The following is a 57126-nucleotide window of genomic DNA, read 5'->3' on the forward strand; positions in this document are numbered from 1 at the left end:
TTGAGTTGGCCGCCGTCGCCGAAGACCCGGAGGAGCGGCGGGCCCGGCTGACCTTCGTCGTGGTCGGCGCGGGCTACACGGGCACCGAGACGGCCGCGGTCGGGCAGTTGTTCACCCGGTCCCTGCTGCGCAAGTACCGGAGCTTGGCCGGCGTGCCGGTGCGCTGGATCGTCGTGCAGTACGACGACCGCCTCCTGCCCGAACTGCGCCCTTCCCTGGGCAGGACCGCCGAGCGGGTCCTGCGCAAGCGCGGAGCCGAGCTGCGGCTGGGCACCACCGTGCGCAAGGCCGCACCGGATGGAGTGCTGCTCAGCGATGGCGAGTTCGTCCCGGCCAGGACCATCGTCTGGACGACGGGCGTCCGGCCCGACCCGGTCATCGATACGTTCGGCCTGCCCACCGTGGGCGGCAGGATCCAGACCGACGAGTACATGGCGGTGAGCGGCCACCCGGAGATCTACGCCGCCGGTGACGCGGCCGCCGTGCCTGACCTGGCCGGTCCGGGCGAGATCACCCCGATGACGGGGCAGCACGCCGAACGGCACGGCAAGGCCGTGGCCCGCAACGTCGCGGCCTCGCTGGGATTGGGCCGGGGCGCCAAGCCGTACCGGCATCGGCTGCTGGGCTTCCTCGTCGACCTCGGCGGGTGGCAAGCGGCGGCGGACCCGCTGGGCGTGCCACTGTCCGGAGTGGCCGCGAAGCTGGTCACCCGCGGCTACCACCTGTACGTCATGCCGGGCAACCGGATCCGGGTCGCCGCCGACTTGCTGCTGAACGCGGTACTGCCGCGCCAGGTCGTGCAACTCGGCCTGGTCAGGGCCGACGCCGTACCGCTGGACAGCCCAGACCCCGAGCTCCCCCGGCGGGTGTTCCCGACCCGCTCGCCACAGGGTGAGCACGCCGAAGGGGTCGTCCCCCTGTCCGTAGCCGGAGGCATCCATGCCGATCAGCGCTGACATCCAGATCCACGCCGTGAACGTCCTGGTCACGGCTCCGGCGCGGCCGGACTACGGGCGGCGATCGCCGCCGCCGACGCCGGTTGCGAGATGCTCGTCATGAGCAAGCGCGCCCGAACGGACTCCCACACCGAGCTCGCCGCCGGGACGGTTCGCGAGCTCGCCGGCCCGGGCGCCGCCTTCTCCCGGCTCCCCGACGGCCGCCTGGACCAGCAGTTCTTCGGCCCGCACATCTGTCGGCGCACCTGCTTCGCCGGCGACCGGACCGGCCGTGCCGTACTCCAGCCCCTCGTGCGCAAGAGCGAAGGCATCCCATGCGGGAACGCTGCTAGTCACGGAGGTGCTGCACGCCGACGGCGAACGCTTCATGGCCGCCTACGACCCCGAACGTCTGGAGCTCTCCACTCGCGACCGGGTCGCACCGGCCTGCTACACCGAGATCACCCAAGGCAGGGGCGGACCGCACGGCGGGATATTCCTTGACATCTCCCCATCAGAAAAGGCCCTGATCCTGGAACGGCTGCCACGCATGTACCGCCAGTTCCTGGACCACCAGCTGCTCGACATCTCCACCACCCCATGGAGGTCGGCCCCACCTCCCCCTGCTCCATGGGCGGCGGCGTCGTCGGCGCCGAGACCACAGCCACCGACCTGACCGGCCGGTACGCCGCCGGCGAGGTCACCGCCGGAGTCCACGGCGCCAACCGCCTCGGCGGCAACCCCCTGGCCGGAACCGTTCTGGGGGCCATCGCTCGCAGAGAGACCAGGGACTGCCACAACCGCAGCGACCACCCGGAGCTGGACGAAACGCTGACCAAGACCCTCGAAGTCTCGGTGGACGACCCCGAACTCCTGGCCGGCAGCCGCGCCCTGCTCGAACCCACCCCCGAGCTCGTCCGCCCTGGCCGCGCTCACCCCGACCTCGACCCGACGGGTCGACTCACCTCATAGAGGAGATCTCCACCATGATCCTGGTAACCGGCGCCACCGGAAACGTCGGATCCCACGTCGTCACCCAGCTGATCGACGCCGGCGAGAAGGTCCGCGTCCTCACCCGCAACCACGGCGGCCACTCCTTCCCCGATCAAGTCGAGGTCGTGCCCGGCGACCTCACCCAGCCGGACACCCTGTCGGAGGCGCTGGACAGCGTGGAGCGGGCATTCCTGTTCCCCGTCTTCACCGGGCTCGACGCCTTCCTCGACGCGGCCCGGCTGTCCGACCTGCAGCACGTCGTCCTGCTGTCCTCCGCGGCGGTCACGTACACCACACCTTCGTGGATCGGCGAACAGCACCTGAGCCTGGAACAGGCCGTCGCCGCCTCCGGGCTGGCGTGGACATTCGTCCGCCCCGGCTTCTTCACGACCAATGACCTGGCCTGGGCGCCGCAGATCAAGGCCGGCGACGTCGTCCGCGGCATATACGGCAACGCCGCCATGGCCCCGGTCGACCCGCGCGACATCGCCGCCGTCTCCGTCCGGGCACTCCTCGATGAGCGCGTAGGCGAGTCCTTCCTGCTCACCGGGCCGCAGTCGCTGACGGGGATCGACCGGGTGCGGATCATCGCCGAGACGATCGGGCGGCCTCTGCGCTTCGAAGAACTGCCTCACGAGCTGTTCCGGGAGCAGATGTTCCACCACGGCATGCCTGCCCCCGTGATCGACGACATGATCGTCGGGCTCGCCGAATGGGACGGCAAGACCGCACCGATCCTGCCGACGATCGAGGAGATCACCGGGCGGGCGGCCTTCACCTACGCCCAGTGGGTCACCTCCCGCGCGCAGGACTTCGGCCCGGCGCCGGCCTGACGCTGCTCACCCCATCTGCTGTGCCCATATACGACCAGAAAGGGACAACCGCCATGATTCTGATCACCGGAGCCAGCGGCGTCGTGGGACGCCAGGTGATGGGCCAGCTGCTCCATGGCGGCAGCGCCGTCACCGCGGTCACCCGCGGTCCCGGCGAGGCCCAGCTCCCTGGCGGCGTGAGAGCCGTCAGCGGAGACCTGTTCCGTCCCCAGTGGATCGAGGCGGCGTTGGAAGGGGTGGAAGCCATCCAGATCAGCCCGCGCGCCACCGGCCCCGGCCTCGGTGACCTGCTGAAGCTGGCCGCCAAGCAAGGCATACGACGTGCCGTGCTGCTATCGGCCACCACCGTGGAGTATCCAGCCGGGGAAGCCCGCTTTGCCGCCCAGTTCAAGCACGCCGAGGACCTCGTCACCAGCTCCGGCCTGGACTGGACGATCCTACGTCTGTCCGACTTCGCCGCCAACGCCCTGGCCTGGGCACCCCAGATCAAGGCCGGTGACGTGGTGCGCGGCGCGTACGGCCAGGCCGCCACCTCCCCGATCCACGAAACCGACATCGCGGCCGTCGCCGTACAAGCCCTCCGCACCAGCGCCCACGCGGGAAAGGTCCACACGCTGACCGGGCCGCAGTCACTCGACCAGTTCGAGAAGGTGCGCCTCATCGGCGCCGCCATCGGCCGGTCGCTGTCGTTCCAGGAGCTCCCGCCCGATCAGGTACGGCAGGGCCTGCTCGCGCAAGGGCTGCCCGAAGAGGTCCCGGCCCGCCTGCTCGGCTCCCTGGCCGACTACGCCAACCACCCGGGCCCCACCACCGCCACCGTCGAAGAGCTGCTGGGCCGGCCCGCCCTCACCTTCGCCGCCTGGGCACACGACAACGCACGCACGTTCGGCGGCTGATCACCACCCGGCAAAGTGGGCCACCCCCCGGTACCGGGGGGTGGCCCACTCGCGCTACCACCGAATACGGGCCAGAGCCGTCCTTGAAGCGGAGAGGCTGCGGCTGAGCCTGCCTCCACGTGCGCCGTGAGGCGCTGAGATTTGAGTGGAGGTGAGAGACCGGGGGCAGAGATTGGGAACGGAATCCGGCGCTGACGGGATTCTCCCAGGTCAGCGACCCCTTGCCATCGCGGCCGGGCCGGCCGGATGGTCAAGGCCGGCGGACAGCAGGTCGAACGCCTACCCGATCAGCTCGGAGCCCGGCGCGTCACGGCCGGCGGCGCGCCACGTGTTGACCTCCGCCGGCACCGCGCACAAAGTGAGCGAAGCCACCAGATACGGCCGCGGATCAGCTGCCAGGTCGACGCCCATCCGGACGCCGATCAGCCGCGCTACCGCGGCCCGCCGCGTCGCGGTCAGCACCGGCAGGTCGGCCGGGTGCGCGGCGAATCCCTCCAGCACCCGCGCGATCTGCTCGTCCGCGAGCGAGAGCGCGATGTCCTCCTTCGAGGCGAAGTACCGGAAGTAGGTCCGCGGCGAGACCTCGACCGCCTCGGCGATCTGGTCGACGGTGGTGGCGCCGAAGTCGTGGGCGCAGAACATCGAGCAGGCGGCTTCGCCCTGGGAGGCGTGCGCCGACGCGCCGCAGCTCGAATGCGCCACCGCCGCCGTGCCGCTCGACTACGACCGGCCTCGGGGCGCGACCGTCACGCTGGCGCTGGCCCGCGTCCCCGCCTCCGACCCCGCCGCCCGGCAGGGCTCCCTGGTGGTGAACAGAGGCGGGCCTGGCTGCTCGACCATCGAGTACCTCCAGTACATCGCGGCCGGCCGGCTCACCAGCCCGGTGGACGGCACGGTGCGAGAGCGGTACGACCTCGTGACCGTTGACACGCGCGGCAGCGGTCGCAGCACGCCGGCGGTGCGCTGCTTCAGCTCGCAGGCCGAGGCGGACACGTTCGCGAAGGGTGTGCCGAACGTGCCAGTGACCGCCGCCGAACGCGCGGGCGCTGGCCGAAGTGGCGGCCGAGCGGGAGCGGGTGGTGGCGCCCCTCGGCACGCTGCGGGCGTACGAGACAAGCGTGTGCTCGTACTGGCAGAGCAGGAGCGGCGAGCGGCACCGCGGGCCGTGGTCCGCGCGGACGGGCGAGCCGGCGCTCATCGTGAACGACCGGTTCGACCCGGCGACGCCGATCTGGTCGGCGCAGCGGGTGAACGCGCTGCTGCCGGGCAGCCGACTGCCGGTCAACGAGGGATGGGGGCACGTGGTCACGCAACAGTCGACGTGCGTGGCGCAGGCCGTCTCCCGCTACCTGGTGGACGGGGCGCTGCCCGCCCCCGGCGCCACGTGCCGGCCGGACACGGTGCCGTTCTCCTAGCCTGGCTGCTGCCTGAGGGGAGGGCGCGGACGGTGAACGCCCGCATGAACGCAGCGTGCGAACGAGGCGCTCACCGGTGTCGGGGCGGCACCTCTAGCACGCCCGGACCCCCCGTTCACCTGTGCCGCGACCGCCGTGGGGAACAGCCGGACGTTCTGGGGCTTGGCATGACGGCCGGGCAATTCGGGCGGCAGTAGAGGCCGGTGGTGGTGGCGACGGAGACGTGGAACCAGCCGTCGAAGCGCGGATCACGGCTCTCCACGGCCGCGAACGCGACGCGGAGCTTCCCGGCTGCCCTTGCTGATGTGCTCATGGCGCGCCACGGCCTGGAAGCGGCTCAGTGGCAGCGGATCCCTTGGCGGTGCCGGGACCGGCGGGGTCCAGGAAGCGGGCGCCCGGTCCGGGCGCGCGGTAGACGCCCTCCGGTGGTAGATGGGTGTGCCCCGCGGCGCATTCGAGAACGACCTTCACCGGCTCCTCGCACGCGGTGCCATCGTCGGCGAGCCTGTGCCGGACGATGACCGACGGCCCCTGGGGGTCCGCGAGGTACTTGTCACCCCATTCCAGCAAGGCGATCAGCGTGGGCCGCAGGGCATGGCCCTGCTCAGTGAGGTGGTATTCGAAGCGCTGCCGGTCGCCGGGCTCCTGGTAAGGGGCGCGTCGCATCACTCCGGCCGTCACGAGGGTGTCGAGCCTGGCGGCCAGGAGGTTGCTTGCCATGCCGAGGCGTGCCCTGAACTCCCCGAACCGGCGTGCGCCGTCCAGGGCCTCGCGCACGATCAGCAGCGACCAGCGTTCGCCCACCACCGCGAGGGCGCGGGCCACCGAACAGTTCACCGGGTCGATCCGCCGTATCTCCACGGGCCGATCGTACCCACCTGGGTTGACAATCTCCATCCAGCCTTCGTAGGCTCCCCGGCGCTGAGTTGAGAAAATAAATTCAGGAGGCGGGCCATGCCCATGCTCGACGTGTACATCCCTGACGGCGCGCTCCGGCCCGACGCCGAGGCGGCGCTGCTGAACCGGATCACCGAGATCCTGATCCGCTACGAGGGATTCGACCCCGCCGACCCGGTGACCCGCGGCGTCTCCTGGGTCTTCCTGCACCGGCCTGCCGCCGTCTACGTCGGTGGATCGCCCGCGGACGCACCGCGCTACAAGGTCGTCCCCTCTGTCCCCGAGGGGCAGCTCGACGACAAGACGCGGGCGGGCGTCATCGCCGATGTCACCGAGGCGATCCTGGACGCCGAGAACGGCGCCTGGCCGCGCGATGCCGGCCGGATCTGGGTGTTCCCCACCGAGATCCCCGAGGGCCACTGGGGCGGGCACGGCCAGGTCAGGCCGCTCGCGACGATCCTCGCCCGGCTCACCGGCCACGACAGCGAGCAGGCCCGCGCGCTCGCCGTCCGGCGCATCTCCGCCAGCCGCGCCGAGCACGCCCGCCTGCCGTAGTCGGTGCCCTCATGGGCGCTCGGAGCGCAACCCTGCCGTTGAACCGCTGCTCAGGCCATGTAACTCAATATTCGAGCGGCACACCGATCCGTAGGAGGTGGCACACGCCGAACTCATGACGGCATGGACCCAGCAGGGCCTCACGCGGGAACCCAGATGCACCACTTCGCGGGACGTCACCCAGCGTGTGTCGCATGCCATCGCCTCTCGGGCCGATAAGCCCGCTGACGCCCCCGCATACCTCGCCATCGGGATCGAGCACATCCGCTCCCATCAGAGCGGCTGCAACCCGGGTTCCGGGTTGCAGCCGCTCATTCACCCCAAGGTCGCCAGGCCGGCGGGCAGAGCGCCGTCGCCGGGCTGGTGTTGTTCAGGCCCTTTGCTGCAGTTCCCCGCTACGGACCGCCACGTCGTCGATCTGGAACGCGGGACCGGCGGTGCTCGCCTTCCAGACGAAGGTCCAGTCGACGCGGGTCGCGCCCGCGGGCGCGGTGAACGTACCGGCCGCTTCGGTCCAGGCGCTCTTCTGCGCCAGGGAGATGGCGTCGGTACGCAGCACCGTGCCGGACTCGTCGCGCCAGCGCACATTCCACGTGACGGCAGGCATCGTCGCCACGGCCTCCCGGTACCACAGCGACACGTCGTAACTCTTACCGGCGATCACCCCGCTGTATCCGGGGAAATTGTCAAGCGCCACCGCACTGCCGGACCCCTGGGTGCTGGTCATCTCCAGCGAGCCCGTACCGCCATGCGCGCCGCCGGTCCGGTGCGCCAGGCCGGCCCCGTACCACGCGGCGTACGGCGCGGTCGAGCCGGACTCGAAGTCCTGCTCGGTGATCGGCGGCGGAACGGGCGTGCCGCCGTCGAAGGTGCTGCCGGCGTCCTGGCCGTACTGGGGGCCGATCCACTGCGCGGGCGAGATGCGCTTGCCCATGTCGGTGACCCTGAACTGCCACGGTCCTGTGTAGGTGTTGTCGTGCCAGGAGTTGTTCGACCTGTGGACGATCGACTGCTGGATCACGTCCCCCTTGTACGGGGACCAGTCCGGATAGGTGCCGAAGTTGGCCAGCAGGGCCATGTGGCCGCAGTACTGCGTCGGACAACCGCCGTTGACCGCACTGGGGTCGAAGGTGAAGGTGTTGTGGTGGACGTCGACGTTCTTCGTCCACCAGCGGCAGTCGGTGTAGAGGGGCTCACTGTTGATGGCAGGAGCCGAGCACTGTGAGGTGTTGGTCGGCCCGACGAGCAGCGTGCAGTCGCGGGTCGTCGAGGCTGGGCTGTTGCAGAACCGGTCGGCGTTCGCCCACGCGGTGATGCCGCCCCAGTTGTTCTCGAGCAGGTTGCCGGTGATCTCGATCTTGCTGGTCCGCGCCTTCACGCGGGGCTCACCGTCCGCCTCGGACAGGTAGATCGCCGCTTCGGGGAACGGGTCGCCCTTCGTCGCGCGCTCCGAGCCGGAGGCCCAGGCGTTGCCACGAATGGTGTTGTTCCTGATCACGGCGTTGTAGCTGATCTCATAGAAGATCGCGAGCGACTCGTTGTCCTCGATGAGGTTGTCCTCGATGAGGAAGTCGTTGTTGTTGGTGTCCGCCCAGATCCCCGGACCGTGGTTGCCGTGGACCCAGTTGCCGGTCACGTCGGCGCCGTTCACCGCCCAGAACTTCATGCCACCGGTGCATCCGCACCCAGGCTCCTGCTGTTCCCAGTCGTCGGTGTTGTTGCCGGTGAACTCGTTGCCCGCCACGACCAGGTCGGTGATGGTGTTGCCGGCCTTGTACGCGTTCAGGCCGTACTGCCCGTTGTCCTTGAAGCAGTTGCCACGGATCTGGTTCCTGGCCCCGGCCATCAACGCCGCGCCGGAGTTGTCGCGGAACGTGTTGTGCTCCACGACCCAGCCGTCGGCGGAGTCGTGGTTGACCACACCCTCATCGCGCGGGGCGACGAAGCCGGTGATGGTCAGATACCGGATGGTGACGTTGGTCGCACCCTGGCTGAACGCATACTTGTTCAGCCGCTTCCCGTCCAGTACCGCGCCGGGCGCGCCGATGAACGTCGAGCCTTCGCCGGGGTAGATCTGGGCGTACTCGTGGGCCTCCAGGGTGTGCGTGCCGGTCTCGAAGTAGTACGTGGTGTTCGCCTGGCGGAAGTTCACGCCGCTGTTGTCGCCCGCAGGGACGACGACCGCGCCGGGGGGTGGTGTGGCCGGGCCGTTGAGCGACGAGCTGCCGCAGACCGCCGCCTTTGCCGTCGTCGAACCGGTTGCCGAGTCGACCGCAGCGGCACTCGCCGGCGTGACGCCACCCATGACGACCGCGGCGAGGGCCGCTAAGGCCACTGGCCAGGTACTTCGCATTCCTCTTTCTCCTCCACGTTTGACCGGCCTTGACCGCAATGGACAAGTTGGCCGTCGCACTGTAGCGGGGGCTCGCGTCCACCCTCAAGATCAAACACGGAGAGAGGGCGGCGGCGCCTGAGGGTCACCAGATCGAATCGCCACGCGAATCGCGTGCTCAAGCCGCTGATCGCCGAGGGCGGTGGGCTCCCATCGATGAACGGCCATGAGTGAGCTGCGCTGACGGTTCTGGGATGTTCGCCGACGATCGTGATCATCCTTGGCGGTTGTCACGCACGGGCCGTTTCCGCACGGATGGCGAACGGCACATGGCTGCTCGCGCGCACGCACGAGTACAGGCTGATCAGGACGACGGGGAGAATCCCCGCCACGCCCAGGACGTGCACGCGCGCGTCGCCACCTCCATCGCAACAACACATACACGCGTCTCAAGAGGATCGCGTCGACGTGCAAGAAGTCGCAGGCGAGCAGCCCTTTCGCTTGCGGGTGTAGAGATGTCCGCCAGGAGGTGTCGAGGCTTCGGGGAGCCGGACCGTGTCGGCACGAACGCAGGATCCGTCGCACGGTCGCTGCACTGACCTGCAAACCGAGGGCCACTGGCCTGAGTCTGCTGTCCGCCATCCAGCAGACTCAGCAGCCAGAGATCGTCACCACCGCACAGCCGATCTGAAACGAAACACACCGCATGTGGTGTCCCTGATCCTCACGACCAGCTCACCAGGCGGTCAGGCCCCGGGAGCACACCGCCCGCCTCATCCAGCGCGCGGTAATGGCCGTAGCCCTGGCCTTGGACGAGCAGCGGAACTTCGGCCGCCGCCCACAGCGCCCTGGCCGTCGCGCCAGCGTATCCTGCTGAATCAGCACCGAATAGCTTCGAATATCACACCCTGGTCGCCGGGCCGCCATAATTGCCGATGTACGTGATATCAGTTCGTCATCACGTACATGAGCTAGACGGGCGCGGCCTTGCCGCGTTGCGGACAAGAATAGGCGTCATGGCTCCAACCATTCCGGGCTGCTGAACTTGATCAGTCGACGCACATCGCCTCGTGGGTGGACTGGAAGACCCATGTGCCGCCACCCGGAGAGGTATAGATGCCGGAAGTGTGATAGGTCCCAGGGGTGCAGTCGTGGCCGACCGCGAGGACGGCCTGCCGGGCCCGCCGTTCGGCCGCCGCCACCCCCTCCGCGTAGGTGTTGCCCGCCCCCACAACGGTGGCGTTGCGGGGAGTGTCATAGCCGTCGGCGTGCGCGGCCGCGGGCGTGACTGCCAGGCCGGCCGCCACCGCTGAGACGAGGCCGAACCGGCGGAGCCAAGTGACTTTTCGCATGCTTCTCCTTAGAGGGACGGGCATTCGATCGATCAATGTGAATTCAGCGCAGAACGATATGGCGGTGGCGTCGACCACTTGGTCACAAGAATCTGGCGGCCGTTGTCCTCATGGCGGAGAACATGGCTGAGGGCGCTCAGGGCATTACTCATTCAGTTGATTTTCGACTTGTCGGGTCGTGCGCTTCACCCTCGCACGCCGGTCACCGTCCGCCTCGGGGTAAGCCGGCCCGGATACCGGCGGTCCGGTCATGCGACTGTGCTGCCGAGTCGCCCCCCGAGTGTCGCTTCGAGATCTACAAACATGCATACTTTGATCGCTGCCAGGGCCGCTGTCAACGGTTGGGACGAAGCCCTTTCCGCTGCGAGTTTTCGGGCTCGGGGGAGGCAGAGTTCATTCTGGCCCATATTCCGAACGTTGCGTCCGAGTCAGAGCTGAAAGGCCATTGTCGCCGTATCCCTGCTTGGCGAAATTGTGCATGCCATGCTGCGCCTTTTCGGTCGCATGTGCGGGTTCTGAGACGGCCGGTTCGGCCACCTCGCACCGGCATTGATGAAAGTTTCATCGGCGTACGGTCGCGCCGCCTTGTCGGCGACCGGCCAGAGCACACCCGCCGTATCACCCGGCTGGCCGATATCGGGTATGAGCCCGTGCGCCGCCCCTGGCAATCTCTCTTTGTCACCTCTTCACGAAGGCACGGCTTCGAATCTCTGCAAATACTGGGCATTCCGGTTGGATGGCCCTTTGCCCCCGGTGAAGGATGCGAATGCGCAAACGAATAAGGCCGGCCGCCGCCCCTCCTCGTCCGCGACGCATCCGTGCTCGGCCTCCGAATGGCAGCCGATCGTCAGCGCCTTGACCATGCCGAACTCGTACACCACTCCCGTGGACGCAACCGCGCTCCCCCGGCAGCCGGCGCTGCGCACACTGTGCCGGCGCAGCAGCCGCACGGTCTCCGGATCGAGTGCCAACGTTCTCCGGCCGGCCGCGCTCTCCGGCTCGCACCGGACCAGCCCCTCGTCGGTGTGCACCAGCTGATGGGCGATGGTGAGCTCGCGCCGCTCCGGGTCGACGTCCACCCAGCGCAGCCCGGCGACCTCCCCGCGCCGAAGTCCGCGCAAGGTCACCAGCAACCACGGCACGAACACTGCTGGTGGCGGTGATGGTCACCCCGGCCGACCGTCCCGACCGGGACATCGCCCGGGATCTGCTGCGGCGGGTCCGACTGACCCATCCCGAACTCACGTTGGCTTGGGCCGACAGCGCCTACACCGGCGCCCTGGTGGGCTGGGCTCGCGGCGAACATGGTCCGCCGCGAGCGTCCCTCCTGCGTGAGCGCCTTGTCCACATGCTGCTGATCGCGGGAACGGGCTCACCCGCTGCGGTGGCGCTCAGGTCGACAACGGGGCTCGGCTGTGGGCCGGGGCGCTCTACGCGAGTGGTCAGGCCTGGTCGTGGAGCTGGGCGCGGGCGGTCTCGGCTTGTTCGACGATGGTGGCCAGCACCGGCGGGGGTACGTCCTTGTCACGGAAGGTGTCCACGAGCTGGTCCAGGACGACGTCGGCCTGCTTGAGGTCACCGGCGCGGGCGTGGGCTCGGGCCAGGCGGCGCATGGTCTCGTTCAGGGTGATGTTGTCGACGCCGGCGTCGGTTCCGGGGTCCAGGGTGGTCTCCACGACCGCGCCGAGCTGGGCGATGCTGGTGTCGGTGTCGGCGGGCCGCACTTCGATGCCGTCCTCGCCGAGGGTGAGGAAGTGGCGGCCGGCGTTGGCGCCCTTGACCATCCGTGCGTACACCGCGAGGGGGTGGTCGCCGTGGTCGGCGATGAGGGTGTCCAGGGCGGCGTTGCCCTCCTGCAGCTGCGGGGCGTCCGAGCCGAGCAGGGCCAGCAGGGTGCCCTGCTGGTGGCCCATCAGCAGATCGCCGGCCCGCTGATCCTGCTCGTCGCGCGGCGGGCTGACCTCGATGGCGTACTCGGGGGAGGTGACGGTGGAACTGTCGGGGGCCTTGCACAGGGCGCGCAGCCGGTAGGTGCCGGGGGTGGGGAAAGTGAGGCCGTCGGCGCCGTAGCCCACGTAGGCGCTGTCGTAGAGGGCTGGGGTGGAGGCATCCAGGGTGACCTGCTGGTCGGGGCCGCCGCAAGCGCGGGCGATCGGCCGGAACGGGCGGACGTTTCCGGCCGGGTCGGTGATGAGGATGGTCAGGTTGTCGCCGCTGGGGCTGAGGTTGGGGAAGGCCTCAGCCTGGCTGGTGCTGCCGTCCAGGGACAGCTTGATCTCGGTGACGACGGGTTCGCCATGGGAGAAGGACGCGCGTCCGGACAGCTGCAGCCGCAGTCCCGACCGGCTGGGCGGGGGCAGCGCGATCGGTTCCTCGGCCTGTTTGGCGGCCGACGTCCCGAACTTGCGGCCGCCCATGACCACGTCCCAGAAGTAGCCGTGGCGCAGGTGCCGCAGCTCGTTGGGGGTGAACTGCCACAGGAACGCCGCCCAGAAGGCGGCCGTGCCCTTCTCCCCGTTCGGGCCCTCGTACAGGTGTTCGTAGTTCATGAACGACAGGTCGCCGTAGCCGTTGCGTGGGCCGAGCGGCTGCGGGGGGACGGTCAGGTTCTTCTCCCAGGAGTGGCACAGGTTGAGGGCGTGGCCGATCTCGTGGACGTGACTGTGGATTTCGGTGCGGGCGGCGGACGAGCCGCCGCCGAGGAACATGGCTATCCCCTGCCGCTGGAAGTTGTCCGTAGCTGCGTTGTCGAACATGATGCCCACGGCGGCGGGGACGTCGGCGCTGCTGGTGGCAAGCAAGCTCCACAGCTTCCACTGCTCGGTGTTTTTGTGGCCGCTGAAGTGTTTGAGCATCGCGGCGTGCAGTTCGGCGTTGGACCACTTCAGGTCCTCGGCCGCCTCGGCGACGGGAACCTCGTTGGGGGTGCCGGAGACGCGCAGTTCGATCCCGGCGTCGGCCAGGGCCGACCGGACTGTGATGATCTTCTTGTCCAGGCCGGGTGGGCGGGGATCAAAGACGGTGGCGTACTGGCCGCCCATCTGCATCCCCGTGACGGCGTCGATCTCCCAGTCGATGCTCCGCAAGAACCGCGAGACGTAGGCACAGGGGTAAACGGTGTTGGCCCCGCTCGCGTCGGTGATCGTGACGGTGGCGGTGCCGCCGGGAGCGAGCTTGTCGACCGACACCGACATCTTCTTGTTCGTGCGCAGGGCGGATTTGGCGATGCCGCTGATGACGGCGGGCAGCGTGACGGCCTGGCCACCGTCCAGCACGAAGGAGTCGTAGTAGGCGCCGCTGCTGACGGAGAACAGGTCTCCGCTGACGACGGGAAGCGTGCCCTGCAGATCGATGCGCAGGTCGAGCTTCATGTCGCCGCTGGTGCCGGAGAAGCGTCCGGCGGCCGGCAGCCGGAGCTTTTGGTAGTCGGCGGGCAGGGCGCCGAGCCCGGCCACCACATCGCCGTAGGCGCCGATGCTCCTGGGGCCGGTGATCCAGTCGAACTGCATCGCCTGGTCACCCTTGATGAACAGCGTCTGGTAGTTGCCGTAGGCGACGTGCATCAGCACGGCGTGGTCGAAGTCGCCGCTCCACTGCGCGGGCAGCTTCTTCCAGCCGGCCTCCCTCAGCCCCGAGATGGGGCCCTGATAGCCGGTGCCGCTGTTCCAGCCGATGTTCACGCACTGGTCGCCCTTGAGCAACAGCACCCCCCAGGCGTTGGGCTGGTAGTCGTGCATCTGCATGATGACGTCGACATCGCTGCGGAATTCCTTGGGCAGGTAGGGGCCGAAGCCCGGCAGCTCGGTGACCAGCCCGATGTACCGGGCTCCCTTTCCCTCCGCCCAGTCCATGCACATGTCACCCGCGATGAAGATCATGCGCAGTGTTCCATCGGACGTCGGCACCCTGAGGACCGCTTCGCTGCAGCTCGCGATCAGCTCGTGCAGCCCGGCCAGCTTCCCGCCGAACGCCTCCGTCAGCGGCCCCTCCGACAGCAGCCGCGTTTCGTCGATCTGCGCGACCCGATCACCTCGCAGGAACATCGCCTTCCACTGCGCCTCCCGCGTCGGGAACACGCCGGTGAACCCGGTGATCTTCGGTCGTAGGAACCCCATCTGCGCCTCCTCGCCGGGCCCAGCGGGCCCACGCCGCTGACGCTAAGAGAGCACGCCAACACTGACAATGAGCACAAACTGTCAGGTCGGGCCGAAACGAACCGAACGGCATTCCCCTTCCATTGCGGGCCATCCCTTACCCCAGATGGTCCCGCACTCAGCCACGCCTGAGGGCCACCCCCGCCCCCTCCTGGCCTGGCGCAAAGCTTCAGAACCCGAGATCGAATGCGGCCGGGCCCTTCAGCAGGGTCGTGTCCGATGTCGGACAGCGGCCGTCCCTGGTGGATGTCCTCGGGGCGGCAGTGGATGCGACGCGTGGCGGCGGTCACAGGAGCAGCCGTCTGCTGCCGGTAGGACACGATGAGCAGGAGCGATCGTGACGCGACAGGCTGCCCTGGCGCTGTTCGAAGGGATGTCTCATGACAGAAACCCGCCCCGCCCTGCCCAACGCCACCACGCCGGAATGCCAGGCGAGGCGCTCGCCGAGGCCAACGCCTACCGGGCCAAGCACCACGCGCCGCCTCTGGTCATGGACCCCGAACTTGACGCCTACGCGTTGGAGCGGGCCTCCTCCCGCTCCGAGCAGGAGATGCTCGCGGCGGGTCGCACCGGCCTGCGCGCGCAGACAGGGGAGAACATCTTCTGGGGCGGTGATGCTGAAGCACTGCCCGGTTCGAAGGCGGTCAAGAAGTGGTACGACGAGATCGCCGCCAAGGACTTCACCGCGGCCCGGTTCTCCTCCGGCGCCGGCCACTTCACCCAGCTGGTGTGGAAACCCAGCACCAAGGTCGGCGTCGCGGGGCAGCCGGGCGATGCTTCGAGACGTACATCGTGTTCGTCTTCGACGAGCGCGGCAACATGGAAGGCGCCTTCGCCGACAGCCGTGGCGGCAAGAGCGGCTTGGCTTTTGTCGATGACCAGACAAAAGTCAGGACGTACCTGTCTTATCCTCCGGCGCCCAGAGCTGTCACCGCCTGGTCGACCACCTCGGGCGCCAACACGTGCTCGATCACCATGACCGCGGCGCCGGTGACGCCGGCACGGTCGCCGAGCTCGCTGGTCAGGATGCCGAGGTGCTGCGTGGCCAGGGGCAGGGACCTGCTGTAGATCACCTCGCGGATTCCTGCGAGCAGGTGCTCGCCTGCCGCTGCAATGTCGCCGCCGACGACGATGAACGAGGGGTTGAAGAAGTTGACGACCCAGGCCAGGACCATGCCGATCTCCCGGCCGGCCTGCCGGACTGCCTGGACCGCCCGGACGTTGCCCGCACGTACCAGCTCGACGACGTCGCGGCCGACGGAGGCGTCCTCGCCTGCCTCGCGCAGGCGAGCGGCCAGAGCGCCGCCGCCCGCCACGGCTTCCAGGCATCCGGTGTTGCCGCAGCGGCAGACGACATCCTCGAACGACGGGACCCTGATGTGTCCGATGTCGCCGGCCGCTCCTTGGGCTCCGCGATGGAGGCGGCCCTCGCTGATGATGCCGCAGCCCACACCGGTGCCGACCTTGACGAAAATCATGTGCTGGACCTGCGACCTGATCGCCCAGTACTCCCCCAGTGCCATCATGTTCACGTCGTTGTCGACCAGCACGGGCGCGCCGAGCCGCGCGCTCAGCCATTCGGGCACCGCGAAGCGGTCCCATCCGGGCATGATCGGCGGGTTGACGGGCGTGCCGCTCCCGTGCTCCACCGGCCCGGGCAGGCCGACGCCGATGCCGCACACGTCGGCGAGGCTGCGACCGCATTCGCCGAGCAAGTCACGAAAGGTCTCGACGAGCCAGGTCAGCACGGGCACCGGACCCCGGTCGATGGGCAGCTCGGCACTGCGCTCAGCGAGCGGATCGGTCGCAAGGTCCGTAACGGCGAGGCGCGCGTGCGTCACGCCGAGATCCGCCGCGAGCACGACACGTGCGCTCCGATTGAACGCGAACGTCGTCGCCGGGCGCCCGCCGGAGTGGATCGCGTCGTCGGTCGGTGCCACCAGGCGCTGGTGCATCAGAGCGTCCAGCCGGAGCGAGAGCGTCGAGCGGGCCCATCCGGTGAGCTGGGCCAGCTCGGCGCGAGTGCGCGGCCGTCCGTCGCGCAGGATCGAGAGCAGGGCCCCTGCTCCGGCGGCCGAGCCGCCGGCGTCGATCAGCGTGCTCTCAGTCAACACCTGCTCCGTTCATTGAAACCTGGATCTTTTTCGATCACATCATAATTATGCCGTCACTACCCGCCAGTTTTGCTTGACCATCGACATAAGGCGCCTTTAGCATCCGGCAATATGAGGGACATAAGCCAGAAACCGCCCGATGGCCGAAGGATGAGCACCCTCGGGACAGGTTTCATGGGCCTGGCGCATGCCCGGACCCCGCGGTCAGCCGGTGCGACCTGCCTCCGGTCAGCCGTGTCGCCCCCCGAGAAGTCTCATCAGACCGGTCTCCGCGTGGCGGCGAGCCGGAGGTGGACCGAGTGCTGAGCATGCGCGGCATCGGCAAGAGCTTCCTGGGAGTACGGGTACTGTCCGGGATCGATCTCGACGTGGCCGCCGGCGAGGTGCACGCCGTCGTCGGCGAGAACGGCGCCGGCAAGTCCACCCTCATGAAGATCATCTGCGGAGTGCACCCGCCGGACGAGGGCACGATCGAGATCGACGGCCGGCCGGTCTCCTTCGGCCATCCGCTCGACGCGCAGCGCTCCGGCATCGCGATCATCTACCAGGAGTTCAACCTGCTGCCCGAGCGCACCGTCGCCGAGAACGTCTTCCTCGGGCGCGAGCCCGTCAGGCGCGGCCTGGTCGACCGGGCGGCGATGGAGCAGGCCACCGCACGGCTCCTCGACGAACTCGGCGAAGGCTCCTTCGGCCCGCGCGACGCCGTCAAGCGGTTGTCGGTGGCGCAGCAGCAGGTGGTCGAGATCGTCAAGGCGCTGTCGGTGAACGCCCGGCTCGTCGTCATGGACGAGCCCAGCGCCGCCCTCGCCGAGCACGAGGTCGAACTGCTCTACCGGCTGATCGGGCGATTACGCGAGCGCGGCGTCGCGGTGCTCTACATCTCCCACCGATTACGAGAGGTGTTCGACCTCGCCGACCGGGTCACCGTGCTCAAGGACGGCTCCCTCGTCACCACCCGCCCGATCGCGGAGGTCACCTCCGACGAGCTGATCCGCCTGATGGTCGGCCGCGACCTCGGCACCTACTTCCCGCCCCGCTCCTCGGGCGTCGGCGAGACCCGGCTCAGCCTGCGCGGAGCGGGCAACCACAAGCTCCATGGCATCGATCTGGAGCTGCGTGCCGGGGAGATCGTCGGCATCGCGGGCCTGCAGGGCTCCGGCAGGTCCGAACTGGCCAAGGCGATCTTCGGCGCGGAGCCGTTCACGGAAGGCGAGATGACGCCGTCGCGCCCCCGGTCGGTACGCGAAGGCGTGGCCCTGGGCATCGGGCTCGTGACCGAGGACCGCAAGGCCGAAGGGCTCGCCCTGCGCCAGTCGGTACGTGACAACGCGCTGCTCGTCGCCCGCGCGGTGGGCGGCAAGGGCCGCAACGGCGTCCGCGACCTGCTCGAACGCGTACGTCTCTCGCCACCGCGCCAGGACCAGGAGGTCCGCTACCTGTCCGGCGGCAACCAGCAGAAGGTCGTGCTGGCCAAATGGATGACGATGGTGCCGCGCGTAATGCTGTTCGACGAACCGACCCGGGGCGTCGATGTGGGGGCCAAGGCCGCCATCCATGACCTCATGCGCGAGCTGGCGGACGGCGGCATGGCCATCATGATGATCTCTTCCGAGTTGCCCGAGCTCATCGGCATGAGCGATCGCATCGTGGTCCTGCGCGACGGCCGGATCGCCGGCACGTTGCCCGCCGGCCCATCGGAGGAGGCCATCATGCGGCTGGCCGCGGCGGAGGCGGTGGTGTCATGAACGGCGTCCCGGTAGCGGCGCGGCTGCGGGAGCCCACCCAGGTGGTGTTCCTCGCGCTGCTCGGCCTGGTTGCGCTCGGCTGGGTCCTCGTCGCGCTCGACGGCGGCCAGTTCCTGACCATGGAGAGCGTCGTCGGGATCCAGCAGCGTTCCGCGGCCCTCGGCATCGTGGCGATCGGGCAGACGCTGGCGATCCTGGCCGGGTCGCTCGACCTGTCCGTGGCGTACCTGATCAGCCTGAGCTCGCTGGTCGCGGCGGAGATCATGGCGGGCCGGGACGGGAACATCGGGCCGGCGGTCGCCGCGGTGCTGGCCGTCAGCGCGCTGGTGGGGCTGGTCAACGGGCTGGTCATCACCAGGCTCCGGGTCCACGCCTTCATCGCCACGCTCGGCGTCGCCCTGATCATCAGGGGCATCGTCGACCACCTGTACGACGGACCCGCAGGCAAGGTGCCCGAGTCGTTCCAGGTCCTCGGATATTCCAGAATCGGGCCGGTCCCCGTCTCCGCCCTGCTCTGGGCGGGCGTGGCCGTCGTGGCCTGGTTCCTGCTGAGCAGGACCCGGCTGGGCTACCGGATCTACGCGGTCGGCGGGAACGAGGAGGTCGCCAGGCTGTCCGGAATCCGTACCGGCCGGGTCGTCGTGATCACCCATGTGCTGTGCTCCGTCTGCGCCGGCATCGCGGGCCTGCTGCTGGCCAGCCGGCTCGGTGCCGGGGCGCCCACGGTGGGCACCGACGGCGGCTACGACCTGGAGTCCATCGCCGCGGTCGTGCTCGGCGGCACCGCGCTGGCCGGCGGCAGGGGCGGCGTGGCCGGGACCGTGGGCGGGGTCCTGCTGCTGGCCGTCCTGGACACCCTGTTCAACCAGCTCGAGATCAACTCCTTCGTCAAGGACGTGGTCCGCGGCGTGGTCATCGTCATCGCGGTGGCCGTCTACGCCCGACGTATCAAGGGACGGTCGGCATGAAGCGGGCACTTCCCATCCTGGCGGTCCTCGTGGTGCTGCTGGCCGCGATCGCCTTCGTCAATCCCTACTTCCTGGAGCCCGCCGGGTTCCTGGCGTTCCTCAAGCGGGCCGCGCCGCTGGTGATCCTCGCCGCGGGACAGTATTTCGTCGTCGTCTCCGGCGAGTTCGACCTGTCGGTCGGCTCGCTGGTGACGGCCGAGGTGGTGATCGCCGCCCGGCTCATCGACGGCGACGAGTCCGCCACCTGGCCGGTGCTCGCCCTGCTGATCGTCATCGGGCTGCTCGTCGGCCTCGTCAACGGCGTGCTCACCACCAAGCTGCGGGTGCCGTCGTTCATCGTGACGCTCGGCATGCTGCTCGTCCTGTCCGGTGCGGTCTTTCTCTGGACCGGCGGCGCGCCGCGCGGCGCGCTGTCGGAGGGCTTTCGCGCCTTCGGCCGCGGCGGGCTCGGACCAGTGCCGTGGTCAGCGCTGATCCTCCTTGCGATCGGCGCGGCGGCGATCTGGCTCATGCGCGCCGACTTCGGCAGGACGCTGATGGCCGCCGGCGACAACGAGCGCGCCGCGGCGCTGTCCGGGGTGCGGGTCGACCGGGTCAAGATCTTCGCCTTCATGCTCTCCGGCCTGTCCGCGGCCGTCACGGCGATCCTGCTCGGCGGTTTCGCCGGCGTCTCCGCCCAGGTCGGTCAGGGGCTGGAGTTCTCCGCCATCACCGCGGTCGTCCTCGGCGGCGTGGTGCTCGGCGGCGGCCGCGGTTCCGCGCTCGCCGCCATGGCCGGGGCCTTCACGCTGGAGGCGCTGTTCACCCTGCTCAACCTGTACGGGATCTCGGGGGCGCTGGAGTTCACCGTGCAGGGCGTCATCATCATCGCCGCGGTCGCGGCAGGAACCATCCGGCTTTCCTGGAAGCTCACCCCCCGAAAAGGAGACGCACATGCCGCGTCGTAAGGCCACCGTTGCCGTGTTCGCCGCGCTCGCCCTCGCGGGCTGCACCACCGACAAGCCGCCCGCCGCCCAGAGCAGCAGCGCGCCCGCCACGAGCGCCGCCCAGACCGGCCAGGGTTCGGGCACGGGCGCGCAGTCGAAGTTCTTCGTCCAGGCGGACTTCGACGCCCAGCTGGCCATGCGGTCGCAGACCCCGCAGGGCCCCGACGGCAAGCCTTGGGAGCAGGCCATCGCCCCTCAGATGACCGACACCAAGACGTTCAAGAAGGACGGGCCGTACCACCTGTGCTTCTCCAACGCGGCGGTCAACAACCCCTGGCGCCAGGTCGGGTGGAAGACGATGCAGGCCGAGGTCGGCCTGCACAAGGAGGTCGCGAAGTTCACCGCCCTGGACGCCGAGGGCAAGGACGACAAGCAGATCTCCGACATCGCCGAGCTGCAGGCCAAGGGCTGCGACGCGCTGATCGTCTCGCCGAACACCACGGCGACGCTCACCCCCGCCGTGACGGCCGCCTGCGGGAAGGTGCCCGTCATCGTCTTCGACCGGGGCGTGGAGACCGACTGCCCGGTGACGTTCATCAAGCCCATCGGCGGCTACGCCTTCGGCGCCGACGCCGCCGAGTTCCTGGCCGAGAAGGTGCCGGCGGGCGGCAAGGTGCTGGCTCTGCGCATCCTGCCCGGCGTGGACGTGCTGGAGACCCGGTGGTCGGCCGCGAAGGTGGTCTTCGACAACAGCCGGCTCCAGGTCGTGGGCGTGGAGTTCACCGACGGCGACGCCGCCAAGACCAAGAGCATCGTCAACGACTACATCCAGCGGCACGGCAAGATCGACGGCGTCTGGATGGACGCGGGCGCCACGGCGGTGGCCGCCGTCGAGGCGTTCGAGGACGCCGGCCTGCCGGTGCCGCCGATCAACGGCGAGGACCAGCAGGACTTCCTGCAGAAGTGGAAGGACAAGAGCCTCACCGCCGTCGCGCCCACGTACCCGACCTACCAGTGGCGCACCCCGATCATCGCCGCCCTGAAGATCCTCAAGGGCGAGGAGGTGCCGAAGGTCTGGAACCTGCCCCAGCCCAAGATCACCGGGGAGACGCTGCCCACCTACCTCCAGCCGAACATGCCGCCCCTGCACTACGCCCTGTGCGGCTGCGAAGACCTGCCCGGGTTCCCGGAGAACTGGGGCGGAAAGAAGAGCTGAGCCGAGACGACGACGAAGAGGGAGCCATGTTCTCCATCGGAGTGAACACCTGGGTCTGGGTCTCCCCGCTGACCGACGACGACCTGGCGCGGCTCGCGCCCCGCGTCGCCGGCTGGGGCTTCGACGTCATCGAGCTGCCCGTCGAGCAGCCCGGCGACTGGGATCCGGACAAGGCCGCGGCGCTGCTGGCCGAGCACGGGCTGGCCGCCTCCGTGGTGCTGGTCATGCCGCCGGGGCGCGAGCTCGTGGCCGCCTCACCGCAGACCGTCCGCGCCACCCAGGACTACCTGCGGCACTGCGTCGACGTGGCGGTGACCGTCGGCTCCCCGGTGATCGCAGGGCCTGCGTACGCCTCGGTCGGCCGTACCTGGCGGCTCTCGCCGGACGAACGCCGGGCGGCCTACGCCGAGCTGCGCGAGAACCTGCGGCCCGTCCTGGACCACGCGGCCGAGCGCGGGGTGAAGCTCGCGGTCGAGCCGCTCAACCGGTACGAGACCAGCCTCCTCAACACCGTCGAGCAGGCGCTCGACGCGCTGCCCGAGGACTGCCACCTGGCACTCGACGTCTACCATCTGAACATCGAGGAGAAGGACCCCGCCCAGGCGGTACGGGCCGCGGCGGGCCGCCTCGCGCACGTGCAGGTGTGCGGCACCGACCGCGGCACGCCGGGGGCCGACCGCTTCGACTGGCCCGCCTTCACCCGGGCCCTGCAGGAGGCCGGCTACACGGGCCCGCTCGTCATCGAGTCCTTCACCGCGCACAACCAGACCATCGCCACCGCGGCCTCCATCTGGCGGCCCCTCGCGGAAAGCCAGGACGCGCTCGCCGTGGACGGCCTCGCCCACCTGCGCATCCTCTGACGCACGCCGGCGCGCGCCCCAACGGACGCGCGCTTCCCAGCAGAGTTCCGTGCACGCCTCGCCTTGAGACATCCCCGCCCCCCGGAGATTCGCCATGCGACGATTTCTCGCTGCCCTCTTACTCCCCGCGTTGTTACTGGTGCTGTCGCCTCCTCCCGCCCTGGCGACCGGCACGGCCCTCCACGGGTTCCGCGCCCTGCTGTTCACCAAAGCAGTGGGGTACGTGCACGACTCCATCCCGGCCGGCATCCAGATGGTGAACGAGCTGGCCGCCGCCCACGCCTTCGAGGTGGTGCAGAGCGCCGACTCCTCGGTGTTCAACGACACCGACCTGGCCGGGTTCGACGTCCTGATCATGCTGCAGAACTCCGGCATGGTCTGGGAGAACGACGCCCAGCGGCAGGCGTTGCAGAGGTTCGTCCGATCACGCAAGGGCGTCGTGGCCATCCACAACGCGCTCGACATGGGCGTCGAGAACGAATTCCCCTGGTGGGACGAGCTGATCAACGGTGGCGCCCACATGCCGGCGCACTCGCCGGGCACCCTCCAAGGGCTGGCCAAGGTCGTCGACCGGGTGCACCCCTCCACCAAGAACCTCCCGCGGCGGTGGCAACGGGCGGAGGAGTGGTACAACTTCGCGCCGAACCCGCGCGGCAACGTGCACGTCCTGGTCGCCGCGGACGAGACGACCTACAACCCCGGCTCCTCGGCCATGGGGCCGGACCACCCGATCTCCTGGTGCCGCCAGGCCGAGAGCGCTCGGGTGTGGGCCACCGCCATGGGACACGAGGCGAGCGCGTACGCCGAGCCGGAGTTTCGCGAGCACGTCCTCGGCGGCGTCGAGTGGGCGGCGGGCGCCCAGCCGGGCGATTGCGGCGGCACCGTGTGGAGCAGCTTCGAGAAGGTCACCCTCGACGACAACACCAGCAACCCGATGGAACTGGACGTCGCTCCCGACGGCCGCGTGTTCTACGTCCAGCGCCAGGGCGAGGTGAAGATCTACAAGCCCGACACCCACCTGACCGTCACCGCCGCCACCCTCGACGTCTACACCGGCGGCGAGGACGGCCTGGTCGGCATGGAGCTGGACCCGGACTTCGCCCAGAACGGGTGGATCTATGTGTACTGGTCGCCGTCTGGCAGCGCCGAAGACGTCAACCGGCTGTCCCGGTTCACCGTGCAAGGGGACACCATCGACCTGAGCACCGAGAAGAAAATCATCGAAATCCCCGCCTATCGCGCCCGGACCTACCCCGAGCCCGGACACACCGGCGGCGCGGTCGAGTTCGGGCCCGACGGCAGCCTCTACCTGAGCGTCGGCGACGACGTGCCGCCGAACCTGTCGCCCGACTGGCAGGGGTACGCGCCGCTCGACTGGCGTCCCGGCCAGCAGATGCTGGACGCCGCCCGTACCGCGGGCAACACCAACGACCTGCGCGGCAAGATCCTGCGGATCAAGCCGAAAGCCGACGGCGGCTACGACATCCCCGAGGGCAACCTGTTCCCGCCGGGCACCGCCAAGACCCGCCCCGAGATCTACGCCATGGGCTTCCGCAACCCCTTCAGGTTCACCGTCGACGCCAAGACCGGTTACCTGCACGTGTCCGACTACGGCCCGGACCGGGGTGGCGCCACCACCGACCGGGGTCCCGAGGGGCTGGTGGAGTACAACGTCATCAAGAAGGCCGGCAACTTCGGGTGGCCGTTCTGCCACGGTGACAACCAGCCGTACGCGCCGTACAACCCCGACTCCAAGGAGGTCGGCGCCAAGTTCGACTGCGCCGCCCCCGTCAACGAGTCGCCGAACAACACCGGCCTCACCGAACTGCCGCCGATCGACAAGCCGATCATGTGGTACGGCTACGGCACCTCCCCCGCCTTCCCCGAGCTCGGCTCGGGCGGCTCGGCACCGATGAGCGGCCCCGTATACCGCTACAACGCCGACAACCCGTCGGAGACCAAGTTCCCGCCCTACTTCGACGGCGTGAACTTCTTCTACGAATGGTCGCGCCACTACGTCAAGGAGATCCACCTCGACTCCGACGACCAGGTCCTCAAGATCAACAGCTTCCTGGGCAACACCCCGTTCCTCAAGCCGATGGACATGACCTTCGGCCCGGACGGCGCGATGTACCTGCTGGAGTGGGGCACCGACTTCGGCGGCGGCAACAACGACTCCGGCCTCTACCGGATCGACTACGCGGCCGGCGCCCGCTCGCCGGTGGCCAAGGCCACCTCCTCGCGGGCCGACGGCGCCGTCCCGCTGACCGTCGAGTTCGACGCCTCCGGCAGCTACGACCCCGACGGCGACCCCCTTACCTACGCCTGGGACTTCGACGGCGACGGCACCGTCGACTCCACCCAGGCCAAGGCCGCCCACGTGTACCGGACGGTGGGCCGGTTCACCGCTCAGCTCAAGGTGAGCGACAGCACCGGCAAGGAGGGCTTCGCCAACATCGAGATCACCGCGGGCAACAGCCGGCCCACGGTGACCATCGAGACCCCGCTGAACGGCTCGCCGATCCAGTTCGGCCAGGACGTCCCGTACAAGATCAAGGTCACCGACCCCGAGGACGGCGAGATCGACTGCGCCAAGGTGTTCGTCAACCCGGCGCTCGGCCATGACGACCACGAGCACGAGACCGTCGAGCTCCCCGGATGCGAGGGCGTCGTCAACACCGGCGACCTCGGCGGCCACCCCGACGGCGCCAACCTGTTCTACGTGCTCAACGCCCATTACACCGACGGTTCCCAGGAGATGCCGCTCACCGGCCGCGCCAAGGCGATCCTCCAGCCCATGCGCAAGCAGGCCGAGTTCTTCACCGCCCAGGCGGGCGTACGCGTCATCGACGAGCCGGGCGCCGAGAGCGGCAAGCGCATCGGCGACATCAGCAACAACGACTGGATCTCGTTCACCCCGATGAACCTGCACGCCGTCAAGGGCGTGAACTACCGGCTGTCCAGTCCCACCGGCGGCGGGACGATCGAGCTGCGCGCCGAGTCTCCCACCGGCCGGCTGCTGGCCGGCACCACGGTCCCCAGTACTGGGGGCTGGAACAACTACCAGCAGACCCAGACCGTCCCAGTGGCGGCGGACGCGGCCACCTCGACGCTCTACGTGGTGTTCAAGAACTCCGTCAACAACGCCTTCGACCTGGACGCCGTTCAGTTCGTGAGCGCGGCTCCGCCTCCCGTGATCGAGCCGGGCCTCTACACGGTCACCGCCCAGCACAGCGGCAAGAACGTGACCACGCAGGACGCGTCAACGGCGGACGACGCCAAGCTCGTCCAGATGGGCGCCACCGACGACCCCATCCAGCGGTGGGAAGTCATACCCGCGCCCGGCGGTTACCAGCTCAAGAACGCCGGCAGCGGCAAGTGCGCGGACGTCCCGGGTGGCACGACCACCCCCGGCACCCAGCTCGTTCAGTGGACCTGCCACGCCGCCGGCAGTGCCGACGCACCCAACCAGTACTTCACCCTGGTCCCGGCCGGCGACGGCCTCTTCCAGATCGTCTCGGCCAAGACCGGACTGTGCGTCGACGTCTTCGGCGTCTCCCAGGATGACGGCGCCGCGGTGATCCAGTGGAACTGCACGCTCGCACCCAACCAGACCTTCCGCCTCACCAAGGCCGGTGGTGGCCCCGCCGACCAGACCGCGCCGACCACCACGGCGAAGCAGAACCCGGCCGAGCCGAACGGCGAGGAGAGCTGGTACAGCGCCGCTCCGGTCGAGATCATCCTGACCGCCTCCGACGAGGAGGGCGGCTCCGGCGTGGCCGCCACCGAATACCGGATCGACGGCGGCGCCTGGACCGCCTACAGCACGCCGTTCACGATCAGCGGCGACGGGGCGCACACCCTCGAATACCGCTCACGGGACGGCGCGGGCAACGTCGAGCAGGCCCGCTCGCTCACACTCAAGATCGACACGAGCGCGCCGCGGACCGCCGCGTCGTTCGCTCCGCCCAACGAGAAAGGATGGAGCAAGAACTCGGTCCCCGTCGAGCTGACCGCGCAGGACGCCCACTCCGGTGTCGAACTCGTCGAGTACTCGCTCGACGGTGGCGGCTGGACGGCCTACGCCGGGACGCCCGTGGTGGTCGACGGCGACGGCGAGCACGAGCTGCGCTACCGCACAACCGACGCGGCGGGCAACGTCGAGGAGGAGAAGGCCGCGGTGTTGAAGATCGACGCCACCAAGCCCATCCTGCTGGTGTCCGGCGTGGCCGACGGCGAGGTGTACGGCGACGCCCAGGACGCGGTGATCACCTGGGAGGCCGTGGACGTCACCTCAGGCGTCAACAACACGACCGGCACCCTCGACGGCGCCCCGCACACGTCGGGTTCGGTGCTGCCGCTGTTCACCCAGACACTGGCCACGCACACGGTCGCGGTCACGTCAACGGACAACGCCGGCAACGCGGTGACCACGTCGGTACGATTCGGTGTCACCACCTCGCTGCGGGACATGCAGAACCTGCTCGACCGGTTCCGGGCCACCAGCTGGCTGCCACCGGCCGCGCACGGCAAGCTGATGAGGAAGCTCACCCAGGCCCGCAAGGCCGAGACCTCCGGTAAAGACGACCGGGCGGTGCGGCTCCTCGGTGAATTCAAGAAACTCGTCGCGGACGGGACGCTCGTCCCGCGCGCCGACGTACGTCAGGTGCTCATCCGCGACGCTGACAAGGTGATCTCGGTCATCGGCGGCTGAGACAACCGAATGCCCTCCTGGGCCGCCGCCCCACCACACGGCGGGGCGGCGGCACGGGCGTGCCCGTCATCGAGGGAGCGGCCGGTCGGCGAAGGGGCGAGCTGTTCCCCGATGGGCGCGACCTCCCGCCCGCGCGAAGGGGCGGGTCTCGCCCTACCCCGTGGTGCGCGCTCCCGATCTCGGCGGGGAAGGCGTGGACATCGCACCCGCGCTTCCCCCTCTCCCCTGAAAAACGCGGCGCCGGCGCGGGCGCCCAGCAGCACATCCAGGCCACGGCAGAGCGCCATGGTCAGGAGGCCGGCGCGGGTCCCCTTGGCGGCCACGTCGTAGGCCCGGACGACGGCGGCCAAGGGGACGGCCGGCCGCCCGGGGCGCGGACCAGCTCCAGCAGGTCGCGCGGCGCGATCATCGCGGAGCGCCCCCTGTGCCGTACGCCTCGACGGCGGCTTCCAACGCCCGCCACTGCTCGGCCAGCGCGTGCGGGACCGAGCCGAGGGGATCCTTGAAGAAGAAGGCCAGCTCGGTGAGCGCGATCGGGGACCACTCCCGCCACGGCCAGCGCGGCCGCCTTCTTCTCCAGAGGCGTCGAGACGATGTCGTGGCCGCCGAAGACCAGGTCCCCGATGCCGGTGCAGGGCGTCACTGCGCAGTCCGGGCGACTCCAGAACGCATCCGGTCGGCTCGTCCAGGCGCGCCCGGATCGCCAGTGCCCCGATCATCGTGGTGACCGCGACTGATCCTCGTGCCCCGATCAGCCATAATCCCGTTTTCATTGCTCTCCTCTGGCTGCTGTGCTCTGGCGATCGGTCCGCCGGGACGGCGGTGTCGCCGTCCCGGCGAGCTGCGCTACTCGGCGGAGAACGCTGCGTCGAAGGCGGCGGTGGGCGGGGTGATGGCGTTGAGCTCGCGGAAGCAGTCCTCCCACGGCACGTCGCCCCGGCCGGTGGAGACGAAGTCCCAGCCGCGGCGCAGGTCGGCCCAGGGCAGGTGTGACGACAGCCGGCCCCGGCGGCCGTTACCGGTGCGTACCTTGGCGTCCTCGCAGTCCACGTGGTAGATCCGGTCGGCGAAGTCGAGAATGAAGCCTGCCGGGTCGAGGTCCTGCCACACCATGTGAGAGGGGTCCCAGTTCAGCCCGAACGCGGGACGGTCCCCGATGGCCTCCAGGGTGCGCACGGTGGTGTGGTGGTCGTAGGCGATCTCGCTGGGATGCACCTCGTGGGCGAAGCGCACGCCCACCTCGTCGAAGACGTCGAGGATCGGGTTCCACCGGTCGGCGTAGTCGGCTCGTGGCCGAGGAAGATGTTCTCGGTGACGTTCAGCCCCTCCACCAGGTCGAGCTCCTGGTACATCGTGGAGATGCCGAGGCGGATGGCGGCGGTGGGGCCGGTCAGACGGGCTTCCTGACCGGCGAAGGTGATGGTGCCCTCGTCGGGCTGGTGGGCCCCGGCCAGGATCTTGATGAGGGTGGACTTGCCGGCGCCGTTCTGGCCGAGCAGGCAGTGCACTTCGCCGGCGCGGACGGCATCGAGGTCGGCGTGAACGATGCCGATACGGCTCCGGCGGCCGGTCAGGCGGGGCGGGACGTTCGGGGGTGACAGAGCATGGCGGGGTTACCGCCCGCCTGAGGGCATGCGCCATGGCCGCGGCACTTGTGTGGGCGGGGTGTGCCGAGGCGTGCGAGACGATCAGGCGGACGGGAGGTCTAGGGGTGGCCGGTTTCTTTCGGTCATCTCGATGGCTGGGGATGTCGGATCTCGATGTTGGCGGGGTCGGACAGTGCTCGTTCGACGACGACGCCGGCGGCTCCACGTGAGGCGGCGCCGAAGCCGAGGTCGGAGGCGGCGAACCGGCAGCGACCGGCCGCGCCGCTCATCCCGAGGCGTGCCAGCTCCTGCTCGGCGGCGGGGATGATCAGGTCGGCGAGCCGGGCGAAGTAGCCGCCCAGCACGATCACCCGCGGGTTGAAGAGGTTGACCAGTATGGCCGCGCCGATTCCGAGCCACCGGCCGACTTCCGCGATGGCTGCGTCGACCCGTGGGTCTCCGTCGGCGCGTCGCTGCTCGATCTCGGCCAGCCGCTCCTCCGGGTCGCGGACGATCCGGGACCTCATGCCGTACGCGCGGTCGGGGGTGGCCATGCGCACCAGCGCGGCCAGCCCGACCTTGGTCTCCCAGCAGCCGGTGAGGCCGCAGCGGCACGCCTCGCCGGACGGGTCGACCACGACGTGGCCGACCTCCCCGGCGAAGCCGTCCGCTCCGCCCAGCAGCCGGCCGCCGGAGATGACGCCGCCGCCGACGCCGACCTCACCGGTCAGGTAGACCAGGTCGGGGGTGCCCGCGGCGACGCCCGAGGTGTATTCGGCCAGGGCGGCGAGGTTGGCGTCGTTGTCGACTCCGATGGGGACGTCTCCCGGAATGTCGGCGTGGGACAGCCGCTCCGCCACCGCCACCCCGCGCCAGCCGAGGTTCGGGGCGACGACCACGGTGCCGCTGGTGGTGTCGACCAGGCCGGGGACGGCCACGGTGATCCCGGCCGGCGTGATCCCGAGTCGTTCGAGATCGGCCACGGTCTTCTCGATCACGCGGGCCAGCTCGTCCAGTGAGCGTTCCTGGCCGGACCCCATCGCATCGAAGCCGATGCGCCGGTCGATGAGCACCCTGCCTGCCAGATCGGTGGCCATCGCGGCGATGTAGTCGACGTTGACCTCCACGCCCAGGGCGCCGACCCGCGAACCGTCCAGGACGAGCGCGACACCCGGGCGGCCGACGGAGCCCGCGTGCTGCGGTCCCGTCTCCTTGACCAGTCCGCGTGCCTGCAACTCGCTCACCAGGCTGGTGACGGTGGTCTTGTTCAACCCGGTCGCGACGGTGATGGCCGACCGGGAGCAAGGGCCGTGCCCGCTGACGTGACGCAACACCAGTGCGAGGTTGGAACGTCGCACGGTGGTCTGGTCCGCGGGAACTCCCGCGGACAGGCCCCGGCTCATCGAGTCGCCTGTTGGGGCGTCAGGCCTGCTGGGGTGCACGCCGCTCCTTCGGAATTAGTACGTATGGCTCGCCGAATTAAAGGCGGTCATCTCCGGGGGAGGCAAGAGGGAAAGCGGTTGCAAGTTGCATAACAGTTCGATAACTGCATCGAAAACGACGACTGAGCCGGTCGAAGGCCAGCGATGCCAACTTGTTACTGAATTCGGTGGTGCATGGCCGGACATTCCCGTGTTACAACGCTCATTAATTGATCCCGGAGACAAACAAAGGGTGGGTGGCGCGGGTGACGTACGAGCACCTCACCCGCACCTCCAACGGCGACCCTCCGCCGGCGGGCTCGGCAGCACTCCGAAGGGCGAACCTCTCATCGGTGCTGCGCGAGCTGCGCGACCACACCTCTCTGTCTCGCGCCGACATCGCCGCGGCAACCGGACTGCACCGGGCCACCGTCAGCAACCTCATGGCCGAGCTGCTGGATCGGCGGCTGGTGCGGGAGGTCGGTGTCGAGCACGTGGGGACGATCGGGCGGCCCAGACGGGCCGTGGCGCTGCACGGCGCGCACGTCGGCGCCCTGGGCATGGAGATCAACGTCGACTACATCGCCGTCCACGGCACCGACCTCAGCGGCCGCCTCCTGGTCGAACGCCGGGTGGTCTTCGACGCGATGGGCAACGGCCCGGATCGCGCGGTACGCCGGCTCGGACTCGTGGCCACGGAGGCCGTGGAGGCGATGCGCCGGGCCGGAGCGAGCCCGGCCGGTATCACGGTGGCCGTCCCCGGGCTCGTGGACGTGGCCCACGGTGTCGTGACGTTCGCACCGAACCTCTACTGGCACAACCTGCCGCTGGCCGACCGGCTGACCTCCGTGCTCGGCCCGCTGAAAGTGCCGGTACGGGTGGACAACGACGCCAATCTCGCAGCCCTGGCCGAATACACCTCCGGCGTCGCCGCGGGCACCTCCGACCTGGTCTACCTCACCGGTGAGGTCGGCGTCGGCGGCGGGATCATCTCGGGCGGCAAACTCCTGCTCGGAGCGGACGGATTTTCCGGCGAAGTCGGACATCTATCTGTCGACCCGAACGGCGGCCGGTGCGGCTGCGGCCGCACCGGCTGTTTCGAGACCAAGGTGGGTCTTGCCGCGCTCGTCGGTGCGGCCATGCCGGAGCAGGCGTACGGGCTGCCTGGCAGACCGGTGCCGGATCCCGGCGAACGGGTGGCCGACATCGCCCGAGGGCTGGCTTCCGGCGACGCGCGGATGATGAAGGCGGTGGCCCAGGTCGGCCAATGGCTCGGGCTCGGCGGCTCGATCGTGGCCAACCTGTTCAACCCGCGAGTGATCGTCATCGGCGGCTACTTCGCCTCCCTGGCCGAGTGGCTGCTGCCACACGCGCAAGATCAGCTGCAACGGCTCATGGTGGCCGCTCCCGCCGCCCAGTGCCGGTTCGTCGCTTCCACGCTCGGCTTCGGCGCCGCGTCCCGTGGCGCCGCGAGCATGGTGGTCAGCCAGATCATCGAGGACCCGACCACGGCCACAAGCCCACCCCGGCCGGCAGCCTACTGACGGCCCCCGCAAACCTGGAGACGGCACCCTCCAGCAACCGCAACACCCGCTACGAATCAAGTGGCAACAAGCGCGGCGGCGCGCGCCTTGCCTGACGTCCCCCGGTCAGGAAAGGGTTTCCATGTCACCACGTCTTCGAACGTGGGCCCGGCTGCTCAACGCGCGGCCCTGCCAGAGAACGGGCGTCGTCCGCGGCGTCGGATCGCCGCGGCGATGGCCCTCGCCCTCGTCGCCCCCGTCATCACGCTCTTGGCCGCACCGGCGAGCGCCACCCTGCTCGCCGCACCGGCCGCAGCGGAAACCGCCGCGGCGCCGGCCTTCAAGGTACTCGTCTTCTCCAAGACGACCGGATTCCGGCACGACGCGATCCCCGAGGGCATCGCGGCCGTGGGGAAACTCGGCCAGGACAACAACTTCGCGGTCGACACGACCGAGGACAGCGCCCTGTTCACCGACGACAACCTCGCGCAGTACCAGGCCGTGATCTTCATATCCACGACCGGTGACCCGGCGCCCGCTGAGCAGGCGGGAAGTGGCCGGCCGCGTCCGCCCACCACATTGGCCAGCGTCCTGAAGGAGCCGGCCGATGAGCCCCACCAGCATTCGATCGTGTTCGCGACCGGCAGGAACCCGTCGCGGATCTTCTCGAAGGCGGAGCTGAACGAGTTGCTCATGGCGAACGGGCCGAGCCAGGGACCAGGGCGATGACGCACACCACCCGGAACACGAGTCCACCGGCGGTGACGCCGACCCACATCAGCACCTCCTCCCACCCGGACAAGTTGCTGGTGTGCACGTCCGATTCCACCATGACCGACACGCCGGTGGACGTCACGGTGAAGGCGCCGTCGAACTCGCGCGGTTACAGGTCACGCGCCCCGGGGAGGTCCGCGGGATGCGCCGCGATCTCCTCCTGGATGGTCTCGCTGAGGAGGTCGTTGCGGTTGTTGAACGCGTTCGCCCACGCGGTCAGTTCGGCCCGATCGAACCCCTCGGGCATCGCGAAGTTCAGCGTGACCGTGGTCGCGGCGCTCGCCGCCGGCTGAAAGCCGACCTGAAGAAGCAGGCACAGGGTGACGGGCAGGGACGTCACGAACCTGCCCCTTGGTCACCGATGGGGTCGGGACAGCGGCTGTCCGAACCGGCGGCGGATGATGCCGCATGGGGGTGAGGACCAGCTGTGACCGCGCGGCCGGTTCCGCCGGTTGGTTGTCGTGGGCGTTCGGAAAGCCTGCGGCCTGGCCGGTGGCGGATGGAAAGATGCAGGTGCGATCCACCGGCCGACGAGGCCGTAGTCATCAGGTCGTCCTGCCGCGCGATTCAACTCGCCGCACGCGAGAGCGCCGCCGGTATGTGCCTGCGCGTCGAAGTTCCGCCGGCTGGCAGCGGCCGCTGTTCCACGACGCGCGTAAGCGGCGATACGCCCCTTGCTCCGTCGCCCAGTTTATGCCGGTAGAAGGCATTTTTCCCTCACTCTCAGTCGGGACGCTCCGTGCGGCGCCTCCCCCAAGCGCGCATGCAACCGCCATAGAAATGCCAGTCGCTGCACGGAGGCGCAACGAGTCCCACCCAAACAAGTGGATAGTTCATCCGCTTCTGCTATGATCCATCGAAGCGGATGAACTATCCGGATAGATGGGAGTGTGCCATGAGGGCAACGGCGATAGTGACGGCCGGGACGGCAGGCATCGGGCTGGAGACTGCCGCGGGACTGGCCGCGGCAGGGTTCGCGGTCACGGTCATCGGACGCGACCCCGCACGAGGCGCGCACGCCGTCCACCGCATCAATGCCATCAACCCAGCCCACTCCTCCCGGTTCCTGGCCGCCGACCTCGCCTCGCTGGACACGGTCCGCACCGTGGCCGGCCGCATCGCCGCCGAAGGCCCGCTGACCGTCCTGGTCAACAACATCGGGGCGATGTTCCCCCGGCGCCAGAACACCACCGACGGCATCGAAGCCAGCTTCGCCATCAATCACCTCTCGCCGTACCTGCTGACCGAGTTGCTGATCCCCGTTCTGACGGCCGGGGCGCCGAGCCGGATCGTGAACGTCTCCTCAGGGGCAATCGGCCTGGCCCGGCGCACCTTCGACACCGTCGAGCCCCGCGGCGGCTACTACGGCTTTCACTGGTACGGCAGAGCCAAGCTGGCCAATCTCGCCTATGCGCTCGACCTGGCCAGACGACTCGACGGCACCGGCGTGTCGGTCTTCGCCGCCGACCCGGGCGGCGCCGCAACGGACATGACCAACGGCACCATGCGCGACCCCAGGATTGTCTCCCCAGGTCTGCGCCTGCTCTGGCCCCTGGTCCGGCGCAGGTTCGAGCACTCCACCTCGGGACCGGCGGCGGCGGCCGCCCGCTCGTCGATCCTCGCCGCGACCGACGTCTCCCTGGCCGGCCGGACCGGCCTGCTCATCGGGCCGCAAGGTCATCCGGTCACCCCCTCCCGCTGGGCCACCGACCCTCGAACCGTCCAAGCGGTCCGCCGCCTCAGCGAAGGCCTCGCACCCACGGTCGCCAACGTCGATATGGATGAGCTATCCGGATAAACTGCGCGCATGACGACTCCCTTGCGCAAGGACGCCGCCCGCAACTGGGAACGGATCGTCGCCGTGGCCAGGGAACTCATCGACGATGGCACACCGCTCCAGCTCAACGACGTCGCCCGCCACGCCGGACTGGGCGTCGGCACCGTCTACCGGCATTTCCCCACCGCCGAGGCGCTGATGGAGACGCTCGCCAGTGCGTGTCTGGCGGAACTGGCCGCCCACGGCGAACAGGCGCTGGCCGATGACGACCCCTGGCGAGCACTGACCGGTTTCCTGTCACGCACTGTCCAAGCACAGCTCACCGACGCCTCCCTCGCCCCGGTGATGGCCGCACCCACCGACACCCTGCCACGCACCACAGAACTCAAGGCAGCCGTGTGGTCAGCCGGCGAACGACTACTCGCCCGGGCCCACCACGCCGGCGCGGTCCGCGCCGACGTGACCTCCGACGACATGGTCCCGCTCATGTGCGGCATCGCCTATGCCGCAACCCTTCACGGCAGCAGCCCCACGGCACGCGTAAGGGCCGCCCACCATTACCTGACCGTTCTACTGGAGGGACTGCACGTCTGACACCCAGCTTCGCGCCGGCTGAGACGTGCACGACGGGAACGGGACGCCGGCTGCCTGAGCCGCTGCGCCTCGACGACGGCGTGAACCCCGACCGCCGGTTCTGAGCCCTTGGGGCATCTGGGCCAGCAATCGCGACAGAGCCGCGGTGGTAGGGGGAGATCCCGCCGTTCGGCCTCCGGCCAGGTGGTCATACTCCGATGGACCCCAGTCGCCAGCCTTTGCTGGTCATCAGCGGGCAGCCCCGTCTGCGGGCGACGGTGAGACGAGGGTCGGGGGCGGGATCAGGCGCCGAGGTACATCAGGACGGCGCGGACGCGGCGGTGATCGTCGGTGGCCGTGGGCGGGAGATCCAACTTGGTGAAGATGGCGTTGATGTGTTTGCCGACCACCTTCTCGCTCACTCTCAGCTCGTTGGTGATCGCCGTGTTGGAGCGGCCCTCTGCCATGAGAGCGAGGATCTCGCGTTCGCGGGGCGTGAGGCGGGTCAGCGGGTCGTGGTGGCGGGTGAGGAGGCGGCGGACGACCTCGGGGTCGATGACGCAGCCGCCCACGGCGACCCGTTCGACGCCGTCGACGAACTCGCGCACCTCAAGGATGCGGTCCTTCAGCAGGTAGCCGATGCCGCCGTCGTTCGTGGACTCCAGAAGCTTGGCGGCGTAGGCGGTGGCCACGTACTGGCTGAGGATCAGGACGGGAAGCCCGGGGTGGGCGCGGCGAAGGGCGACGGCGGCGCGCAGGCCCTCGTCGGTGAAGGTGGGCGGCATGCGTACGTCGGTGACCACGATGTCGGGGGACTGCTCGGCGACGGCGGCGGACATCGCGTCCGGATCGCCGGCGGCGGCCACCACCTCGTGACCGAAGCGGGCCAGCAGCGCGGCCAGCCCCTCGCGCAGCAGTAACGCGTCCTCGGCGAGCACTATGCGGAGCACGGCAACTCCAGGCGCAGGATCGTGGGCCCGCCGGGCGGGCTGGTCAACGTGATGGTGCCGGCCAGGGCGTCGACCCGGTCGGCCAGCCCGGTCAGGCCGGTGCCGAGCGCCGGGTCCGCGCCGCCCTTGCCGTTGTCGCCTACGACGATGGTCAGGGTGTCGGCGGTGGCCGAGCCGGTCACCGTGATCTCGGTGGCGGCGGCGTGCCTGCCCGCGTTCGTCAGGGCCTCGGCGACGACGAAGTACGCCGTGGACTCCACGGGCGCCGGTAATCGTTGCGGCACGTCCATCGCCACGGTCACCGGCACGGCCAAGCCCGCCGCGAGGTCGGCGACGGCAGCGTGGAGGCCCAGGTCGGTGAGCACCCGGGGGTGGATGCCGTGGACCAGCGCGCGCAACTCGGCGAGCGCGGCTCTGGCCTCGTCGGCCGCCTGTGCGAGCAGGGCTCGGGCGGCCTCGGGGCCGTGGTCGAGTTCGAGCTGGGCCGTGACGAGCGTCATGCCGAGCCGCAGGAGCCGCTGCTGGGCGCCGTCGTGCAGGTCGCGCTCGATGCGGCGGCGTTCCGATTCGAAGGCGTCGATGAGGCGGGCGCGGGAGCTGGTCAGCGAGCGGACGCGGGCCTCGTCGCCGGGGGAGAGCAGGAGGCGGGCGAGCGCGCCGTGGGCCAGCGCGGCGAGGGCCGTCGCGTAGGAGAGGAGGACGGCGGTGCCGAGCACGGCCAGCGCAGCCCCGCCGACCAGCGCGAACACCTGGCCGTCGGCGGCGTCGGCCCGCATCGCGGGCGTGGCGGACGCCGGTCCGCCGGGCTGCGAGGTCGTGAGGTTGGCAACGCCGCTCAGGTAGACCAGCGCGGGGGCCGAGCCGAGCAGCAGCGCCACGACGTTCACGGCCAGCAGCACGCTGCCGTGCAGCACCAGGTAGGCCAGCTCGCGCCAGGTGGCCGCGTCGGTGTGCCGAGCCCTCAGCCAGGCGGCGAGCCCGGCGTGGCCCGGGACGCGGTGCGCGTCGGGCAGCGCGGGGAGGCCGAGGAGCGCGACGCGCCGCCGCTCGGCCGCCGCGAGCGGGGATGTCAGCAGCGGCATGAGCACGTACGCGCCCGCCACCAGCGCCACCGGAACCCACACCAGGGCAAGCAGGCCGCTGACCACGCCGGTGAGTACGTAGGCGGCGCTGCGCGGCGGCCAGGTGGACGCGACGAAGCGCAGGGGAGCCCCGCGCAGCGCCTCTGCCATTTCCATGGCCGCCACTGTACGAGGTAGGGCCTGCCCACCCCCGGAACTGGGTGCGGGGACTCCTGCGCCCGCCTGCCGCACCGCCTTGGATGGGCCTTCGACAAGTCGCGAAGGAGGAGCTTCATGATGGGATTCGCGCACAAGCTGGGTGCGGTGCTCGCGGGCACTGTGCTCGCGTTCCCGGGCGGCACCGTGCTTCCGGGCCGCGGCGCGGCAGCGGGGCCGAAGATCGCGTGGGCGCCGTGTGCGGCCAACCGGGCCGTCGAATGCGGTGAGCTGCAGGTCCCGGTCGACTGGGGCCGGCCGGGCGAGGCGAGGTTCGGCCTGGCGGTGGCCCGGCTCAAGGCAGCAGAGCCGGGGCGGCGCATCGGCGTCCTGGCGGTGAACGTCGGCGGCGGGCCGGGCACCGATTTCGTCCAGCGAGAGGCGAGCACGTACTTCAGCAAGGAGATCCTGGCGAGATTCGACGTCGTGGGGTTCGACCCGCGCGGCGTGGGACGCAGCTCCCCGGTGCGGTGCTCGGCCGACATCGTCCGGCGCGAGCCCCTGCCCACACCGCGTGACCAGGCCGACTTCGACCGGCTCCGGGCGTACGCCGCCGAGCTGGCCGCCGACTGCCGGCGCCGCACCGGACCGGTGGCCGATCACCTCGACGCGGTCAGCGTCGCCCAAGACCTCGACGCCGTACGGGCCGCGCTCGGCGAGCGCACGATCAGCTACCACGGCATGTCCGCGGGAACACTGCCCGGGCAGCACTACGCGGAGCTGTTCGGGCGCAATCTCCGGGCGATGTCGCTGGACAGCGTCCTCGACCACAGCCTGCCCACCGGCCGCTTCCTGGTGAGCCAGGCGGCCAACGCCGAGAACGCGTTCCTGGCGTTCGCCCGCTGGTGCGCCCGCGACCGGGCGTGCGCGCTGCACGGCAGGGACGTCCCGTCTGGGACGGGCTGATGGCCCGGGCGGACCGGGGCACGCTGCGCGATCCCGCCCTGGCCGGCCGCGTGCTGAGCGCGTACGACCTGGCCACGGAGGCGCATCTGGGCGGCCTCATGGGGCCGGATTACTCCTGGCTGGCCGCGCGGATCGCCTCGCTGGAGTCAGGGAGGCCGGGACCGCGCGGCGTCGTACGCGGCCAGCCAGGCCCCGAGATACGGGAGATCGAGCATCCGGCCCCCGCCGCCTGCCAGGATTGGTGGCTGACGATCCCCGACCACCGGCGGTTCGCCACCCACGCCGCGAAGATGCGCCGGGTCGCGCCCCACATGCGTACCCAGCCCGACACCCAGGCGTTCGCGCTGACCTGCGCCCTCTGGCCGGTCGAGCCGCGCAACCCCCAGCACCGGCTGAAGGTGCCGACGGGCACTCCCCCGATCCTGCTGGTCAACGCGCGTCACGACCCGGCGACCGGGCACGCGTGGGCGGTCGGCGTCCACCAGCAGCTCGGTCGGGGCGCGGCGCTGGTGACCTACGAGGGCGCGGGCCACGGCGCCTACCAGCGTACGGCCTGCACCCGGCGGGCGATCGACGACTACCTGCTGCACCTGCGCGTCCCCGCCGAGCGCCGCCTCACGTGCGGGCGCTGAGCCGTGCCTCCACCGCCGCCGGCTTGTTCGTGCGCCTGCTCGCGACGGTGCACGTCCACCACGGCCGAGTTCACCAGGGTGTTGTCCCGGTTCCGGAACGACATCTACGCCTGCCTCAAAGCATGGCGGCGGACCTGGTACTGATCCAGGCCGACCTCGTTCTTGGCGGAGGCGAAGCACTCCTCGATCGCCCAGCGGCAACCGGCGATGCGGACCAGCTCCTGCAGGGGGTTCCTGCAGGTCCGAAGCACAGATAGAAGGCCGGCTCGCGCTCGCCCTGGTCCTCTGGCGTGAGGCTGCGGCGGACCAGGAGCCAGCTGGAAGCCCGCCGGGCCGCCGAGATCGTCGTCGGCGTGCGGCGGCAGAGACGCCACCCGACGACCACCGCGCGCTACGACCGCCGCCCGGCCGCGACCAGACGGCCGCCGTGGCACGACTCCGCAGCCCCGGCCAGAGGACCTGCAAGTACCCTGACCCGCCGCTGGGCCCCGCGGACGCGCCATACCTACGCCAAGGTGGCCCGCCTGCGCCACGACGGCGCCGACCTGCCCCGCCCCCCCGGCAGGAGCGCTGCCCGGCCTCGCCGTCGCCACCATGACGGCCGACCTCCTCGACGCCCTCACCCGCCTGGTCCGCCTGCTGGACAGGCCCCGCGACCAGGCGGTGCTGGCGCCGCTGGTCAAGCGCGAGATCCTGTGGCGGCTGCTCACCGGGGAGCAGGGCGCCGCCGTACGCCAGCTCGGCCTGGCAGGCAGCAGCCTCAGCCACGTGGCCAGGGCCGTCCGCTGGATCCAGGACCACTACGCCGAGCCCTTCCGCGTGGAGGACCTGGCGCGGCTGGCCGGCATGAGCCCGTCGGCGTTCCACCGCCACTTCCGGACCGTCACGGCGCTGAGCCCCATCCAGTTCCAGAAGCAGCTGCGCCTCCAGCAGGCCCGGCTCCTGCTGGCCGCCCATCCCGGCGACGTCACGGGCGTCGCGCACCGCGTCGGCTACGACAGCCCCTCCCAGTTCAGCCGCGAGTACCGCCGCCAGTACGGCCACCCACCGAGCCACGCCACCCGCCTCGGCTCCCCGGTCGCGGCGGCTGCGAAGGAAGGGCAGGTGGTCGACGGCGCGGGCTGACAGTCGGCTGCCGCGGTGGCGGTTGAGGAACAGCGCCGGGCGGCCCGCGCCCGGCCAGATGCCGCGTTCGGTCTTCAAGTCTTCGACGGCCTCGCGCACGGTGGCGTCCAGCAGGGGGACTTCGCGGGAGGTTTCGCCCTCGCCGTTGCGGACGAGGACCTTGCCTTGCCCTTGCGGGCGGGGAGTGGCACGTCGTCGATGTTCAAGGTGACGAGCTCGGCGACGCGCAGCCTCGCCAGATCGCTACACGGCGTATAAGAATGACTACACACAGTTAAGGGCGGGTGGGTGGGAAACCCGGCCCCGCAAGAGCACGGAGACAGCCATGGCTCTCAGATACGCCGACTTCAAGCAGCAGCTCAAGGACATGGGAGACCCGCTCGCCGACGAGGTCGTCACCCAACTGCTGGACGCAGGCCAGGTCAACACCGTCAATGACGTCTTCCGGCAGATCAGCACCGCCGGCTCCGACATCCCCGCCGGCGCGCCCCCCGTGCTGCGCGACTACATGGAATCGACCCGGCAGTTCCCCTCCTGGGTCACCCCGGGCGAGCTGGCCCGCACGGCCGCCTTCTTCCAGCGCTATCAGGGCGAGGCCGCCACCCTGCAGGCCACCGCGGGCCTGGTCGGCACCTACCTGTCGCCGATGGGTGCCAAGACCCTCGACTCCACCCACGTCCTGCGCCAGCCCCATCGCCGCCTGTCGCAGTCGACCCGGCTGTTCGTCGGCATGGGCAACGAGGACGCCTTCACCTCGCACTCCAAGCTGGTGCCCACCTGCCAGAAGGTCCGGCTCATCCACGCCGCCATCCGCCAGCTCCACCTGCGCTCCGGCCAGTGGGACCAGGCCCGCGACGGCATGCCCGTCTCCCAGCTCTACACCGCCGGCGCCGCCCTGGTCTTCTCCGTCGGCATCCTGGACGCGATGGACAACCTCGGTTTCAAGGTCGCGCCGGCCGACGCCGAAGGCTTCTACTTCGCCTGGCGGATCGTCGCCCACTTCCTCGGCGTGCCCGACGGCATCCTGCCCGAGGGCTACCCGGCAGGACGCGAGCTGTGGCACGAGGCACGCCCCCACGAATGGGCCTCCAGCCCCGAAGGCATCAACCTCACCCGCGAATGCATCGAGCTCTACCAGCGATACGTCGGTGTGCCGGGCGCCGTGGCCGCCTTCCTGCGCCTGGCCCTCGGCAACACGTACGCGGACATGATGAAGATCCCCAAAAACGCCGTCCTGGACCCCGTGGCCCAAATCGGCGGCCTGTTCAACAAGGTCCTCGCCGCCACCCCGCTGTATGAGACCCCGCCCGTCAAGAAGGTGCTCGGCGAGCTGAGCAACGCTGTCCAGGAGATCTCCATAGAGGCCTTCACCCACGGCCAGGAAACCGAACCGCAGATGGCCGACCGCATCGTCAGCGCGTAGCCTCCCGGCTTCGGGCGGGCCGCCCCCCGGTCCCGCCCGAAGGCCGGCGGGGGGGCTACGGACTGCTGCCACAGACCGAGCCGGCGTCAGCAATCTGATGGTCCAGCTTCCCCTCGCCCCCACAGCGAGAGGAAGCACAACCCATGGCCCAACCGCCTGCCAGCGCCGCGGCGGTTGCCACCGGCGGCCGAGGTCGTCACTACGGACTGGACACACCCGTCAGCGGTCGGTGTTGGCGGGTGTGTCGCCGTGGGACTCCAGCAGCCCGGCGAGCGTGGCCGCCAGGTGCGAGCGCTCATCGGCGCCGAGGCCCTCCACCAGGCGGGCCTCGTTGGCCAGGTGGAGGGGGAGGATCTCGTCGATCAGTTCGAGAGCGCGCGAGGTGAGGCGTATCTTGACGGAGCGGCGGTCGGCGACGTCGGGCGTGCGCGTGACCAGGCCCTTGGCCGCCATGCGGTCGACCCGCAACGTGATCGCCCCGGTGGTGACGAGGGAACGACTCCGGCCGGCCCGCCTCGATGTTGATGCTCTTCGCGCCCGGCGCGCCCCGGGAGGAGTACTTCGAGAACGTCGGCGAGATCGCCGGTCTCGGCGAAGAAGAACGCGCGGAGTTCTTCTCCTCGGCGAAGGACTGCCAGGCCTCCTGCGTTCCCCGCTGGCTACATCGGCCCTTCGCCGGAGCTTCGGGAGTCCTGGGCTGTCACCGAGCATCGTATGGAGGCCGGCGTGCGCCCCATGAGGTCGCGCGCGGTACGGGTGAGGTGGGCCTGGTCGGCGAAGCCCGCGGTGGCGGCGGCCATGGCCACCGTCGTAGCCGGGAGGTCAGCGATCGCGGCGCGAAGCCGCCCCCATTGGCGCAGGCGGGTGAGCGGAACGCCCACGCCCTGCCGGACGAGCGCGCGCAGCCGCGGGGCCGACAGACCGACCTCAGCGGCGACGGAGGCGATGGAACCGTCTGGATCGGGAGACGAACACAGCCGGACGGCATGGGCCACTCTCGGGTCGAGCGCCGGCGGGGCCCCGGTGAGAGTGCTCACCTCGATGTATCCGGCGGCCAGGTCCGCGGCAGTACCGGGCCCGTCGGAGTCGCCTGCGCCGAGTGCGGAGAGCAGACGACGGACCTCGGTGGCGTCGAGCCGGGTCGGTTCGCTGCCGGGGGGCAGCAGCCACGAGTCGATGAACAGGGCGACATAGGACGAGGTCGCCGCGCAGGTGTGGGCGAGCTGGGGCGGGACGATCAGCCCGGCCGCCGTCATCATGGGCCGCCCCGGCCGGAGGAGTTCGGCCTGGCCGCCGACCGGCAGCACGACCTTCCACACGGGCAACCGATGCTGGGCGACGCCGAACGCGTGAGACTCGGCGAACATCGTCGCCTCGGCGCCGGAGGCGTAGACGAGCCGGCGATCGTTTTGTTCAAGCGCCCAGGCATGGAGTGGCTGAATCATCGCGCCATGCACACTATCGCTGCCGTCGGTCTGGCAGTTTTCCTGGTCGTCACGGGGGTCGCGCATTTCGTGATTCCTGGATACTTCCGCACACTGGTGCCCGCGTGGCTCGGCCGGGCGCGTCTGCTGGTGGCCGCCAGCGGAGCGGCAGAGATCGTGGTGGGTGCGCTGGTGCTGCTTCCACCCAGCAGGTCTGCCGGGGGCTGGGCCGCCGCCGCCCTCATCACCGGCTACCTGGTGTCCCACGTGGACGCGCTGTGGCACGCGCGGGCGGACCGCCCACGGATGCTGGAGCGGCCGGTCGGCGCGGTGGCGCGACTGGTGGTGAATGTCGTGTACATCACCTGGGCGGTCGCGGTGGCCCGGTATGCGGCCTGATCGGGAACGCGTGGCGGTCGTCCACCCCGAGGCGGCGCCGGAACTTGCCCGTGACCGCAGAGGAGTCGTGTCATGAGTCATCGCATCGTCGTGGTGGGCGCCGGTTACGCCGGTCTGCCGGCGGCCCAAGCTGGCCGCGCGGTGGTCATCAGTTGGACGGCTTCCACGCTGACGGGCCTCGCCGGGCGCGGTGGGGTGGCCGTCGCGCTGCCGCATGGTGACGACGTCGTAGGCCCGCACCGTGCCGGTGTGGATCGAGGCGGCGACCCGGAGTATGCCTCCCAGTTGCGGCGGATCTTCCGAAGGTCGATCTTGCCGAATGCGCCCCGCCCGGCGGGGACGGAAGCCCGCACCCGACGCCGATCGCACCGAGAGCAACACCCGCACAGGCGGGCGCGGGTGCGATCGGCGTGCCGGGGGCCGCTCAGTTCCTCGGGCTGAAGTCGAAGTACCACCACGGATAGGGAGAGGTGTAGCAGTCGCCGACGTGGTAGTAGCGCACGTAGTCACCGCGCTCGTCCAGGCAGGATTCCTCACTCCTGAACGGGCCTGCGGTATTCCAGTACGCCGCACCGAGCCCGTCCGGCGCGGTCGTCGCGGCCGAGACCGGCTGGGTGGCGGCTCCGATCGACAGAGCCATGGCCGTCGCCGCCAGGGCGCCCATCAGTTTCCGGGGGGCGATTCTCATCAGGACTCCTTTCTCCTAACAGATGAACAAGGGCACAGAAAACGGCCTGCTCGCGGCCGGGGGCGTAAGCCCGTTGTCGCCGGATTTCGGCTGACAATTCGACGTTATCGCTTCCTGGCCGGCAGCGGCCATGACTCGGAAGTGGAAATACAGTGGGCCGGAAATCTTCTACTTTCGAGTCATGGCCGTTCCGGGAAAAGGCTCGGAGAATTGCCGTGAAAGCACCATGCAGGTTAGCGGAAAGGACGTACCATGAATAAACTTCGGCGTATGGGCGCCAGGGTCGTCGTCGCGGCCGTGCTGGCGGCCGCGGCCGCCATCGGGGGCCTCGCGCTCGCCGGCTCCGCTTCGGCGGACCCGATGGAGCACCAGTCGGTTCCCGCGGCGACCCGCTGACGCGCCAGAAAGAGCCTCTCCCTGCCAGGGAGAGGCTCTTTCCGTGTCAGGCGATCAGCAGGGCGGCGTCCCAGCCGGTACGGGGCGCCTGTCCGGTGGCATAACCGTGCAGGGCCAGCGCGACGCCGGCGGCCCCCTCCAGAAGGCCGGGCCCTTCCTGAAGGACGCCGGAGATCGGGAACCGGTAGCCGAAGGCCGCGCCGGAGTCGAAGAGGCGCAGCGCGCGTTCGGCCGCCAGCTCCGCGACCCGGGCGGCGGGACCCCCTCGGTCAGGGCTGTCGGCGTCGATGCGCATCGCCACCTGCAGCAGGCCCGCCCATCCGTGGCACAGCGCGGCCGAGCGCAGTTGCAGTTGCCTGGCGGGGCGGCCCAGGAGCGAGGCCATGGCCTGGTCCGCGACCCGGGTCCAGTCGGGCCGGTCGAGGGCGACCCCGGCGAGCTGAATCGCGCGGCCGATGCCGGGCAGGCCATAGCACCAGCTCGCCACAGTGCCCGCGTGGCCCGGGTGGCCGGCGTGGCCCGCGGCGCGATCCCGGTGCTGGTCCATGGTCACCGTCGTCGGCCAGCGGATGCCGTGCTCGTCGCTGCTCGACCAGCCGAGCAGCCACTCCACGATGCCTTCCATCGCCTCGCGCTGGCCCGGGACGGTCAGCCCGGCCTTCCAGGACAGCGCCAGCAGGGCGAGCGGGCCGGGGATGCCGTGGGCGATGCCCAGGTTGCCGTGCCCGTGCCGGTACCTCTCGGCGGTGTCCTCGGACATGCTCGTCCAGGGGAGAGCCATGACCCACCATCCGGGCACCTCGGTTCCCTCGACCTCGACGGGGTCGGCCAGCGCGACGAGGTGACGCAGGATCGCCCGCATGGCATCGGGTGGGGTGGCCGGGCTCATGAGCAGGTAGCGGCCCAGTCCGGCGAGCCCGGTGATGACGTCGTGGCGCCAGTCGCGAACGTTCGAAGGGGCCGACAGCAGGCGCGCGGCCTCGGAAAGGTGATCGTCGAGCTGGCCGAGCAGCGTGCCGTAGTCGCCGGTGTCACGGGCGTTGGCACGGGCGGCGAAGGCGAGAGAGGCCAGCCCGGAGTGCAGCGACACGTCGCCGTCCCCGGGCTCCTTGACCGCCCGTTCGAGCATGGTGTGGGCGGTGTGGCGGTGGCCCGGGTCCGTCGTGCCCAGCTCCGCGAAGAGCAGCGCCACCGAAGGGAAGCCGTTGGCCAGCGAGGCGGCGTGGTTGGTGCGCGGATCGCGAGCCATGACGGCGGCGACGGTCTCGGGATCCGACAGGCGCTCGGCGACGGTGGCGACGATCCCGGCGGCGCGCGAGCGGCGGGCGGCCTCGTCGGCGTGGGCGCCCGTCTCGGCGGCGCGGGTGCTCGTCTCGTCGGCGCGGCGGGCGTTCACCGGGCGAACCTGGCGTGGTTGCGGGCGGCGTCCACCACTCCCCTGGCGATGGCGTAGGTGGCGTCCTCGCGCTGCGGGTTGATGCCCAGCAGGCGGTTGACGTGCATGTGCAGGAGGCCGGAGGTGGCGGTGCCGATCCGGTCCGCCTCCGCGGGGGCGGCGAAGCGGGAGCGGAGCGCCCGCCCGTACGCGGCGACCGCCGGGGCCCTGTCCGCCCAGGCCGCGAGGAGGCGGTCGCCTCCGGGCTCACGCGAGAGTCTCTGCCAACCGCCGGCCGGGTTCAGCGCCCGGGCGGCCTGGCGGTGGGACTGGAAGGCGCCGTGGGCGCGGCTGTCCTTGGGATAGAGGCTCAAGAGGTGTTCGCCGTGGGCGTCGCCGTACAGGTTGCGGGACAACTCGATGTGGTTGGCGGCGGCGACCAGGACGGGATCGAGCGTCAGCGCGCCGCCGGCCAGCAGGCCGAGCTGGGCGAGCACCGCACGGCTGTCCGCGGCGAACACCCGTTCGGCGAGCCCGATCAGGTCTTCTCCGCCGTATCTGACGTACTCCGGCTCGTAGGTGTCCAGTGTCACCCGCTGGACGAGACCGGCCTCCTGGGCGGCGGCCGTCCACTCGTGCAAGCGACCCAGTACCTTGCCCGACAGCGTCGCGGGGTCGCCGTGGAGGCGCAGCCTCACATGGGCGTGCGGGTCGCGGTAGCGCAGGAAGAACCAGTGGTCCACCAGGCCGTCAATGTCGCCGAGCAGGTGCGGCAGGTGCTCGGTGAGCAGCTCGTCGTGGAGTTCGGCGGGCAGGTAGATCTTCGCGTACAGCCACGGCCCGCCGGGATGGTGGTGCGCCTGGACGGGCCCCGGGGCGACCGTCCGATGGGCCCGGGGCGGGCGGGCACGCGGGATCAGCGTGACGACGACCTCATTGGCGTGGCCGCCGCACCAGCCGGAGCCGGGCGGCCGGCCCATGGGCGGCTCGGTCACCGTCATGTGGGGGACCTTACGGAGCTCGTGCCGGAACAACCGCTGGTGGAGCGTGGAGCCGAGGTCCACCGGCAGGCGCTGGTCGCCGTTGCTGAGCTCGACCAGCTCCGGCACCTCCCAGCGGGCGCGCCACTCGCGCAGCGCCGCCAGCCACGACGGCCACGACGGCCACGACAGGGTGGGATCCTTGAGCGCGCGCGAGGGCAGCCAGCGGGCGGGAGAGAGCGCGGTGCGGCTGTGGCGCACCCGGGGCAGGTACGGCAGGCGGGCGGCCTCTCCCCATTGCCAGCCCCGCAGAGGCCATCGCCGCACCTGCGCGATCTCGCTCAGCAGCCGGACCGCGTTCGGCATGCCGGTCAGAGGGTTGAGCATGTGGAGGAACATCGGCGCGACCTCGCGGCCCAAGGAGCGCGACACCACCCGCAGCCGGCGGCGGTCGGCGGCGATCAGCAGGTCGTCCAGAGGCAGCGCCGACAGGGCGTCCCGCTCGTCGTACGCGCCGGCGACAACGCGGTGCCCGAGGACGAGGGGCACGTGCGACACGTTGCCCTGGCGGAACTGCGCGGGCTGGAAGAAGACCTGGACGGGCACCACGGCGTCGGTGACTGGGCCGGCTCTCAGCGCCGCCTCGAGGCGCGCCGCCTGGCCGGAAAGCATGTGGAGGAATCTGCCGGAGTAGCCGCCCGGCTCCGCCGCGCCCGCGCCGTCGCTCAGGGCGAGGCGGAAGTCACCCTCGCCCATCGCCTCGATCGAGTCGGCCAGGACGCTGAAGCACAGGTCCAGGGCCTGCGGCTGGTCACGGTCCGGGTCGAGCCGGGTCAGCTCCCCGATGACGGCATCGTTCAGGACGATCTCGCGGGCGCCGGTGAGCAGGGCCTCCTGCGCGAGGCCGGTGAGGAGCAGGCCGCGCTCGGAGTCCTGGCGGGGCTGCGCGTCGGCGGCTCGTGAGGACGGCGGCCAGCGGTATCCGGCGGGCGCGCCGAGCCCGCGGACCGGGTCCAGCAGTTCCTTGAGCGGCACGCCATGGTGGTAGCCGTATCGCTCGGCGAAGGCGTCATGGTAGTCGCGAAGGTGCGGGTACACCGGGTCGGGCGTGGTCCGCCACAGCACGTCGGCTGCCCTGGCGATCTCCTCGGCGATGGCGGCGGGCAGGGCGGCTTGCGCTCCTGTCCCCATGTCGACCTGGAGCGGCCGGTCGGCGGGGCTCAGGGCGGCCATCGCCGTGTGCGCCCGGTGCAGGGCGGCGCGGCCCGCTCCGGGGGGCGCGGCGGTGAAGTCGGTGATGGCGGCGCGGACGGCGGCCAGGTCGCGTCGGTGCGGATGACCGGCGGCGCTCATCCGCTCCAGCACGTGGCCCAGCGGATCGCCGGTGTGCTGCGCCGGCCGCAGATCCGTGAGCAGCAGCTCCTGCTCCACGAGCTGGCCCAGCATCGTGGTGATGTGCCGGTCCGGAGTTCCCGGGAAGGCGTCGGAGAGTTCGGCGACCAGGTCCTGGAAGGGGACGGGGGTGGCCGCCAGGCGCATCGCGTGCCGTACGGCCGCGGTGTTCCTGACGGAGATCTCGTGGTGGCCGGGGTTGTGGTCGCCGCCGTCGCGCGTGCCGGGCAGAACGAGGCGCTCACCGCGTTCAAAGGCCAGGTCGTTACGGACCAGGCGCAGGCCGGCCAGGACGCCGGGGTGGCGTTCCCACTGGCGGACCAGGCTCATCAGCCAGCCGGTGTCCGGCCGCGCCGCCTTGACGACCTCCGTGCCCGGCCGGAACGACGCCCGGCCGCCCAGCTCGGCGGGCGCCACCCCGGCCATCAGCCCGAACGGCGTGGGCCGGCTGGACATGCGCAGCAGGTACTTCGTGACCGTGTAGGCGGCCTTCCGCAGCCGCGCGATCGGCAGGTCCCGGCCCGCGTCGATCGCCGCGAGCGTCCGGGTCAACGAGGCGCTGGAGACTTCGAGCGCCTCTCGTACGACGGGGTCGGCGACGACCTGGCGGACGTAGTCACGCAGTTCGTCGCGCCGGGAGGGGTCTTCGGGGTCCAGGTCCCGCACGGTGTCGCGGGCGCGCGTGGCCGGCAGCAGGGGTGTGCGCAGCAGGCCGGACGGCGCGATGGTGAACGCCGGGCTACCGGGTTCCTCCGTCACCGATGCTCCCTTCGAGGTGATCGGGAAAGTGCCCATGAGAGGTTCAGGATCGCCCGCGCCCGGCGGGCGGGAAATTACCCGGAGGTGGAAGCCGCCCCCGCGGCTACCACAGGAGCAGCAGCCGTCCCCAGCGGGGCGGGCGCCCCAGGTGGGCGGCGAGCAGGGTCAGGGCGATCCCCTGCGCGCCGCGCAGCAGCCCCGGATGGTCCACCTCGGCGCCGCCGTCGCCCTCCACCTCGCGAAAGCCCAGGGGGAAGCCGTCACGGTAGCGGTGGTGCAGCCGTTCGGCCAGTCGTCCGGCGGCCGTCACGAAGACCGGCTCGCGGGTGTCGTACGCGAAGGCCAGCGCCAGCAGCACCTGACCGGCCAGTCCGTGGCACACGCTGGGCGAGGCGAGCTCCGGGTACCGGCGGCAGTGGCCGCGCATGGCATCGACGGCGAGGTCGCGCAGGCCGGCCTCATCGGCGGCCACCCCCGCCAGGTACACGGCGCGGGCCACGCCCGAGGAGCCATGGCACCACGACCCGGCGTGCAGCGGCCGCTCATCGGCGGGCGCCGGGTCCCGCGCGACCGCGTCGGGCCAGAGGATCTGGCCGTCCACGGTGCGTGCCTGGGCGGCGAGCCAGTGCCCGCCTCGGCGGATGGCGCACGCGATCTCGCCGTCGCCGAACCCGAAGTGGGTTTCCAGCAGGGACAGCGCGGCCAGGACCCCGCCCGCGCCGTGCGCCAGGCCGCAGTCCACGACAGTCTCGGCGGCCTGGCCAGGACGGGTACGGCGACGGCTCATCCGGTGCGGTTCCCCGTCGCCGAGCACGCGCGCGAGCGCGTGGGCCACGGCGCGGGCTGCACCCTCGACCTCCGACGACCTCGGGCGCGTGCGCAGGTATCCCGCCCACCCCGCCATGCCGTGCACCACGTCGTAGGTGTGGGGACCCGGTGGCGCGTCCTCGGCCAGGCGCCGCATCGCGGGCAGCATCAGGGCGTCGAGGTGCCCCGACAGGCCTTGGTACCGGGTGCCGTCCGCGCTGGACAGCGACACCGCCGCGGCGGCGCCGACCATGCCGGTGAACAGGGAGGCGTCCAGGTGGGACGACCCGATCTCGGCGACGACGTCGGTCAGCTGGCGGTGCCCGGTGACCTCCCACTCCTGACCGGGGAAGACCTCGCCGAAAGCGGCGCACATGACGGCCAGTCCGGCCCCTCCCAGGGAGAGACCGGACGGGCGCCAGACGTTGACGGCGGGCTTGGACGTGGCGGCGGCCAGCGACCGCATCAGCCGCTCCCGCCGCCCGTCGTCGGTCAACCGGTCCGTCACCCGGCGCGCCACCTGCTCGGCGCGCGCCAGGAGCGACACGGAGCTCATGGTGCCGGGTCAGCAGTACCGCGAGTCGTAGCAGCAGGTGTCCGCGCAGGTGTCGGTGCAGGTGTCCTTGAGCGTGTTGCAGTTGCGGCAGCTGAAGATCGTGAAGGAGTCCGGTCCCGTGCCCGCGGCCTGGGCGGGGGCGTGCACGGGCAGGGCCCTGAGCTGCAGGTCGAACGCTCCGGCGGGGCTGGAAAATTCCATTGTCGCTCCTCGTTGTTTTGAAGCTCGGCTGTTTCATGGTGCCGTTCACCGGACCGTGCCGCCATGGCCCGGAAGTGGAATCCCGCTGCGCCGGTCCGAACTACCACTTCGGTGGAATAGGAATGCCACCACAGGCCGGTCAGTATGCGAACGGTGCCAGGATGCGGGCGCGTCCGAAAGCGGCCGCCCGCACCTCGAGAATGTCTGGAGAGGAGTTGCGAACAATGGCCGTTCCCATCATCAAGAAGACCCCCATCCGACAGCCCGTTTCCCATTGGCCGGACCGGGCCACGCGTATTCAGGCCGGCAAGGTCAGTCGCGAGCCGCAGGACGCCGTCACGCCGGCCGTCCTCCGGGCCGAATAGGCGGCGGCCGGATTGCGCCCGCGCCACCGGGCGCAATCCGGCGCGTTCCGCTCGGCGACCGACATGAGGAAAGAAGGAACGGAACATGAGGCTTGTGCTCGCGGCGATGCCGTGGCAGGCGATACACCGTCCGTCGTTGCCCGTCGGGCTGTTGCACAGCCTGGTCCGGCAGCAGTGCCCCGGCGTCGAGGTCGTGGAGTACCACGGGGGCATCCGGTGGGCGGAGTACATGATGTCCGTCGGGGACCTGGCCCCCTCGGACTACACGAGAGTCGCCGACAACGGCGTCTTCCAGGGGCTCGGTGACCTGGTGTTCTCCGGGGCGCTCTATGACGATCCGCAGTGGCGGGCCGCGGAGCTGCGGGCGATCGCGAAGAGCTTCGGCTTCGACACCGCGACGGTGCTGCGGATGCGCGCCTTGACGGCCGGCTTTGTCGAGTCCGCGGCCGCTGAGGTGCTCCTGCCGGAACCGGACGTGGTCGGGTTCACCTCGACCTTCATGCAGAACGTGCCGAGTCTCGCGCTCGCCCGCCGGCTCAAGGAGCTGCGCCCTGACCTTCAGGTGGTCTTCGGCGGGGCCAACTGCGACGGCCCGATGGGGCACGCGCTGCACCGCAACCACCGCTACGTCGATTTCGTCGTACGAGGCGAGGGAGAAGAGGTCTTCCCCGCGCTCCTCGACCGGATCCACTCCGGCGCCGGCGTCGCCGACATACCGGGCGTGTGCTGGTGGGACGGCGAACGTTCGGTGGCCAACCCTCAGCCGACCCGCAGCGTCGCGCCGGGCAAGATCCCCATCCCCGATTTCGACGGCTGGCGGGACACGCTGGAAGGCTCTCCCGCGCGCGAGCACATCTCCCCCGAGCTCGTCGTCGAAAGCTCCCGGGGCTGCTGGTGGGGAGAGAAACACCATTGCACGTTCTGCGGCCTCAACGGGTCGCTGATGGCCTTCCGCAGCAAGTCCGCCGAGCAGTTCTGGACGGAGCTGCGCACGCTGGTCGAGCGTTACCGGATCCTCGACGTCGCGATGGTCGACAACATCTTCGACATGGCCTATCTCAAGACGCTGCTGCCCCGGCTGGCCGCCGCCGGCTGGGACCTGCGCATCCACTACGAGATCAAGTCGAACATGCGCGCCGACCAGCTCGCGGCGTTGCGCGAGGCGGGCATCGTGCTCGTGCAGCCCGGTATAGAAAGCCTGAACGGCCGGGTGCTGAAGATCATGGACAAGGGTGTGGACGGGGCGAGCAACGTCCGGGTCCTGCGCGACTGCGAGGACCTGCACATGACCGTCGACTGGAACTACCTCTACGGCTTTCCCGGCGAACGGCCAGAGGACTACCGGGGCGTCATCGCCCAGATCCCGGCGCTGGTACACCTCCAGCCCCCGCAGGGTGAGAGCCGCATCCTCCTGGAACGCTTCAGCCCGAACTTCGACCGTCCCGAACTGGGCTTCGCCCGCCGCGAGCCGGCCGCCTTCAGCCGGTACGTCTACAACCTGCCCGACGCGGAGCTCGAAGACCTGGTGTACTTCTTCGACTGCGACGACGGCGGCATCACCGGTGACGTGGTGGACGCCCTGTGCGCGGCGCTCGACCGGTGGCGGCGCGACTACCCCGGCTCCTTCCTGATCATGGACGACCGGGGCGGCGAGATCGTCGTCGACGACCGGCGCGCCGGCTGGGCCGGTGCCCGGCACCGGCTGAGCGGCTGGCACGCCGACGCCTACCGCGCCTTGTCACGGCGGCGGACCGTGCCGGGGCTGCGTACCCGGCTGGAGGGGAACGGCCACACTGTCGCCGAGTCCGAACTGCGGGGAATGGCTGCGGGAGCTCCTCGCCAACGGCCTGGTCTTCGCGGACGGCGACGGCTGGGTGGCGCTGGCCACCACCGGGGCGCCGACGAAGCTCGTCGAGGGCGCCGTGGACAGCGAGAAGGTGATGGCGTGAGCGGCCCTGCCACCGCCGGCCGTTTCGTCCGGCTCGGAGCCGAGCACGCGGAGCAGACGCTGGCGTTCATCAGCCGGTTACGGGACGGCCTGGCGGAGCACACCGTCCCCGAGTGGCACGGGGAGCTGCTGCCGACGCTGAGCTGGACGCTGCTCTGCCATCTCCCCCCTCCTTCGGAAGGGGAGGGGGACGTGCTCCGCTGGCGCCGGCGCTTCCGGATCGGCCTGTGTCACTACCGCCAGGGGCCGGGGTTCATCCAGGTCAAGGACCTCCGGGAAGAGCCCGTCTCCCTGCTGCTCGACGATCCCGTCGTGGTCGCCGTCTTCCTCCGCTGCCTGCGGCCGACACCACTGCGGCTGCTCACCTCCGGCGAGCTGGAGGCCGTGCACGCGCTGACGGCCGAACGTCTGCTGGTGCGGCTCGGCCACTCCGTCGTCACGCTGCCGCATCGGATGAAACGGTGGCCGGTGCCCGCGTACGCCGTGTGACCGCGACAGGCCGCTCCCCCTGGGGAGCGGCCTGTCGCGTGGTGGTGGTCCGCTACGGCCGGTCCGTGTAGGCGGCGGCCTGAGCCTCGTACATCGAGCGGTAGTGGCCCGGCCGCGCGAGGAGTTCGTCGTGCGTCCCGTGTTCGACGATGCGGCCCCGGTCCAGGACGTAGATGTGGTCGGCGGCGCGGATGTTGGCCAGGCGATGCGTGACGATGATGACGACCCGGCCGTCGTCGGCGCGTACGTGCTCGAAGACCCGCGCCTCGGCGTGGGCGTCCAGCGCCGAGGTCGGCTCGTCCAGCAGCAGCACCGCCGCGTCCCGGTAGAGGGCGCGGGCCACCCCCAGCCGCTGCCACTGGCCGCCGGACAGCTCCTGCCCGTCCCTGAAGTGGCGGGACAACACGGTGTCGGCGCCCTTGGGCAGGCCCGCGATCACCTCGCCGGCGCCCGAGGCCCGCATCGCCGCCGTCCAGCCGCGCTCCGGGTCGTCCCTCCCGAGGCGGCCGATCCGCACGTTGAGCCGGGCGGTCATCGGCCAGGTCGCCGGGGACTGCGCGACGACGGCGATCCGGTCGTGGATCGAGGCGGGATCGGCCTCGCCCAGGTCCAGCCCGTCCCACAGCACCGTCCCCCGGGTGGGCGGGTACAGGCCCGTCAGGAGCCTGCCCAGGGTGGACTTGCCGGAGCCGTTCTGGCCCACGAGGGCGATCGTCTGTCCGCGCCGTACGCTCATGGTGATCTCCCGCAGCGCGGGGTCCCGCTGCCCCGGATAGGTGAACCAGACGTCCTTCAGCCGGATCTCCTCCGGCGCCGGGGCCGGGACGGCGGACGGGGCGCGCGTGCGGGCCGCCGCCTCCGCGAGGAGCTGGTCGAACAGCTCGACGTAGAGACTGTGCTCGTAGATCGCGTTGACGGCGCGCATCGTGTCGGTCAGGGCCGCGGACGTGGTACGCATCGCCATGACAGCGGTGCCGGACAGGGCGAGTTCCATGGAACCGGCATGGAGCAGCAGGCCCAGCACCACGTACGCGGCCCCGATGCCCAGCGCGCCGGCGGCCCGGCCGAGCAGGCTCGCGCCCACCACGCGGTGCTGCAGCCGGACCTCCTGGCGCACCAGGTCCCGGTTGACTCGTCTGTACTCGGCCAGGAGCCTGCTCTGCAGGGTGAACGCGTGGCGTTCGAGCGCGAAGTCGCGGTGGGTCGCCGCCTCCTCGATGACCGATTTGCGCGTCTTGAGGGTGACCGTACGGAGGAAATGGGCGTAACGCAGGCGTGCGACCCACGTGGTCGCCAGGCCCTCGGCGACGGCGGCCAGCAGGAGCACGGGGGTCAGCCAAGGGTTGAGCGCGCCGACGGTGAGGCACGCGGCGAGTATGGCGATGGTGTCCGCCGCGAGGCCGGTCAGCTCGCGGACGGTCGCCTCTATGGCCCGCCGTCCGTTCTGGCCGCCCTGCCGCAGCAGCTCGCGGAAGTCGGCGTCGTCGAAGGCCCGCAGCTCCACACCGACGACCGCGGCGATCACGCGGTCGTCGGCGACCTGCGACACCCGCGGCGCCAGCGCCGCCTGCGCCGCGGAGACCCCGGTCTCGACGAGCGCCCGCAGCGCCAGCGCGCCGACGAACGCGGCGATCGCCGGCAACGACTGCACCACCCGCTCCGGCGTCGGCCCCCGGCCCAGCAGGACGGTGAACACGTCGGCCGTGGCCAGCAGCCCGAACGCGGTGGCGAGCCCGGACAGCACCTGCAAGCCCGCGACGAGCGTCAGGAGGAGCGGAGAGGCACTCCATCCGAGCCGGGCGACGGTGGTGACGGCGCGGAGCAGAGGTTTGACCGACCCCCGTCGCCGGCCCGCCGTCCGGTCGGCCACCCACTCCGGCGGGGCGACATCCTCCACCCCGATCAGCGGCTCGGCCGGGGCTATCCAGCCCTTCACGCACTGAGCCGTTCACTGCCGATGGCCTGCCAGGTGATCGCGAGCTGGGTACGGGTCCGGCACCCGGTCTTCGACAGCGCGTGCGTCAGATGTTTCTTCACCGTGTCGACGCTGATGAACAGCTGCTCGGCGATCTCATCGTTGGTCAGCCCGGCCGCGACCAGCTCGGCCACGTCGTGCTCGCGCGGCGTCAGCGACCACAGCCGCCGGGCGTCCACCTCGGGCGTGCCCGTGGCCGCTCTCATGGCGAGGTGATGGCTCATCTTGCACAGGATCGCCGCCTCCCGCGGTCCGGGCGGGGCATGGTGCGGGTACCAGACGGTCAGCCGCAGGTCGCCCGGCGGCGGGCCGCCCAGCCTGGCGACGATGCCGTGCCCGCCGCGCAGGGGGCCTGCGATCGTGGCGAGCCCATGCTGCACGGCGGTCAGCGGCGGATGCGCGCAGGCGATGGCGTTGGCCAGGTAGAGGCACCCGTCCTCTCCACCGTCGGTCACGGTGACCCGGGTCCAATGGAAATGCCTCGCCAGTGATATGGGGAGAATGTCGCCGAGCCCTTCTGCGGTCACCGTCGTGCCTACGTCTTCAAGGACCTCCAGGAGGAGCCGGTAATCCGATGACCGGAGTGGATCCGAAGGACTTACCCGCATCTATTCAACCTTCTTTGTGATGTGTCGCGGAATTACGGCCTAATCACGAAAGGGGAGGTCCACACTGTCGCAGGAACAAACCACGCGCCGCGAGGCTTGTAAGTTCTGGCTTAACTGTGCTGCTCAGCGTGGTCCATGACCGGCTGACGGCATGCTCCGACTGCGATGCCGACGCGTATGTGGGGGAAGCGAATGCACAGAATTCACATGACCACCGACGATTTGGCGCGGGTGCGGATGGCGCCGACGCTGGGTCCCATGGCCGAGACCATGTTCAGCCTGTACACGCTGCGCGGCGGGCGGGCGAGCGGGCGGGCGGAGGAGGCGGTGTTCGGCGCGTGGAGGCGTCGGGTGCGCGGCGGCCTCGATGCGCGGTCCGCGGTCCTGGCCGCCATCACGCCGGCCCGGAGGCCGAGTTTCGACATGGTCCTCCTCTCCGGGCCGAGCCGCGACCTGACCGAGAGCGCCGAGACCTTCCTGGCAAGCCCCCGGCAGGCCGTCCGGGCGGAGCTGGACTTCTACGCCTTCTACCATCGCCGGGTGCCGGGCACGCTGGCCGGGCTCGTCGACACCCTCGCCGTCCGGCGGGAGGTGCTGTCCACGGTGCAGGCGTACCACGGCGCCGCCGTCGGCCCGCATTGGAGGCGCATCCGGGCGCACCTCGACGCCGAACGCGCCCAGCGCGGCACGATCCTGCTCGACCACGGTGTCGACGGTCTCCTGTCCAGCCTGCACCCGGACATCCGGTGGACGCCGCCGACCCTCCAGGTCCATGTCGGCGACCAGTTCGACGCCGACTTCGCCCTCGAAGGGCGAGGGCTGCTGCTGGTGCCGTCGTTCTTCCTGCGCGCCCCCTCGGTGATGTACGACCCGCTCGAGCCCTCCAACTGCATCCTGATCTACCCGGCCGGGGTCGGCATCGACCGCGCCGCGGACATCTGGACGGCCGGCACCTCGACGCGGGCGCTGGCCAACCTCCTCGGGCACACCCGCGCGTCGGTGCTCACCGCCATCGCCGACGGGGTGGCCACCACCGGCACCCTGGCTCGCCGCCTGGACATCTCCTCGGCCGCGATCAGCCAGCACACCGCCGTTCTGCGCGAGGCGGGCCTGATCACCACGCGCAGACATCGCAGCAGCGTCCTGCACAACCTCACCCAGACGGGCCTGACCCTCCTCGACCGGCCCCGCACACCTCTCGCAGAGGACGGTGAGTGAGCTGACCAGGCGATCGCACCGTCCGGAACCGCATCCCTGTTCGCCATGGGCCGGAGGCAGCGCTCGTCCGGACGAGGCGGCTCGGTGGGGGTTCCGTGGTGGGCACGGATGTGGGTCCGCGGTGGCGCGGAGCACTCTTCCCGCATGACGTACGCGTGACGTGCCAGCCGAGGAGGCCCGGATGGCCGCCACGCTCACCACCACCCCCAACGCGGTCGGCATCGAGGCGGAAGAAGGCGCCCAGCTGGGCGATGTCGGGCACGGCGTTGAAGACGCCGCATCGGCTGCGTTGCTCGGCGGACAGGAAACCGAGCGGCATGAGGGCCTCCCGGCATGCCGGGACGCCCCCCCACCTCACACGGCGCGGTGGGGGCGCCCTCGGATATCAGCAGCGGTCAGGCCAGATGACGAACGTGACCGGTCATGATCACCGTCGTCCGGCACATGACGGTCGGGTTGCACGCGTGTCCGAAGTCCGCGCCTGTGCTCTGGGCTCCGTGCAGAGCCACCTGGCCCTGCACGGTTAACGCCGAGGAAACGCTGCCCTCGTTAGAACTTGTGGCTCGGCAGCCGAGTATTCGACCTGGAAGAGGGAGACTTCATGATTCTGCGTCGAGCGACGTTCACTGGCGCAGCCTCGCTGGCATGCGCGGCGCTGGTCTTGAGCGCGGCCC

At 70.4% G+C, this 57126-nt stretch carries 50 protein-coding genes and 4 pseudogenes (2 of these 54 running past the window's edge); 29 read left to right on the forward strand and 25 right to left on the reverse strand.

Going from position 1 to position 57126, the window contains the following annotated elements; genetic code table 11:
• The 5 genes from ACBJ32_RS48665 to ACBJ32_RS48685 all read left to right on the forward strand — a co-directional run.
• A protein-coding gene (locus ACBJ32_RS48665; protein WP_375132698.1) for an NAD(P)/FAD-dependent oxidoreductase crosses the window boundary here: on the forward strand, positions 1-956 show its 3' portion. It extends 436 nt beyond the left edge of the window; only the last 956 of its 1392 coding nucleotides appear in the window; its start codon lies off the left edge, out of view; the stop codon is at positions 954-956.
• 90 nt (positions 957-1046) lie between these two features.
• Positions 1047-1439, forward strand: coding sequence for a hypothetical protein (locus tag ACBJ32_RS48670; RefSeq protein WP_375132699.1), 393 nt, complete (start codon positions 1047-1049; stop codon positions 1437-1439).
• A 96-nt stretch (positions 1440-1535) separates the two neighbouring features.
• Positions 1536-1907 (forward strand): FAD-binding protein, encoded by a 372-nt coding sequence (locus ACBJ32_RS48675; protein ID WP_375132700.1) that lies wholly within the window; start codon positions 1536-1538, stop codon positions 1905-1907.
• 14 nt (positions 1908-1921) lie between these two features.
• Positions 1922-2761, forward strand: coding sequence for an SDR family oxidoreductase (locus ACBJ32_RS48680; protein ID WP_375132701.1), 840 nt, complete (start codon positions 1922-1924; stop codon positions 2759-2761).
• 53 nt (positions 2762-2814) lie between these two features.
• Positions 2815-3657, forward strand: a complete 843-nt coding sequence (locus tag ACBJ32_RS48685) for an NAD(P)H-binding protein (protein ID WP_375132702.1) — start codon at positions 2815-2817, stop codon at positions 3655-3657.
• A 279-nt stretch (positions 3658-3936) separates the two neighbouring features.
• Here ACBJ32_RS48685 and ACBJ32_RS48690 read toward each other — a convergent pair whose 3' ends face one another.
• Complete coding sequence (locus ACBJ32_RS48690; RefSeq protein WP_375132703.1) at positions 3937-4359, reverse strand: TetR/AcrR family transcriptional regulator; 423 nt, start codon at positions 4357-4359, stop codon at positions 3937-3939.
• Positions 4360-4377: 18 nt separating this feature from the next.
• On the reverse strand, positions 4378-4650 hold the full coding sequence (locus ACBJ32_RS48695; protein WP_375132704.1) for a hypothetical protein: 273 nt from the start codon (positions 4648-4650) through the stop codon (positions 4378-4380).
• Between the two features lie 62 nt (positions 4651-4712).
• Here ACBJ32_RS48695 and ACBJ32_RS48700 point away from each other — a divergent pair, with 62 nt between their 5' ends.
• On the forward strand, positions 4713-5072 hold the full coding sequence (locus ACBJ32_RS48700; protein WP_375132705.1) for an alpha/beta hydrolase: 360 nt from the start codon (positions 4713-4715) through the stop codon (positions 5070-5072).
• Between the two features lie 115 nt (positions 5073-5187).
• Here ACBJ32_RS48700 and ACBJ32_RS48705 read toward each other — a convergent pair whose 3' ends face one another.
• Both ACBJ32_RS48705 and ACBJ32_RS48710 read right to left on the reverse strand, forming a co-directional pair.
• On the reverse strand, positions 5188-5385 hold the full coding sequence (locus ACBJ32_RS48705; RefSeq protein WP_375132706.1) for an Ada metal-binding domain-containing protein: 198 nt from the start codon (positions 5383-5385) through the stop codon (positions 5188-5190).
• Positions 5382-5933 (reverse strand): winged helix-turn-helix transcriptional regulator, encoded by a 552-nt coding sequence (locus ACBJ32_RS48710; RefSeq protein ID WP_375132707.1) that lies wholly within the window; start codon positions 5931-5933, stop codon positions 5382-5384. The genes ACBJ32_RS48705 and ACBJ32_RS48710 overlap by 4 nt, the downstream gene beginning before the upstream one ends.
• A gap of 93 nt (positions 5934-6026) precedes the next feature.
• Between ACBJ32_RS48710 and ACBJ32_RS48715 the strand changes: the two genes are divergently transcribed.
• Positions 6027-6524: a hypothetical protein gene (locus ACBJ32_RS48715; RefSeq protein WP_375132708.1), complete on the forward strand. Its 498-nt coding sequence runs from the start codon at positions 6027-6029 to the stop codon at positions 6522-6524.
• Between the two features lie 370 nt (positions 6525-6894).
• Here the strand turns inward: ACBJ32_RS48715 and ACBJ32_RS48720 are convergent, their stop codons facing one another.
• The 3 genes from ACBJ32_RS48720 to ACBJ32_RS48730 form a co-directional block, all read right to left on the reverse strand.
• Positions 6895-8877: a right-handed parallel beta-helix repeat-containing protein gene (locus ACBJ32_RS48720; protein ID WP_375132709.1), complete on the reverse strand. Its 1983-nt coding sequence runs from the start codon at positions 8875-8877 to the stop codon at positions 6895-6897.
• 1028 nt (positions 8878-9905) lie between these two features.
• Positions 9906-10208, reverse strand: coding sequence for a hypothetical protein (locus ACBJ32_RS48725; RefSeq protein WP_375132710.1), 303 nt, complete (start codon positions 10206-10208; stop codon positions 9906-9908).
• 686 nt (positions 10209-10894) lie between these two features.
• Complete coding sequence (locus ACBJ32_RS48730) at positions 10895-11350, reverse strand: hypothetical protein (RefSeq protein WP_375132711.1); 456 nt, start codon at positions 11348-11350, stop codon at positions 10895-10897.
• A gap of 20 nt (positions 11351-11370) precedes the next feature.
• On the opposite strand from ACBJ32_RS48730, the pseudogene ACBJ32_RS48735 reads away from it, so the two are divergent.
• Positions 11371-11445, forward strand: a pseudogene (locus tag ACBJ32_RS48735) (hypothetical protein); the annotation flags it as partial.
• A 205-nt stretch (positions 11446-11650) separates the two neighbouring features.
• Here ACBJ32_RS48735 and ACBJ32_RS48740 read toward each other — a convergent pair.
• Positions 11651-14323: a hypothetical protein gene (locus ACBJ32_RS48740; protein ID WP_375132712.1), complete on the reverse strand. Its 2673-nt coding sequence runs from the start codon at positions 14321-14323 to the stop codon at positions 11651-11653.
• Between the two features lie 376 nt (positions 14324-14699).
• On the opposite strand from ACBJ32_RS48740, the gene ACBJ32_RS48745 reads away from it, so the two are divergent.
• Complete coding sequence (locus ACBJ32_RS48745; protein ID WP_375132713.1) at positions 14700-15341, forward strand: CAP domain-containing protein; 642 nt, start codon at positions 14700-14702, stop codon at positions 15339-15341.
• Here ACBJ32_RS48745 and ACBJ32_RS48750 read toward each other — a convergent pair.
• Positions 15268-16473, reverse strand: a complete 1206-nt coding sequence (locus tag ACBJ32_RS48750) for an ROK family protein (protein ID WP_375132714.1) — start codon at positions 16471-16473, stop codon at positions 15268-15270. The genes ACBJ32_RS48745 and ACBJ32_RS48750 overlap by 74 nt on opposite strands.
• Positions 16474-16784: 311 nt before the next feature.
• On the opposite strand from ACBJ32_RS48750, the gene ACBJ32_RS48755 reads away from it, so the two are divergent.
• The 6 genes from ACBJ32_RS48755 (at position 16785) to ACBJ32_RS48780 (ending at position 26905) form a co-directional block, all read left to right on the forward strand.
• A complete protein-coding gene (locus ACBJ32_RS48755; RefSeq protein ID WP_375132772.1) occupies positions 16785-18221 on the forward strand; it encodes a sugar ABC transporter ATP-binding protein in 1437 nt (478 codons plus the stop codon).
• Positions 18218-19189, forward strand: a complete 972-nt coding sequence (locus tag ACBJ32_RS48760; protein WP_375132715.1) for an ABC transporter permease — start codon at positions 18218-18220, stop codon at positions 19187-19189. The genes ACBJ32_RS48755 and ACBJ32_RS48760 overlap by 4 nt, the downstream gene beginning before the upstream one ends.
• Positions 19186-20136, forward strand: a complete 951-nt coding sequence (locus ACBJ32_RS48765; protein ID WP_375132716.1) for an ABC transporter permease — start codon at positions 19186-19188, stop codon at positions 20134-20136. Before ACBJ32_RS48760 ends, ACBJ32_RS48765 begins: the two co-directional genes overlap by 4 nt.
• Positions 20123-21331 carry a substrate-binding domain-containing protein gene (locus ACBJ32_RS48770; RefSeq protein ID WP_375132717.1) on the forward strand — a complete coding sequence of 403 codons (1209 nt, stop codon included), beginning with the start codon at positions 20123-20125 and terminating at the stop codon, positions 21329-21331. The genes ACBJ32_RS48765 and ACBJ32_RS48770 overlap by 14 nt, the downstream gene beginning before the upstream one ends.
• Positions 21332-21357: 26 nt before the next feature.
• Entirely contained in the window at positions 21358-22191 is an 834-nt protein-coding gene (locus tag ACBJ32_RS48775; protein WP_375132718.1) for a sugar phosphate isomerase/epimerase family protein, read from the forward strand.
• Between the two features lie 94 nt (positions 22192-22285).
• Entirely contained in the window at positions 22286-26905 is a 4620-nt protein-coding gene (locus ACBJ32_RS48780; RefSeq protein WP_375132719.1) for a ThuA domain-containing protein, read from the forward strand.
• Positions 26906-27751: 846 nt separating this feature from the next.
• Here the strand turns inward: ACBJ32_RS48780 and ACBJ32_RS48785 are convergent.
• The 3 genes and pseudogenes from ACBJ32_RS48785 to ACBJ32_RS48795 all read right to left on the reverse strand — a co-directional run.
• A pseudogene (locus ACBJ32_RS48785) lies at positions 27752-28189 on the reverse strand (sugar phosphate isomerase/epimerase family protein); the annotation flags it as partial.
• Positions 28190-28221: 32 nt separating this feature from the next.
• Positions 28222-28413: pseudogene (locus ACBJ32_RS48790) on the reverse strand (ATP-binding cassette domain-containing protein); the annotation flags it as partial.
• Positions 28414-28634: 221 nt separating this feature from the next.
• Positions 28635-29849 carry an ROK family protein gene (locus ACBJ32_RS48795; protein WP_375132720.1) on the reverse strand — a complete coding sequence of 405 codons (1215 nt, stop codon included), beginning with the start codon at positions 29847-29849 and terminating at the stop codon, positions 28635-28637.
• Between the two features lie 329 nt (positions 29850-30178).
• Here ACBJ32_RS48795 and ACBJ32_RS48800 point away from each other — a divergent pair, with 329 nt between their 5' ends.
• A complete protein-coding gene (locus ACBJ32_RS48800) occupies positions 30179-31456 on the forward strand; it encodes an ROK family protein (RefSeq protein WP_375132721.1) in 1278 nt (425 codons plus the stop codon).
• 213 nt (positions 31457-31669) lie between these two features.
• Positions 31670-32164 carry a ThuA domain-containing protein gene (locus ACBJ32_RS48805; protein WP_375132722.1) on the forward strand — a complete coding sequence of 165 codons (495 nt, stop codon included), beginning with the start codon at positions 31670-31672 and terminating at the stop codon, positions 32162-32164.
• Between the two features lie 154 nt (positions 32165-32318).
• Here ACBJ32_RS48805 and ACBJ32_RS48810 read toward each other — a convergent pair whose 3' ends face one another.
• Positions 32319-32549: a hypothetical protein gene (locus ACBJ32_RS48810; protein ID WP_375132723.1), complete on the reverse strand. Its 231-nt coding sequence runs from the start codon at positions 32547-32549 to the stop codon at positions 32319-32321.
• A 555-nt stretch (positions 32550-33104) separates the two neighbouring features.
• Here ACBJ32_RS48810 and ACBJ32_RS48815 point away from each other — a divergent pair.
• A complete protein-coding gene (locus tag ACBJ32_RS48815) occupies positions 33105-34007 on the forward strand; it encodes an SDR family NAD(P)-dependent oxidoreductase (protein WP_375132724.1) in 903 nt (300 codons plus the stop codon).
• 9 nt (positions 34008-34016) lie between these two features.
• Positions 34017-34580 carry a TetR/AcrR family transcriptional regulator gene (locus ACBJ32_RS48820; protein ID WP_375132725.1) on the forward strand — a complete coding sequence of 188 codons (564 nt, stop codon included), beginning with the start codon at positions 34017-34019 and terminating at the stop codon, positions 34578-34580.
• A gap of 281 nt (positions 34581-34861) precedes the next feature.
• Here the strand turns inward: ACBJ32_RS48820 and ACBJ32_RS48825 are convergent, their stop codons facing one another.
• Both ACBJ32_RS48825 and ACBJ32_RS48830 read right to left on the reverse strand, forming a co-directional pair.
• The gene (locus tag ACBJ32_RS48825) at positions 34862-35509 is read right to left on the reverse strand and encodes a response regulator (protein ID WP_375132726.1); all 648 of its coding nucleotides are present in this window, start codon (positions 35507-35509) and stop codon (positions 34862-34864) included.
• Positions 35497-36747 carry a histidine kinase gene (locus tag ACBJ32_RS48830; RefSeq protein ID WP_375132727.1) on the reverse strand — a complete coding sequence of 417 codons (1251 nt, stop codon included), beginning with the start codon at positions 36745-36747 and terminating at the stop codon, positions 35497-35499. The genes ACBJ32_RS48825 and ACBJ32_RS48830 overlap by 13 nt, the downstream gene beginning before the upstream one ends.
• Positions 36748-36864: 117 nt before the next feature.
• On the opposite strand from ACBJ32_RS48830, the gene ACBJ32_RS48835 reads away from it, so the two are divergent.
• Together ACBJ32_RS48835 and ACBJ32_RS48840 are read left to right on the forward strand one after the other, a co-directional pair.
• Positions 36865-37692 (forward strand): alpha/beta fold hydrolase, encoded by an 828-nt coding sequence (locus ACBJ32_RS48835; protein WP_375132728.1) that lies wholly within the window; start codon positions 36865-36867, stop codon positions 37690-37692.
• Positions 37692-38324 (forward strand): alpha/beta hydrolase, encoded by a 633-nt coding sequence (locus ACBJ32_RS48840; RefSeq protein WP_375132729.1) that lies wholly within the window; start codon positions 37692-37694, stop codon positions 38322-38324. Before ACBJ32_RS48835 ends, ACBJ32_RS48840 begins: the two co-directional genes overlap by 1 nt.
• Positions 38325-38452: 128 nt before the next feature.
• Here the strand turns inward: ACBJ32_RS48840 and ACBJ32_RS48845 are convergent.
• Positions 38453-38637: pseudogene (locus tag ACBJ32_RS48845) on the reverse strand (IS701 family transposase); the annotation flags it as partial.
• A 257-nt stretch (positions 38638-38894) separates the two neighbouring features.
• Between ACBJ32_RS48845 and ACBJ32_RS48850 the strand changes: the two are divergent.
• Complete coding sequence (locus tag ACBJ32_RS48850; RefSeq protein ID WP_375132773.1) at positions 38895-39449, forward strand: helix-turn-helix domain-containing protein; 555 nt, start codon at positions 38895-38897, stop codon at positions 39447-39449.
• 325 nt (positions 39450-39774) lie between these two features.
• On the forward strand, positions 39775-40872 hold the full coding sequence (locus tag ACBJ32_RS48855) for an oxygenase MpaB family protein (RefSeq protein ID WP_375132730.1): 1098 nt from the start codon (positions 39775-39777) through the stop codon (positions 40870-40872).
• A 219-nt stretch (positions 40873-41091) separates the two neighbouring features.
• Here ACBJ32_RS48855 and ACBJ32_RS48860 read toward each other — a convergent pair whose 3' ends face one another.
• The gene (locus ACBJ32_RS48860; RefSeq protein WP_375132731.1) at positions 41092-41583 is read right to left on the reverse strand and encodes a MarR family winged helix-turn-helix transcriptional regulator; all 492 of its coding nucleotides are present in this window, start codon (positions 41581-41583) and stop codon (positions 41092-41094) included.
• Complete coding sequence (locus tag ACBJ32_RS48865; protein WP_375132732.1) at positions 41532-42383, reverse strand: helix-turn-helix domain-containing protein; 852 nt, start codon at positions 42381-42383, stop codon at positions 41532-41534. The genes ACBJ32_RS48860 and ACBJ32_RS48865 overlap by 52 nt, the downstream gene beginning before the upstream one ends.
• A 3-nt stretch (positions 42384-42386) precedes the next feature.
• On the opposite strand from ACBJ32_RS48865, the gene ACBJ32_RS48870 reads away from it, so the two are divergent.
• Positions 42387-42695, forward strand: coding sequence for a hypothetical protein (locus ACBJ32_RS48870; RefSeq protein WP_375132733.1), 309 nt, complete (start codon positions 42387-42389; stop codon positions 42693-42695).
• Between the two features lie 424 nt (positions 42696-43119).
• Here the strand turns inward: ACBJ32_RS48870 and ACBJ32_RS48875 are convergent, their stop codons facing one another.
• Positions 43120-43383, reverse strand: a complete 264-nt coding sequence (locus tag ACBJ32_RS48875; protein WP_375132734.1) for a hypothetical protein — start codon at positions 43381-43383, stop codon at positions 43120-43122.
• A 270-nt stretch (positions 43384-43653) separates the two neighbouring features.
• Here ACBJ32_RS48875 and ACBJ32_RS48880 point away from each other — a divergent pair, with 270 nt between their 5' ends.
• Positions 43654-43779, forward strand: coding sequence for a hypothetical protein (locus ACBJ32_RS48880; protein ID WP_375132735.1), 126 nt, complete (start codon positions 43654-43656; stop codon positions 43777-43779).
• A 46-nt stretch (positions 43780-43825) separates the two neighbouring features.
• Here ACBJ32_RS48880 and ACBJ32_RS48885 read toward each other — a convergent pair whose 3' ends face one another.
• The 4 genes from ACBJ32_RS48885 to ACBJ32_RS48900 form a co-directional block, all read right to left on the reverse strand.
• A complete protein-coding gene (locus ACBJ32_RS48885; RefSeq protein WP_375132736.1) occupies positions 43826-45175 on the reverse strand; it encodes a lanthionine synthetase C family protein in 1350 nt (449 codons plus the stop codon).
• Positions 45172-48285 carry a lantibiotic dehydratase gene (locus tag ACBJ32_RS48890; RefSeq protein WP_375132737.1) on the reverse strand — a complete coding sequence of 1038 codons (3114 nt, stop codon included), beginning with the start codon at positions 48283-48285 and terminating at the stop codon, positions 45172-45174. The genes ACBJ32_RS48885 and ACBJ32_RS48890 overlap by 4 nt, the downstream gene beginning before the upstream one ends.
• Positions 48286-48388: 103 nt before the next feature.
• The gene (locus ACBJ32_RS48895) at positions 48389-49639 is read right to left on the reverse strand and encodes a lanthionine synthetase LanC family protein (RefSeq protein WP_375132738.1); all 1251 of its coding nucleotides are present in this window, start codon (positions 49637-49639) and stop codon (positions 48389-48391) included.
• Between the two features lie 18 nt (positions 49640-49657).
• On the reverse strand, positions 49658-49849 hold the full coding sequence (locus tag ACBJ32_RS48900; RefSeq protein ID WP_357885060.1) for a hypothetical protein: 192 nt from the start codon (positions 49847-49849) through the stop codon (positions 49658-49660).
• A 224-nt stretch (positions 49850-50073) separates the two neighbouring features.
• On the opposite strand from ACBJ32_RS48900, the gene ACBJ32_RS48905 reads away from it, so the two are divergent.
• Both ACBJ32_RS48905 and ACBJ32_RS48910 read left to right on the forward strand, forming a co-directional pair.
• Positions 50074-50214 (forward strand): hypothetical protein, encoded by a 141-nt coding sequence (locus ACBJ32_RS48905; RefSeq protein ID WP_375132739.1) that lies wholly within the window; start codon positions 50074-50076, stop codon positions 50212-50214.
• A gap of 85 nt (positions 50215-50299) precedes the next feature.
• Complete coding sequence (locus ACBJ32_RS48910) at positions 50300-52651, forward strand: RiPP maturation radical SAM C-methyltransferase (protein ID WP_375132740.1); 2352 nt, start codon at positions 50300-50302, stop codon at positions 52649-52651.
• A 52-nt stretch (positions 52652-52703) separates the two neighbouring features.
• Here ACBJ32_RS48910 and ACBJ32_RS48915 read toward each other — a convergent pair whose 3' ends face one another.
• Entirely contained in the window at positions 52704-54587 is a 1884-nt protein-coding gene (locus tag ACBJ32_RS48915) for an ABC transporter ATP-binding protein (protein ID WP_375132741.1), read from the reverse strand.
• Positions 54584-55081: a LuxR C-terminal-related transcriptional regulator gene (locus ACBJ32_RS48920; RefSeq protein WP_375132742.1), complete on the reverse strand. Its 498-nt coding sequence runs from the start codon at positions 55079-55081 to the stop codon at positions 54584-54586. The genes ACBJ32_RS48915 and ACBJ32_RS48920 overlap by 4 nt, the downstream gene beginning before the upstream one ends.
• Positions 55082-55441: 360 nt before the next feature.
• Here ACBJ32_RS48920 and ACBJ32_RS48925 point away from each other — a divergent pair, with 360 nt between their 5' ends.
• Entirely contained in the window at positions 55442-56452 is a 1011-nt protein-coding gene (locus ACBJ32_RS48925) for an ArsR/SmtB family transcription factor (RefSeq protein WP_375132743.1), read from the forward strand.
• Between the two features lie 556 nt (positions 56453-57008).
• A protein-coding gene (locus ACBJ32_RS48930; RefSeq protein ID WP_375132744.1) for a serine hydrolase domain-containing protein crosses the window boundary here: on the forward strand, positions 57009-57126 show its 5' end (the start). Its footprint extends 1061 nt past the window's final position; 118 of the gene's 1179 nt are visible here — the first part of the coding sequence; the start codon lies at positions 57009-57011; the stop codon falls past the right edge of the window.

The sequence above is a fragment of the Nonomuraea sp. GTA35 genome (assembly GCF_041950525.1).
Lineage (GTDB): Bacteria > Actinomycetota > Actinomycetes > Streptosporangiales > Streptosporangiaceae > Nonomuraea.

Coding starts and splice junctions, on each gene's coding strand:
- ACBJ32_RS48670 (WP_375132699.1), top strand. CDS start 1,047: ATGCTCGTCATGAGCAAGCGCGCCCGAACGGACTCCCACACCGAGCTC.
- ACBJ32_RS48675 (WP_375132700.1), top strand. CDS start 1,536: ATGGAGGTCGGCCCCACCTCCCCCTGCTCCATGGGCGGCGGCGTCGTC.
- ACBJ32_RS48680 (WP_375132701.1), top strand. CDS start 1,922: ATGATCCTGGTAACCGGCGCCACCGGAAACGTCGGATCCCACGTCGTC.
- ACBJ32_RS48685 (WP_375132702.1), top strand. CDS start 2,815: ATGATTCTGATCACCGGAGCCAGCGGCGTCGTGGGACGCCAGGTGATG.
- ACBJ32_RS48705 (WP_375132706.1), bottom strand. CDS start 5,385: ATGAGCACATCAGCAAGGGCAGCCGGGAAGCTCCGCGTCGCGTTCGCG.
- ACBJ32_RS48715 (WP_375132708.1), top strand. CDS start 6,027: ATGCCCATGCTCGACGTGTACATCCCTGACGGCGCGCTCCGGCCCGAC.
- ACBJ32_RS48720 (WP_375132709.1), bottom strand. CDS start 8,877: ATGCGAAGTACCTGGCCAGTGGCCTTAGCGGCCCTCGCCGCGGTCGTC.
- ACBJ32_RS48725 (WP_375132710.1), bottom strand. CDS start 10,208: ATGCGAAAAGTCACTTGGCTCCGCCGGTTCGGCCTCGTCTCAGCGGTG.
- ACBJ32_RS48740 (WP_375132712.1), bottom strand. CDS start 14,323: ATGGGGTTCCTACGACCGAAGATCACCGGGTTCACCGGCGTGTTCCCG.
- ACBJ32_RS48755 (WP_375132772.1), top strand. CDS start 16,785: ATGCGCGGCATCGGCAAGAGCTTCCTGGGAGTACGGGTACTGTCCGGG.
- ACBJ32_RS48760 (WP_375132715.1), top strand. CDS start 18,218: ATGAACGGCGTCCCGGTAGCGGCGCGGCTGCGGGAGCCCACCCAGGTG.
- ACBJ32_RS48765 (WP_375132716.1), top strand. CDS start 19,186: ATGAAGCGGGCACTTCCCATCCTGGCGGTCCTCGTGGTGCTGCTGGCC.
- ACBJ32_RS48770 (WP_375132717.1), top strand. CDS start 20,123: ATGCCGCGTCGTAAGGCCACCGTTGCCGTGTTCGCCGCGCTCGCCCTC.
- ACBJ32_RS48775 (WP_375132718.1), top strand. CDS start 21,358: ATGTTCTCCATCGGAGTGAACACCTGGGTCTGGGTCTCCCCGCTGACC.
- ACBJ32_RS48780 (WP_375132719.1), top strand. CDS start 22,286: ATGCGACGATTTCTCGCTGCCCTCTTACTCCCCGCGTTGTTACTGGTG.
- ACBJ32_RS48805 (WP_375132722.1), top strand. CDS start 31,670: ATGGCCCTCGCCCTCGTCGCCCCCGTCATCACGCTCTTGGCCGCACCG.
- ACBJ32_RS48815 (WP_375132724.1), top strand. CDS start 33,105: ATGAGGGCAACGGCGATAGTGACGGCCGGGACGGCAGGCATCGGGCTG.
- ACBJ32_RS48820 (WP_375132725.1), top strand. CDS start 34,017: ATGACGACTCCCTTGCGCAAGGACGCCGCCCGCAACTGGGAACGGATC.
- ACBJ32_RS48830 (WP_375132727.1), bottom strand. CDS start 36,747: ATGGAAATGGCAGAGGCGCTGCGCGGGGCTCCCCTGCGCTTCGTCGCG.
- ACBJ32_RS48835 (WP_375132728.1), top strand. CDS start 36,865: ATGATGGGATTCGCGCACAAGCTGGGTGCGGTGCTCGCGGGCACTGTG.
- ACBJ32_RS48840 (WP_375132729.1), top strand. CDS start 37,692: ATGGCCCGGGCGGACCGGGGCACGCTGCGCGATCCCGCCCTGGCCGGC.
- ACBJ32_RS48855 (WP_375132730.1), top strand. CDS start 39,775: ATGGCTCTCAGATACGCCGACTTCAAGCAGCAGCTCAAGGACATGGGA.
- ACBJ32_RS48860 (WP_375132731.1), bottom strand. CDS start 41,583: ATGCTCGGTGACAGCCCAGGACTCCCGAAGCTCCGGCGAAGGGCCGAT.
- ACBJ32_RS48865 (WP_375132732.1), bottom strand. CDS start 42,383: ATGCGCGACCCCCGTGACGACCAGGAAAACTGCCAGACCGACGGCAGC.
- ACBJ32_RS48875 (WP_375132734.1), bottom strand. CDS start 43,383: ATGAGAATCGCCCCCCGGAAACTGATGGGCGCCCTGGCGGCGACGGCC.
- ACBJ32_RS48880 (WP_375132735.1), top strand. CDS start 43,654: ATGGGCGCCAGGGTCGTCGTCGCGGCCGTGCTGGCGGCCGCGGCCGCC.
- ACBJ32_RS48900 (WP_357885060.1), bottom strand. CDS start 49,849: ATGGAATTTTCCAGCCCCGCCGGAGCGTTCGACCTGCAGCTCAGGGCC.
- ACBJ32_RS48905 (WP_375132739.1), top strand. CDS start 50,074: ATGGCCGTTCCCATCATCAAGAAGACCCCCATCCGACAGCCCGTTTCC.
- ACBJ32_RS48910 (WP_375132740.1), top strand. CDS start 50,300: ATGAGGCTTGTGCTCGCGGCGATGCCGTGGCAGGCGATACACCGTCCG.
- ACBJ32_RS48925 (WP_375132743.1), top strand. CDS start 55,442: ATGACCACCGACGATTTGGCGCGGGTGCGGATGGCGCCGACGCTGGGT.